Source organism: Lysinibacillus sp. K60, from assembly GCF_019731275.1.
In the GTDB taxonomy this organism is placed as follows: domain Bacteria; phylum Bacillota; class Bacilli; order Bacillales_A; family Planococcaceae; genus Lysinibacillus; species Lysinibacillus capsici.
Genome location: NZ_JAASJR010000004.1, coordinates 1 through 57,671 on the forward strand (window position 1 = coordinate 1; position 57,671 = coordinate 57,671).

Genomic DNA, 57,671 nt, shown 5'->3' on the forward strand with positions numbered 1-57,671 from the left:
TTTTCGTACTAAATGATCTTGGGGAACTAATTGATCAATCGTTAACATTTCTAATTGTTCACGTTCATTGATTTGATGTTTCGTCATCATGGTTAATCACCTCGAAAGTGTACTTTTTATCAATAGATGAATAAGGAATTCTTTATGTAGAAGTTGATTGGAACGAAGGGTGGCGACTCCTGCGGGAAAAGCGGGAAAGTCGAGATCCTGGACTGAGCGAAGCGAGGGAAGCAGCTCGACCCCGCCCGCGGAAAGCGTCCGCCCGTAGTGGAAATCAACGGCTTTACTTTATTTTATTGTAAAAGAAAAAAGACTGTAGGCAAACTCAAAATTCATTGAGTTTGTCTACAGTCTGAACTCTGCATATTGTATGCAGAGTTAAAAATATCCTTTTTCCTTTAAACTAATATATTGATGGTCGCCGATGATGACGTGATCTATTAACTCTATCCCTATAATATAGCCTGCTTCAACAATTCGCTTTGTTACTTCAATGTCCTCCGAGCTCGGTGTTGGCACCCCACTTGGATGGTTGTGGGCACATATAATAGAGGCGGCAGACCTTTTGACAGCTTCTCGAAATATTTCTCTAGGATGAACGATAGAGGCATTTAAACTGCCAATGAAAATCGTCTGCTTATGAATAATTTGATTTTTTATATTTAAAAAAAGCACTACAAAATGCTCCTGATTAAGCGACGTCATATCAGGCATTAAGTAAGTTGCTGCATCTTGCGGAGAACGTATCGTGAATTTCTCATCATTATGTTTTTGAGCCAGTCTTCTACCCAGTTCAATGGCAGCCATTAATTGAATGGCTTTCACCTCACCTATTCCTTTAATAGCCATCATTTCTTCGATGGTTGCGTGCTTCAAATGATGGAGTCGTTCAAAAACATTTAACACCCTATTTGCAAGAACAAGCACAGATTCTTCCTTTGTGCCTGTCCTCAATAAAATAGCGAGTAGCTCTTGATTCGATAAACTTTCAGCCCCTTGTCGTAATAGCCGTTCACGAGGGCGATCCTCTATATTGACATCACGTATCATCAAAGTTGGTAAAGCGTCTTCTAGCAAAAATATTCACTCCTTCGCAAACTGGACTATCTGTAGATCCACCAATTGCGAAAACAAAGCTGCAAGTGGTAGACCTACAACATTGTTATAATCTCCTTCAATTCGTTTAACTAATAGTGTACCAATCGTTTGAATGCCATAACCACCCGCTTTATCGAAAGGATCTCCTGTATCTACATAAGCTTCAATTAATTCCTGCGATAGACGGTGGAAAACAACTGTCGTCTCTTCCACAAAGGTCGTTTCCTTTCCATCCGGTTCGATTATAGCGACCGCAGTCATCACACTATGTTTGTTATTTGACAAACGTAATAAGTGAGAAATAGCTTCCTCACGCGTTTTGGGTTTATGTAGTAGCTCTTGATTGTAAACAACGATCGTATCTGCACCAATAATCGTGGCATTAGCTGCTTTTTTGGCTACATCACGCGTCTTCAATAAAGCTACTCCTTTTACATAATCCTGCATTGTATGAGCTTGTACACTTGTTTCTTCCACTTCACTTGTCAAGACTTCAAATGGGAGTGCTAGCATGTTAAGCAATTCCTTACGCCTAGGGGAAGCAGAAGCAAGGACAAGCTTATGATTTGTTTTTAACATTATCTGATCATTCCTCCTTATCCTTATGATACAGAAGAATGCACAATTTGAAAATTTTCAAAAAAACAAGATAATGAAGATTTCATTATAATTTATTGTTAAAACTTCACTTGAAGACACGTATTTTTAGATTGGTAATGTGCAAAAACATGCAGACGAATGATGTCGATATCGTTGGAAATAGTAGAGGCCGCTGCACCAATGGACTGCCAATCCTCAGGTAGCGTTGAGTCCTTGCCATTTTCCTTAAAATTTAATTTTGCGGCATTTTTATCTGCTAAAGCAGTTGGTAGTTCTGCCAAGGTCGGTTCTTTACAGCTTTCACCACTGACGCTAAATGCCTTTTTAAAGGTAGCGGGGTCCTGTAAAAATTTTAGCTGACTTTCCTCCGTCACCATGCTTGTCCACACATAAAACTTGTCATCAACTTGAACAATCGCGCTCTCTTTTAAGGCAGGATACTCAGCAACAAATGAACTTGCACTCTCATAGTTTGAATACACGCCAGCTTGGCTTGCATAAAACATAGATGCATTAGATGTATTGGTTGTCTCCCCGGCAGTTGGAATTGTTTCTGTTTGTGATTGATTATTTGCCACTTCACTACCATTTTTCTTTAAAGGTAATTGCGTGCTGGCTTGTAAAACGCCCAGAAAAATTGCTACACCTAATAGACCAACAAATCCACCTATAATCATTGCTCGAAATATTTGTTTTTTCATCACATGACTTACAATTTTCATTTAACTATCACCTCATCCTTCCACCTATCTATGCCAACATCATATGATATTATATGTACATTCCAAAGGGTAAATGCGAATTTATTATTTTTTGATACGGAACTCATTGCAATCCTAAATTTGCAGCCATAAAAAAACTAGGACTCCCTATCAAGAGCCCTAGTTATTGCATTGTTTCAATCTATGACGAACCTCTGTTAATAAATATAACGATCCTGCTACAATGGTTCTCTGCTGTCTATGTGATTGTGCCTGTATAAAGGATGCATAGTCAACCAAGGTTGTTTTCGATGTTGCATGAGAAAGTTTGGCCATTTGATGGGCTGGCATTGCTCGTGAATTAGCAAAATCAACGAAGTAAAAGTCATCACTCACCTGCTCTAGAAGCCCGAGAATCTGCTGAACATCTTTATCTGCTAGTATGCCAACGACAAAGGTTATCTGCTCATTTGGATATTCACACTGAATCGTTTCTACTAATTTTTGAGCACTTGCAGGATTATGTGCACCATCCAATATAACGAAAGGCATTATTTCTTCAAAGCGTCCCAAAATAGAGGCCTTTTGCACAGCTTGACGAATAGCTGTTTGATCAATAGACACGCCTAATACTGACGCCACTTCAAAAAATGCTGTAATGGCGAGAGCCATATTGTTCCCCTGATGTGCCCCCTTCATAGCACGTTTCAGGTTCGCTATTTTGAACTGCTGTACGTCATTTATATAGCTTTCTCCATCAGTTGTCGGCTTAATGGAAAAATGCTGACCTAATGCAAATAGAGTGGCTTTTTTTTGATTGGCTACTGCCTCCACAACTCGCTTCGCCTCACCCGGCAAATCACCAATAATAACTGGACGTTGTTGTTTAATAATACCTGCTTTATGGTGTGCAATGCTTTCAAGTGTACCCCCTAAAAACTTTGTGTGTTCTAAAGCAATACTTGGGATAATAGAGACAATGGGTATTACCACATTTGTGCTATCCAATAAACCACCCATTCCCGCTTCAATCAGCGCAATATCCACCTGCCCATTGACAAAATGTAAAAATGCCGCCACCGTCAGCAATTCAAAATCGGTTAGTTTGCCACTCAGCCCAGCCTCATGCATCTGTTGAAAAACTCGATCCATTTCAGCTTCTTTAATAGGTTGACCAGCTATTTGAATTTGGTCATGAACATCAATGATACACGGTGACATAAATTTGCCCACGCGTAAGCCATGTTCTTGTGCAATTGCCTCTAGAAATGTTAACGTAGAGCCTTTGCCATTTGTGCCTGCTAAGTGGACGACACGTAAAGTTTGTTCAGGATTACCTACTAATGATAAAGCCTCTTCAATCGCTGTAAGACCTGGTTTAATTACATCATCACTTTTAACTTGCCATTTCTCTTTATAATGATCAAAGTTTGGGATCATTGTCCTTCCTCCTGTAGCCACTGTCGAGCTTGTGCTATAAAGTATAATGAGCCTGTAATGACAACAATATCCTCTTTTTGGCGTTCTTGTAATACTGTTTGAAGGCTTTTTAGCCATTCTGTATGAACCGTTTTATTTGCATGTGTCGACAACATCGCTAAGCTTTCAGCAGGCATTGCATTCGGTAGGTCTATTTGTGTAAAAGTGATCGAGGTGGCAACAGTATCCATTAGTTCTATACTGTTGGCATGATCCTTGTCTGCTAATGCCGCATAAATAAAGTGATAATGGTTTCTTGGATAGACATTTTTTAGTGTTTGGATAAGAGCAGCTGTCCCCTCGGAATTATGAGCACCATCTAGCACAATTTGATTTGGCCATTGCTCAAAGCGGCCTGCCCATTGCGCGCATTGTAGACCCTGACAAATAGAATCATCAGCAATGCCAATTGCCCCCTGCTCACGTAATGTTAGCATGGCTGTGATTGCCAAACTTGCATTATTTATTTGATGTTGACCAGCCATTTTTAATGGTATATCCTTCATCAAGACAGGGGCCTTTTCATATGTAAAGTGCTGATAGTCAGCACTTTGCCAACTATTTGTCACCGTGAAGTCTTGCCCTAAAACTAAGCATGATGCATGTCGTTCCTCTGCAGTAGCTTTAATGACAGCCAATGCCTCCTCATTTTGAACACCTACAACAGCTGGTATGCCTTCTTTGATGATGCCAGCTTTTTCAGCGGCAACCTTTGCGAAGGTGTCACCTAAAAAGGCTGTATGCTCTAGCGAAATCGTTGTAATAATAGATATAAGCGGTCTTACTACGTTTGTCGCATCCAAACGTCCTCCAAGCCCTGTCTCAATAAGTGCAATATCTACTCCTTCATGTGCAAAATATTGAAACATAATCAGTGTAACTACCTCAAAAAAGCTTGGAAAATCGCCATTGTAGTGTTCTTCTATAATTTTCGCAAGTTTATTGAAATAGTAGAGAAATTGCTCATCCGAAATTTGGCGGCCGTTAATGGTCATACGTTCATTGACTCGCTCTAAATGCGGAGACGTAAATGCCCCTACAGTGTAGCCTGCATGTTGAAGCATTTCTCTTAATGCGTTCACCGTAGAACCTTTACCATTTGAACCAGCTACATGGATTACTCTTAGCTTGTTGTGAGGTTCATCTAAATGCCCTAGTACTTCTCGCATAAGGACAAGTGGCGCACGTTTATGATCAACTGCTTTTAATGTAAAAATAAATTTTGTACATTCGTTCATTGTGTTAAACAAAAGAAACACTCCTTCTTACTGCAATATCTTTATTTTAGTACAAGTAACGTTTAATAACATAGCAAAATGACAAAATACAAAAAACACGCAGCTAGCAACTGCGTGTTCGTATTAATATTATTTTAGTGTACTTTATGAGCACCTAATAAAGCACCCATATTATTTAAAATAGTTTTTGCATCACTATTTAATAAAGGATGAACATCTGGGCGTTGCACTAATTCAAAAGCGTTTTTTAACGTTCTTTTTAGCATCGATATATCAAAATCTGAGCAATACTCATTAATTTTTTGGATTGTTAATAAATCAGTCCTTGATAATTTAATGCTATCCTGCTGAGGATTACTATTTGCTAATATGTGCTTAATCAGGACACGGCCACTTGTATTCAATAAACGATAATACTTTGCTTCGGATAATTTTAAGAGATTTGTTTCGATCAATACTCTCGCACTTACAAAGTCTAATTCATCACATGCTTTGTTGACTTTTGTAATAATGGTTGCAATATTTCCTGACATTCTCAACACCTCCATAGGCTCTTATTTTCTTTACTAACAAAGACTGTCTATCTAAAAAACCATCCATTCTCAATTTCAGATTTGGTTTTTCACGGCTAAATAACAATGAAATTAGGTTTTGTTTCCTATAAGTTCAGTGCTGAACATCATCTATTAGACCAATTTATTTAAAATAATACTATATATTTTTACCTAATTCAATGCATATCTTTAGCTCTATATAAAAAAACAATGGATGACTTTTTCGTCATCCATTGCTTCATCTTTACATATTTTTTAATTCTTCTAAACGTTTTAAAACAACTGCATGCTTGCTTTCGTAATCTGCTAATTTCTCACGTTCTGCGTTGACTAACGCTTCCGGTGCTTTCGATACAAACTTCTCATTCGATAATTTACCTGTAACAAGCTTTACTTCTTTCGCCCATTTCTCTAATTCTTTTTCAAGACGGGCAATTTCTTCCTCTAGATTGATTAGTCCAACAAGAGGTAGGAAAACTTGTGCTCCTGTCACAACAGCCGTCATTGATTGTCCTGGAGCCTCTAAACCTTCACCAATTGTTAAAGTGTCAGGATTACAGAATTTTTCTAGATATGCTTGATTCTCTTCAAGTACAGCTGCTGTTGCTGCATCTTTCGCTGAAATAAACAACGGTACTTTTTTGCTCATTGGTGTATTTACTTCCGCACGAATATTACGTACTGAACGTATAATATCCATTAGGAGCTTCATATTATCTGCTTCATCAGCAAAATGAAGATCTGTGCGTACTGTTGGCCATGCTGCCACTGTAATAGATTCACCTTCATGTGGTAAGTGCTGCCAGATTTCTTCTGTAATGAAAGGCATAAATGGATGTAATAGACGCATTGTTTGATCTAGTACGTAAGCTAAAATAGAGCGAGTTGTCTTTTTAGCTGCTTCATCCTCACCGTAAAGAGGTAATTTTGCCATTTCAATATACCAAGAACAGAAATCATCCCAAATGAAATTGTATAGTTCACGGCCAACTTCACCGAATTCATAACGCTCTGCAAGAGAGGTAACGCGTTCAATCGTTTCATTTAAGCGCGTTAAAATCCATTTATCAGCGACTGATTTTTCACCAGTTAAATCGATCTCATCATATGTCATTCCATCCATATTCATAAGCGCAAAACGTGATGCATTCCAAATCTTATTGGCAAAGTTCCATACTGCTTCTACTTTTTCAGTTGTATAGCGTAAATCTTGACCAGGTGATGAACCAGTAGCTAAGAAGTAGCGTAATGAATCTGCACCGTATTGTTCAATGACATCCATTGGATCAACACCATTGCCAAGTGATTTACTCATTTTACGCCCTTCACCGTCACGTACTAAACCATGAATTAGCACATCTTTAAATGGACGTTGATCTGTAAACTCAAGACCCTGGAAAATCATTCGAGAAACCCAGAAGAAAATAATATCATAGCCTGTTACTAATGTATTTGTTGGATAGTAACGTTTATATTCTTCATTTGCTTCATCTGGCCAACCCATAGTAGAAAACGGCCATAGTGCTGAAGAGAACCATGTATCTAGTACATCTTCATCTTGCGTCCAGTTTTCTGCATCTGCTGGGGCTTCTTTACCTACGTATATTTCACCTGTTTCATTATGGTACCAGGCTGGAATTTGATGGCCCCACCATAATTGACGAGAAATACACCAATCGCGAATATTCTCCATCCAGCGAGAATATGTGTTTTCAAAACGAGCAGGAACAAAGTTTACTTTCCCTTCTTCGTCCTTTTGTAGCTCTAGGGAAGCATCAGCAAGTGGTTGCATTTTAACGAACCATTGTGCTGAAAGATATGGCTCAACAACAGCACCAGAACGCTCAGAGTGTCCTACTGAATGCATATGCTCTTCAATGCGAATTAACACACCTGCTTCTTGTAAATCAGCAACAATTTGCTTACGGCATTCGAAGCGATCCATTCCTTTATATTTGCCCGCAAGATCATTCATAGTACCGTCTTCATTCATTACTAGAATGCGCTCCAGATTGTGACGATTACCCACTTCAAAGTCGTTCGGATCATGGGCTGGTGTCATTTTTACAACCCCAGTACCAAATTCCATATCAACGTACTCGTCAGCAACAATTGGAATTTCGCGACCTACAATCGGTAAAATAACGTTTTTACCAATTAAGTGCTGGTAACGCTCATCGTTCGGGTGAACAGCTACCCCAGAGTCACCAAGCATTGTTTCGGGACGTGTTGTAGCAACTTCTACATAGCCTGAGCCATCAGCTAATGGATATTTCATATGATAGAAGGCACCTTGCACATCCTGATAAATTACTTCAATATCAGACAATGCTGTTTTTGCTGCTGGGTCCCAGTTGATAATACGTTCACCACGATAAATTAAGCCTTTTTCATATAACTGAACAAAAACTGTTTTTACCGCGTCTGAAAGACCTTTGTCTAATGTGAAACGTTCACGTGTATAATCTAATCCAAGACCAAGCTTTGCCCATTGATCACGAATATGTCCAGCATACTCTTCTTTCCATTCCCATGTTTTTTCAAGGAATTTTTCACGTCCTAAATCATAACGTGTAATATTATCCTCACGCAGCTTGGCTTCTACTTTTGCCTGTGTTGCAATACCCGCATGGTCCATACCTGGCAACCATAGGGCATCATAGCCTTGCATGCGTTTCATACGAATGAGGATATCTTGTAATGTTGTATCCCAAGCATGACCTAGGTGTAATTTACCTGTTACGTTCGGTGGTGGAATAACGATTGAATAGGGTTTTTTCCCACTTTCAGGCTGTGCCTCGAAAAACTTCCCTTGTAACCACCATTCATAGCGACCAGCTTCAATGGACTGTGGGTCATATTTAGTTGGCATTGAAATGTTTTCTGTCATATTGACTCCTCCTATTGTTTGAAAACTGTTGGTAAAGAAATACTATTTATTTTTTTACCCAATAAAAAAACTCCTCTCGTCTAAAAGGACGAAGGAGTTTTAGTTCGCGGTACCACCTTTAATTCCAGCAGGGTTAAGATACATGTTAAATGACATATTTTCTCAGCCTATTCTACTGGCTCTCAATTCGGTAACGGTGTTTAACCGGCTTTAACTACTATTAGTTCACTAAAGCTGCTCAAGGGCTACCTTCAATTCCGTACAAATAGAAACTTCTCAGCTACCGTTTCCTCTCTGAAAATGTAGTCAAAATTTACTCTTCCCTATCATAGCATCTGTATTTGATTTTCCTTATTGTACCGCAGGATCGTGTCATTTTTCAAGTGATTTAGTCATCTTTTAGTAAGAGAAAAGTAAAGAGAAAAGGAAGTGACAATTCAAATGCGACGACGCAAGTATAACCCTTGGCTTTTACCACCCTGGCTACGACAAGTTCGTTTTTATTGCAGAACCATTATCGTGCCGATTTGTGCTTTTCAGTTTATCCGTGTCATTATTGTGCCAACATCAGGTGATTTAGTCTTCTTATTACTCCTGCTACTTCTCTGCTATTTACTTTTGAAAGACATCATTTGAAACACGAACTTTAAGCGGTGTATATTCTTCTGTTAGATCCCAAATCATAGAAGGCACTTCATGCCAAGTACTGGATTCACGTACAACAATATGGCTTGAGGATTCTCTTAATATAGCTTTTTGGTTAACTGTTGTAGAATTCTCTTGGCGTGAAGCTGCTGCTACTGCGGCAGGTTGTTTCACTTGAATACTTTCTTCAATTACAGCCAATGTCTCCTCTTGTTCGAAAGCATGTGTTGATAGGTGCGGATTGTCTAACACATCTTTTTCAACAACAGGTTCATATTCATTGAAAGCACTTGTGACTGTCCACTCAAGCTGACACACCTGATTTGTCAGACTAGGGCGAATATCCTTGACCATTAAATCTTTGACATCGGATTCTTTTGGTAAATCCACATGTAAAGGAACGGCATACTCAAAATAACCAGTATCTCCTTGAATATCAAGAGCATCAATTGTAATTAAATCTTCATTTTCTGCAAATGCTTGCATATCTTGAAAATCAAAGCGAACGTGTGCGGTGATATGATAGATGCCCATAAGTCGCAAAGAATCCTCTAACTGCATCGCCTGCCACTGTGGCTTAATTTGAACAGCTGCTATTTCAGTTGGGCAGCCATATCCAGGAAAACAAAATGTTTCGCGCATATTCCAAGTTTTGTGTTCGATAATAATCCCTCCCTTTGCATCATATGACGATTTGAAGGATAGTATGCGAGGATGTTGCCATTTGAACATAGTCTAAAATAGATACTACTAAAAAAATGACATGCTAGAAGTAATAGTCTAGCATGCCATTCCCATGGATGTTGGTATCATTAAACATTTACTAATTTAATTTTATTAGCCACACGATCTGTTAGCATTTGTGTTGCCTTTGGTACGATCGGTTTAAAAATTGGATTTAGAACAGGGCCAGCTAACCCGCCCGCAACGACTTCTAAGAATCCTGTCATTTTAGTATTTTCAGCGTCGATACTTTCTGCGAGGAAATAGCCATTTCCTGTGAAGTTATCAGAAAGCCCCTTTAATTCAAATGTAACTTTTGATGGTGCTAACCATTCTAAGATTGTAATTTCTACTTCAACTGTTTTTTTCAAAACGCCAACATTGCCTTTAAAAGTCCAAGTGGAGTGTTTCTCATCAATCATTTCATGTGCATTATAACCAGGGACAAGCTTTGCCCATTTTTCCATATCACTAACGAAATCCCATACATGTTCAATCCCTACGGGTACTTCGACCGTGTGTGTGCCTGTTGCCATATCAATTCACTACTTTCTTTTATGAATAGCTATATTATAAACGATATCGCCCACAATTTGGCTATGCTGAAAGATGTAATTTTGACAAAAGCAGGTCCTTCATCCAGTATAGTTGAGCTTACTTACTAGTAAATATATGCTATTATTCCTTTTTGCTCATGTATTCCTCAAGCACTATAATGCTTTCTGCTTAATCCATTAAAAAATGTAATATCAACGTAGAAAAAGCAATTTTGCAAGGCGAGGGTTGTTTTTCGTTCCACCAGCGGAGCTGCTTCACTCACTGCGTTCTTGCACCTCTCCATAAAATGAATAGTGAACACATTCACTTTATGAAAACCTTTGCTATAAAGAAACATTTTTATGGGTTGGAGTGGAGGATGCTTGACTCCCATGGGATAGCTAAAGAGGTGAGGCCACAGGAGAGCAAGTAGCCTACAGAGGAAAACATTTTCACTTCCCGCAAAAATTCTAGTAATGGTTTTGTTTTTTAACAGCAGAAGAGCATGCTAGAAATAATTCTAGCATGCTCTATCAAATTAATTTTATTGCGCTAATTGCGCAAATACTTTATGGAATGCTGCCACCGTTGTCGCAATGTGCTCTTCCGTATGAGCTGTTGAGATGAATAGTCCCTCGAATTGAGAAGGAGGTAAGAAAATACCTTCCTCTGCCATTAGACGGAAATACTCAGCGAATAATTGTAAATCTGATGTTTTAGCAGAAGCAAAATCAATGACATCTTCATTCGTGAAGAAGAAGCCAATCATAGAGCCTGCACGATTAACAGTGTGCGGGATATTATATTTAGTTGCTGCTTCACGGAAACCAGCCTCAAGCTGATCTCCTAATTTTTTAAAGTAATCATACGTACCATGATCTAAACGTGATAACGTTTCATAACCGGCTGTCATCGCTAACGGATTCCCCGATAATGTTCCTGCTTGATAAATTGGTCCAGCTGGTGCTACTTGCTCCATAATTTCTTTTTTCCCAGCGAATGCACCTACAGGGAGGCCACCTCCGATTACTTTACCTAAAGTAGTCATATCAGGCGTTACCCCAAAATACCCTTGTGCACAGCCATAATCTACGCGGAAACCTGTCATGACTTCGTCAAAGATTAATAATGCACCGTGCTCTGAAGTAAGCGCACGCAAACCTTCTAGGAAACCTGGTTGTGGAGGTACAACACCCATATTTCCTGCGACTGGCTCCACAATTACTGCAGCTAACTCTGCGCCAAATTTTTCGAAAATTACTTTTGCCCCTTCTAAATCATTATAGGCAACTGTCAACGTATTGCGGGCGATATCTGCAGGTACGCCAGGGCTATCAGGTAGGCCTAATGTGGCAACACCAGAACCAGCTTTAATCAATAAGGAGTCACCGTGACCATGATAAGACCCTTCAAACTTTAAGATCTTATCACGACCTGTAACACCACGCGCTACACGTAATGCAGACATAGTAGCCTCTGTTCCTGAAGAAACAAAGCGAATCATTTCCATTCCTGGTAGACGGTCTAGTACTAATTGAGCTAAGCGATTTTCAGTATAGCTTGGAGCACCGAAGGAAGAACCCTTCGCAGCTGTATCTGCAATTGCTTTCACTACCTCGGGATGTGTATGTCCTAAAATTAGCGGACCCCAAGACAATACATAATCAATATATTCATTGCCATCAATGTCTTTAATGATTGCCCCATGGCCAGATTCCATGAAAATCGGGTCCATATTTACTGATTTGAATGCACGTACTGGGCTACTTACACCACCCGGCATTAATTGAACAGCTTCAGCATAGGCTTGTTTTGATTTTTCGTAAGAACGTGTCATTTATTTCTCCTCCAACCAACGTGCAACATCTTTTGCATGATACGTAATGATTAAATCAGAGCCTGCACGTTTCATGCCTAATAATGTTTCAAGCACAACTTTTTTCTCTTCAATCCAACCATTTATAGCAGCCGCTTTAATCATTGCATATTCACCTGAAACATTATACGCAACAAGCGGTAATGGATAGTTATTTTTCATGTCTCGAATAATATCTAAATAGCTAAGGGCAGGCTTGACAATTAGGAAATCTGCGCCCTCTTCGATATCTGACTCTGCCTCACGGAATGCCTCTAGACGATTTGATGGATCCATTTGGTAGGATTTACGATCACCAAATTGCGGAGCACCATCTGCAGCATCACGGAAAGGTCCATAGTAACTGGATGCATATTTGACTGCATAGGACATAATCGGAATATGTTCAAAACCAGCTTCGTCCAGACCAGCGCGAATTGCCGTTACAAAGCCATCCATCATATTAGATGGAGCAATGATATCAGCGCCAGCTTTTGCTTGGGATATCGCCGTGCGGGCTAAAACATCTAATGAAGGATCATTCAAAATTTGATCACCCTCAATTAAGCCACAATGTCCATGATCTGTAAATTCACATAAGCATGTATCCGCGATGACTAATAACTCAGGATGACGTGTTTTAATGAGTCGAGTCGCTTCCTGCACAATGCCATGATCATGAAATGCACCCGTTCCAACCGCATCCTTTTCAGCTGGCAAGCCAAATAAAATAACCGCAGGAATACCTAATGCTACAACCTCATCCACCTCTGCCTCTAATTTATCCAATGAAAATTGAAAAACGCCAGGCATTGAATGTACTTCATTTTTAATATTTTCGCCTTCTATTACAAAAATAGGATAGATCAGGTCCTCTTTATGTAAGTATGTTTCTTTTACCATTGATCGCATCGTTGCATTGGTACGCAAACGACGGTGTCTTTGAAATTGTAGTTTTGTCATGATTTGTCCCCTACTTTCATAATTTCTTCGATGACTGCTTGCATTGTATAAACACTTGGCATAATATCCACAGTAGCGCCGTATTGTTCAAGAGCTGCTTCCGTAATATGGCCAATGGCTGCAATGTGAGCTGCTTCCCAGCCAATATGTGGCACAACCTCCATTGCATAAACGTCAACTGCTGAAGGACTAGCAAAAATCACTGTAACATCTTGATGTTGCTGGATGCAATTGACAATAACAGATGTTTGATCATGTCGTTCTATCGTTTCATAGACTGTCCATTCTTTTAATTCAAAAGGCAATCCATCCTTCAACGTACTTTTCGCCTTTTCTCCTCGAATAAACAGACATCTCGGATGATTACCCGCTACACTCGGAAATTCTTTAACGAAGATATCAGCACTAAATATGGAAGGCATAAAGCTCACTTGAAATCCTAAATTTTCCAGTGCTGTTGTTGTTTTAGCTCCAATAGAAGCTATTTTTCCTTGGAAGTGACTCGCATTAAATTGATGTCGAAGCATTTTACTAGCAAAAGCTTCTACAGCATTTTGACTAGTAAAAATCAACCAATCATATTGCTTAACGCGATTCAATAGTTCAGAATCCTTGCTATCTAATCGTTCACAAGTTTCAATTAATGGGGCTACGATGGCCTGTCCACCTAAAGCTATTATATTTTCGACAATGGTTGTTGTCTTAGATGTGCCTGTTAAAAGTATGGTTTTACCCTTGAGAGGTAAATTACTCGGCATCTTGCTCTGCCTTTACACGCTGAATTAAATCGAAAGCACCTTGTTCTGTTAAAATAGCAGCTAGCTCTTCTCCAATTTTTTGTGCATCTGTACCGACTACTGTTTCTTTATAGACAACAGATGCGTCTGGAGCAGCAACAAGGCCTGTTAATGTAATTTCTTCCCCATTTGAAGTGGCATACCCAGCAATCGGTACTTGACAACCACCATCCATTGCAGCCAAAAATGCACGTTCTGCATGTGCTTCTTGCCATGTAAATGAATCAGTCAGTTTACCTAATTCGGCTAAAAGCTCCGCATCATCGGCACGACATTCAATGCCTAGAGAGCCTTGCGCTACAGCTGGTAGACATTGTTCTACAGGTAAAAACTCAGTGACTACATCATCACTCCAACCAAGGCGTTTCAAACCAGCCGCTGCTAAAATAATGGCATCATATTCTTCTGTTTCAAGCTTAGCTAAACGTGTATCAACATTTCCACGAATCCATTTAATTTCGATATCAGGACGTACTGTTAAAAGCTGTGCACTACGACGTAAAGAACTTGTCCCAACGACTGCTCCCGCAGGAAGGTCAGCAAATTTAACATGCCCTTTCGAAATAAATGCATCACGAGCATCTTCACGTGGTGGAATACAACCAATCACTAGCCCTTCTGGCAATACAGCAGGCATATCTTTCATAGAATGAACAGCAAAGTCAATTTCTTTATCGTAAAGGGCTTGTTCAATTTCTTTTACAAACAACCCTTTCCCGCCTACTTTTGAAAGCTGTACATCTAAAATTTGGTCACCTTTTGTTACAATCTCTTTTACTTCAAATTCGAATGGTGCACCTGCCGCTTTTAATTCATTAATGAACCAATTTGTTTGCGTTAGCGCTAGTTTACTTCTCCTAGAACCTACAATAATTTTTCTCAACTCTCTCCAACCTTTCTTCTAATACCATAAATGGAATCTCGATAAACTACTCCCTAAGAAGAAGTTTACAACAACTAATAGATAGGCATAAATATGTACCCATGCATAAGTTGTACCTGTCAGCTTGCTTTTGCGATTCACATATAGGATAAAACAATACAAAATTAAAATAATGAAGGACCCTATGATTTTCGCATCGAAAATCGAAAGACTCTCTAATGTTAATAGTGCCCATTCAAACCCTAATATTAAACTTATAAATAACATCGGAATTCCAATAAAAAATGAAATATTCATCCAGCTGCTTGTCTGCTGCAAGGAAGGCAATCTAGTCCATAAATGCGACCACTTTTTCTTTTTCAGCAATCGATATAGAACGAGATACAAAATGGCAAACACAAATGTTAATGTAAACGCTGCATAAGACAATATTGCAAATGATATATGAATAAAAAGCATCTCCGAAATTAAAGTATCCCCGACAGCTCCTATAGGACGTTTCGGCATAAAAGTAAATATACTAGCGAATAAGAATCCTAGTATATTAATAATAAACACAGGTAAATCCACCCTTGCTATGCAATGAAGGATAATGGATAACGTCACGAGTAACCAGGAATAAAAAAGTATTCCCTCAGACAAGGATAAAATCGGAAAACGCTTCGTTTCCACAAACGTTAATATGATAATGGCACTTTGAATCATCCATACAAATGAAACAAGCCAAAAAGCAATGCGTCTTGCACGTACTTGCTTATAAAAATAATCAGTAAAGTAAAAAACTAGACTGATCGCATACAAGACGATCATCACTTCATACAGCCTCGTCATGGTCAAATCAGCCAATAGACATCCCTTCTTTGTCGTGAAATTAATAAACTATTCTAGCATAGAAAACAAAAAAACGTTTTCGTATCCTTAGTTTACCATACAGATACGAAAACGCCTCATGTAATATCAGTAGAAAATCCAATTGCGCGTAACACCCATATACAATCACAGCTTTCTACGTGAGCGCAATAGATAATTTAGAAAGAGTACTTTGGTTCAGTAGAAGTCTGAGATACCTGTGCGCGTTCTTTGCGCTCAAGCTCTTGCTTTGTCATCTCATGAACTTCAGCTTCCACAGCATCCTCTATACCAAAAATTTGTTGGAATAAACGTAACTGTTCATTTGCTTTTGGAGAATTAGCCATTTCTTTAGCTTGCAAGATTGGCTCTTTTAACAATTGATTGATAATAGATTTTGTATGTTTGCTTAAAATTTTACGTTCACGTTCCGTTAAATCTGGCATTTTATTTTCGATACTTGTCATAGTCTCTTGTTGAATACGATTTGCCTTTTTACGTAATGCTGAGATGACTGGCACTACCCCAAGCGTTGCTACCCAGTCTTTAAATTGCACAACTTCGTCGCCAATCATATTAGTAATATCAGCAGCAGCACGTTCACGCTCTGCTAAGTTCGCTTCGACAATACCTTGTAAATCATCAATATCATATAGGAATACATTTGGTAGGTCGCCAACTCGTGGGTCAATATCACGAGGAACCGCTATATCTACCATGAATAATGGTTTTCCTTTACGTAAACGTTCCACGAATTGCATTAGCTCGTAATCAATAACATAATCAGTAGCACCTGTTGAAGTAATTAAAATATCCGCTTCTAACAAAGAACATTGTAATTCCTTCATTGATTTAGCTTCACCATGGAATTTAGCTGCTAAGCTTTCTGCTTTTTCAAATGTACGGTTAATGACAGTAACTTTCCCTACACCACTACCGTAAAGGTTCTCAATTGCAAGTTCCCCCATTTTACCTGCACCTAAAATAGCTACATGCTTGCGTTGTAATGAGCCAAAAATTTTCTTTGCTAATTCTACAGCAGCATAGGAAACGGATACCGCATTCTCACCAATCGCTGTTTCATTATGAGCACGCTTTGCAAATGTTACTGCTTGTTTAAATAGCTGATTGTATACCGTTCCTGTTGTGCCAATCTCTTGTCCACTTAAAAAGCTTTTTTTTACTTGCCCTAAAATTTGTGTTTCACCTAGAACCATTGAATCAATTCCAGCTGTCACTTTAAATAAATGTTCGATTGCCTCATCTTCTTCACGAATCGTTAAATACGAAGAAAATGTCTCCACAGGTAAATCAAACCAGTTTGCTAAAAATTGTTTCACAAAATGACGTCCAGTATGCAATTGATCCACAACAGCATATATTTCTGTACGATTACATGTCGAAACAATTACGTTCTCTAATATACTTTTTTGCTTTTGCAGCGCTTCCATTGCTTGTGGCAGTTCACTCTCAATGAATGATAACTTCTCACGTATTTCAACAGGCGCTGTTTTATAATTCAAGCCTACTACGATGGTATGCATGAATAACACCTCACACGTTCTAATTCACAAATCTCATTATAGCACAGTTCGACAAGAGTTCATCAATAATTTGTGAACATGTCATGAAGAACTGCAATTCGTCATCTACATTAGAATTATTATAAACTAAGTGTAACAAATTATACGTGTTGTTTCAAATTAAAAAACTGCCCCCTTCATCGGAGGCAGTTTTCTCATTAATTTGTTATTGTAACAGTCTTTATTGCAATCATATTTCCATCTTTATCGTATGCTATAAACTCAATCTCATCATTGACTTTAAAGTCCTGCATCGTTTGAACAGTTTTTGTTAACATATAAACTTGATCACTACGCTTTTGCAAATCAAATTGGACATCTCCACTGATTGAATTAAAACGTACATTCATCTTCGCAACGTTTTGACAGTTACCATCAACTCGAGCACTCATTGTAATATAACCTTTTCGTAGCGAAACACTTGTCTCTTCAAATAAATCTTCTGGATTGATACAGCTCGAAGCTTGCGTTTTACATAAAATTGTATCAATTAACTTCTGGAAGACTTGATGCAATTGCATATTATCAATTGCATGGAAGTACGTTCCGCCCGTTTCTGAAGATAATTGCATTAAAGTGGCGTCATTTACTTGTGATTTTTTGCCCATACTTACTGTGTATACTTTGACACCTTGCTTTTTCGCTTCATTTATAACTTTTGTCATTTTTGATTTACTTGTTTTACCATCAGAGACAACAACAATCGCTTTGGATGTTTTCGAATCATTCGAGAATTTTGTTAAAGCAATATCGATGCCTGCAAAAATATCGGTTGCACCCTTTTCTTTCGATGCTTTATAAAGATCTTTTTTCAACACATTTTCTGTTGTGCCTTCTCCAAGTACTGTTGCTTTTGTATTGGTTTCAATGACTATGTTATTTTTAGCCTTTAATTGATTGATTAGTTCAATCATTTTCTTCCCACGATAATTTGTTGGATCAACAGCTTTCATGGAAGAAGAATAATCCACTACATAGGCAATTTCTGTTGCTAAAGAACAAGAATTTTTACTGAAGTATGGATTCGTGAAAATATCTTTCGTTACTGTTTTATCTTTTAAACCCTTCAAGGACGTTGCATAGCGAGGGTCTATTGGATTGACAAGTCTTGCTTCTACTTTAGATTTCCCATATATAACTGAATCAAAGTAGGCTACAGCAGTACCTGGATTTCCTGTATTATTTAATGGATCAGAAGTGTTCGTAATGAATGAAGCTGTTTTTTCTACTCCGTCATACTTAATTTTAACTGTCCCTTGATAATCTGTAATAGGCTCTCCACCAGGACGCACTAAAGTCACCATCACTTTTGTATAACGATCTTTTCCTGATGGTCTTGATGCCGCATCCGCACTTTCCTTTAGTGCCTCTACTCGTTTTTTAAAGGCCTCTACTTGTCCAAGTAATTTACCGCCTTGGTATTTTAATAATACCGTACGGTCATAGTTACTTAAGTTTGTGAAGATCGAATAAATCTTCATAACACTATCATAATGTTCTAATGTTAAATCTTTTTCGTCTGGCATTTCTTTCATAAGCTGAATAATGGCGCCGACTGGATTAATGTTCTCTACCTGTGAGGCAATATCATCGTCAATGCCCTGAATGCGATAAATAGGACGACCATCGTCAGCAATTAAATACATTATTTCCGTTTTAGCTGGCGTCGTAACAGAGTTTTCAAAACGTGTCTTTAAAAGTTCCTCAAATAAGTATACAGAAATATTATAGTTTTCAAATTGAAGAATAGCATTTTCATAACCTAATGCCGGATATTTAGGATCAGATCCACCGTAACGCAAATAGATGTTTTGCACATTTCCTAAAACGTCTGTCACATTTGTTTGCTGCCCAATACTAAATAATTTTTTATCTGAATTAGCATTGAGAGGAACTGGGCTATAAACATCAATTAAGTTTTGCGTAAAGAACTCTGGAATATCTTCACTTTTAGGAAATTCAGGAATCACGCTACCATTATCATCTGTATTTGCTGGGTCGTATACTTGGTAATCAATACGTAATTCAGGCTGTGGTGCATAACGCACTTCTGCGTTTAGTTTCTCTCCAACAAGACACTTCATTGCTGGGTCCGTATTATTAATCAGTTCAAAAGTTATTGTATCACGTACTGATTTAGTTAGTTTTGGTGCTACCACTATAGCAGATACAGTTGAACCATCTGATTGGACAATGTCAACTGCTTCACCTGAAGTATCAACAATATTTCCGTAGGATGCCTTCACGCGGAATGAATAGGATTTATCATCAGCGATAGGATCACCATTACAAGCCTTTAAAGACACCGTAACTAGTGTTGTATCCACATTATTTGCAATTAAATCAGGCTTTTCCACCACGATACTCTGCAATGCATTATTAACATTATTTGGTCCAGTAAAATCATTTGAATTATCCTTTGGCTCTTCAAAATCAGCACTACTAGATCCCATAAAACCAGGAGGTAACGTAATGCTATCATTGTCACGACCAGCTGGACTACGTTTTAATCCTTGTACTGCGAAAGTGCTATTTTGAACAGCACGATAGAAAAATACAGCAACATCACCCCGTGTTAATTTTGTGGATGGATTAAAGCTTGCGAATGTGTTTTTACCTGTAGAACTTGTAGATAAATCATTTGAATATAAATATTGAACTGCCTGTGGCTCATCTAAATCTAAGCCTTTAAAAGCCGCGTAAATTTGGGCAAATTGGCCACGTGTTACAGCTTTTGTTCGATTCGTATTTACATGTGTACCGTTAAATGGTAAATAAAAATCACTATAGAAATTATAAGCAACACTATCAATATAAGATAAAGCATAGTTACGATCTAGTTTGGCAAACATCAGAACAAGATCGCGATCTGTCACTTGATCATTTGGTAAAAAGTTACTTGCACTATTTAAGGACATCAGATCGTTATCGACCGCCCATGAAATAGCTTTATAATTATTGCTATTTGTTGGAACATCTCTAATTGTTGTAGCTGCTTGCGTAACAGCAGGTGTAGCTGTCATCAGTAGAAGCATGAAGCAAAGCATAGCAAGCAATGCTTTTTTTACATAGGTCATTTTTGTTCCATCCTTTCTTTAGTTAAAGAACAATATGTCATCACGATAGTTTTGTTTTAAGTCATCCTCTAAATATTTCAAGAATCGTTCTAGAACAACTGACGCCTCTGCACGCGTTAGCGGTTTATTTGGATTAAAACGACCAGCAGAATCACCAATCATTAAGCCAAGTTCATTCGCTATATAGATGCCATCTCTCGCATAATTTGGAATCTGTTTGTCATCTGTAAATTTAGTTAAGTAACCAGGATCAGGTGCTCTATTTTCAAGTCCTAAGGCACGGACAAAGATAGTTGCAGCCTGTGCTCGATTAATCGCATTATCTGGCTTAAAGTAGTCAGCTGATACACCTTTAATTATCCCTTTATTTAACGCTGATTCAATATAACCGTAATCTTTGATAGAACGCTTCAAGTCTTTAAAAACACTTGTAGTAGGTGTCTTTTTTGATTTCTTTTCTTCAAACACACGTAAATCAACCGCTTTACCAATAGCCGTCGTAAAATCAATACGTTTCATTGGTGTATTAGGAGAAAAGAAGTTACTTGAATCTGAGTAAATACCTAGAGAATAAAGTTTTTCAATTGCTTCTTTCGCGTAATGGGTTGTTAAATCTCTGAATTTAGGAATGATAAGACGTTCAATTGTCGGCATGTACTCTGTATCTAAATCAAGTGTACCTTTTTGTCCTGAAGATAGGTCGTATGTATATTCAGAAATAACATCCTTTTCACTTACGACTGCATATCCACCTTCAAAACTCCCTAAGCTACCGAGATTTTCCTCATAATTTAAAACACGTGATTTACTTGTAGATAGACGATTTTTCACATGGCTTGTTTTACCATCACTATAGGAATAAACAGACTCCGTGATTTGAGTTTCTGTCGCACCCCAGAAGTTCTCATAGCCTGCATGTCGACTATCTGTTTCAATTGTTACTGTGTTTTGAACAGCATTTTTTCCTTTTCCTGTTTCAAAAGCATAGGTTTTTCTAGAAATAATATTTCCTGAGTAATAATCAGAGGCTGCACGATTATCAGTAACTGTTCCTTGTGAAAATTGATAATCGACTAAGGAATAAGTAATGGCGCCAATTGTAATTTTTTCAGTGTATTTCTTCACTTCACCATTGGATGTTTTTTGACCAAGAACAGCATAATCCACTACATCTGATTCATAGGCAATATTTCTTGTCAATGTAGCGCCATTGCTTGCTGTTAACTTCATGCTATACGTTTCAGTTAATTTACCTTTGGATTCTTTTTGTGCAATTTTAATATCTTTGCTTGTCCCTTTAAAAATAACAGGTGTCCCTGAAAGGAACACAGCTTCTTCATATGTATATTCGTTTTTTACAGCACCTGTTGTTTCTAATGAAGCGGCTGATGCATTGAATGGAATAGTTGTTCCAATCAAAAAAACAGCAAGGACTAGAAACATTATTTTAGATAATTTTTTTTGCATTCGCTTTTCCTCTCTCTCACTGTGCATTTGCGTGCATAATGAAGCTTGTTTCTAATACCACTAAAAAAATCTGCTTGTCTTGCGAATGAATTTAGCCTATTCGAAGTAACTTCCTCATCTTTAGATTATGAAACATATTCGCATAAGACTCACAGATTTTTTAGTTTAATATTCATGCTAATCTACCAAAATAAAATGAGCTTTAACAAATCGATCTGATAATACAACTAAACGATCAGATGGCTGTAAGTCAGAAGCTTGAATCACCTTACCTGCTTTAATCAGTGTCGCTTGGTCAATATTCATATTAACCATTTCACCCGCTTCATACCAACGACCATTTTGCCATTGACTAACACTCTTGACATTAATGACTGCAGGATACGTAGATTTCACAGACTGTAGTTTCCCTGCAAGCATTAGAGGGGCAACAGGTTTAGCCTTGTCTAAAATATGAAGAGCTTGTACATGGCCTTCCTTCACATAGAAATAACCATAGTCACCCTCAGATAAGTAAAGTTCAATATCTGGCATGACACTATATGTTTTATTGCCGTCATCTACCATAGCTTTCGTTGTATTACTAACTGACAGTACAGTACGATCTGCTTTCTTGAAAACATTTGATTCAATCTTCATCGCATCGTCAATTTCAATTACATATCCATCTGCTTGAGATAAGCGTCCATAATATAATTCATGACCTGCAAGATTAGGTGACATGAAGCTATCACTTGTAACTTGTATTACTTGGGCATAGTGATCACGAGTAGCACCATCAGCCACGACAAAAGCAGTACCATATGCCATAAGACCAGTAGGTTCAATTAATCGTCCATTTCGAATTAAAATAGTTCCATTATGGAAATACATTGTTCCTGCTGTTTTCAGTTTCAGTAGTTGGTAATCTGTATCAACAGACAGCATTGGTTCGTAATATGTTCTTTCATTATTTTTTAATACGACAATTTTCTCGATTACTTCCTTACCAAATTGTTTAACGGTCGCATAGTATGCTTCGCTACCTATATAATTTTTCAGCTGACCTTTCTCGACTTTCGTATTCCCAACATAGATTGGTACTTTGGATGTAAAAGGCATAGTTGAAAGATCATTTGTTGTTTGAGAGCCAAATTGCCAGTTAACAAAGGCATGTTGATTTTTCACGGTAAGCTTGTTGGCATTAGGATTGACCGCTTGTATCTCGCCTTTATATAAGTTTTCAACGAGCGTACCTGTTTCACTGATAGCTACCTTTGATATGATTGAGGAAGTTTTATTTTTGAAACTCAATTTAACTCGATCCCCAACGTATAATGCACTAATATCTGTTGCAGAAGAACCTTTTTGATAATTGGTTTCTTTGTTTAAATAGTATGTCGTTTCTGCGCCAACATCTGGTTTTACCATGATAAATAAACCATTTGGATCAATACTAGTGACGACACCAGCAGTTGTTTTACCGTTACTGCTTCCTGTTGATGGTACATTTGTTTCTGTTGGTGTATGAGAGGTACCGCGAAGTTCAACAACACTTCTGAGAGAAATTTCAGCCTCGACTTCCATCCCCATCTTAAAACCCTCAATCGTTGTAGACGTATTATTAATATATAATCTAGTATTTTTATTAATATTAAACGTTACTGTTCGTCCACGATCATTTTCCAATGTAATTTTACTAAGTTGCTTTTCTATCGTACCATCTGGCTTCGTATATTCTGAAAACGTTACATCAACAAATGTCCCTGTCACTAGTTGGGCTGCTTTAGCAGATTGATTAAAGGAAAAACCAACTATCATCAGTAACGTAATCATCAGTATGTATAAATATTTTTTCAAAAAACCTGCCTCCTTACTAATTATTAGTATATCGTATTATTGGTAGTTTTTCTTATTAGAAAAGTTACATTTTAGGCCTTCTTGAATTTATTTCTAAAAACAAAAGTTGAGGTAGCTTTTAACTTCAAGCTACCTTGCCTACTTCATACCTGAATATCAATTGTATGTCCGGCTGTTGGATGTGGAGCATCTAACATTTCAACTAACTGTTCTGTATTTTGCTGTTGCATTTCCATTGCCTGTTTCGTAACAGCTAAAGATACATTTTGCATAAGTGTTGTTTGGTTCATTGCCATCGATAAAGCTGCGATATCCATCTAGTCCACCTCCTATCTAATTTATCGGACAAATAGTTTCATCATCAAGTATTTTCCCTAATTTTCTACACCACTCGATTGAAAATACAAAAACATCTATTGTCCTAACGGTTTAGATACAATAGATGTTTTTTATTACATTTTCTTTTCGATTGTTTTCCAAGCTTCCTCAAAGCCAAGACCCGTTTCTGATGAGAAGACAATAAGTGGATCACTTTTTTCCATCTCCAGTGTCTCTTTGACAATTTTCTTATGTTTATCCCATTTACCTTTTGGAATTTTATCTGCCTTCGTTGCAATGACAATGCAAGGAATATTGTAATGCTTTAAAAAATCATACATCATACGATCATCAGCTGTCGGAGGATGTCGCAAATCTATAATTTGTACGACTGCTTTTAACTCCTGGCGTCCTGTAAAATAGCGCTCAATCATTTTTCCCCATGCCTCACGCTCTGTTTTAGAAACCTTTGCATAACCATACCCTGGAACATCTACAAAAAATAGCTGCTCTTCAATCTTATAAAAGTTAAGGGTTTGTGTTTTACCAGGCTTTGATGAAATACGTGCTAAAGCTTTACGTCCGATCATTCGATTTATGAAGGAAGACTTTCCTACATTCGAACGACCTGCTAATGCAAATTCTGGCAGTCCATCTTCTGGATATTGGTCTGGTCGTACCGCACTAATGACCATTTCGACATTATGGACTTTCATTTTTTTAAAAACCTCCGTCCAGCGCATAGGCTAAAACTTCATCAGCCGATGTCACTAGTTTAAATGTTAGTTGCTCACGTACACTATCAGGAATATCCTCTATATCACGTTCATTATCCTTAGGACAAATGATTGTCGTTAATCCTGCACGGTGAGCGCTTAATGTTTTTTCTTTTAAGCCGCCGATTGGCAATACACGGCCACGCAAGGTAATCTCACCTGTCATACCTACCTCGCGGCGAATCGGGCGATGTAGAATAGCCGAAACGATAGCTGTTGCCATTGTAATACCAGCTGATGGTCCATCTTTAGGTACAGCGCCCTCTGGTACATGGATATGAATATCATGAGTTTCAAAAAATTCTGCATCCACATTAAGGTGTTCTACCTTCGTACGAACATAGGATAAGGCTGTTTGAGCCGATTCCTTCATTACTTCACCAAGCTTACCAGTTAGTTGTAACTTCCCTTTACCTGGTGTTAAAGAAACTTCAATTTGTAATGTATCTCCACCAACTGTTGTATAAGCAAGTCCAGTTGCGACACCCACTTGATTCTCCTGTTCAGCCTGTCCATAGCGGAAACGATGTTTACCAAGTAAATCTTGTAATGATTTTGAGCTAACCGTTACGCGTTTTTTCTCACCAGATACAATTACTTTGGCAATTTTACGGCAAAGCGTAGCGATTTGTCGTTCTAAACCGCGAACTCCTGCTTCCCGAGTATAATAACGTATAATATCAGTGACTGCTTCATCTTTGATTACCACTTGCGTTTTTTTCAAACCATGCTCTTTAAGCTGCTTTGGTATAAGATGATTTTTTGTAATTTGAGCTTTCTCGATTTCAGTATAGCCCGCAATAGAAATTACTTCCATACGATCTAATAATGGTCCTGGGATGCTACTTAAATCATTGGCAGTTGCAATAAATAACACATTAGATAGATCATATGGTTCCTCAATATAATGATCACTAAATGTATTATTTTGTGCAGGGTCTAAAACTTCAAGCATGGCTGCTGCAGGGTCACCTCTAAAATCATTCGACATTTTATCGATTTCATCTAATAAAAATACTGGATTAATGGTACCTGCTTTTTTCATTCCTTGAATAATACGTCCTGGCATTGCACCAACATACGTACGTCGATGTCCGCGAATTTCCGATTCATCTCGAACACCACCTAAAGAAATACGAATAAACTTACGATCTAAACTTTCGGCAATGGAGCGAGCTAATGATGTTTTACCAACACCTGGAGGCCCTGCTAAGCATAAAATAGGTCCTCGCAGTGAATTTTTCAGCTGACGTACTGCTAAATATTCTAGAACACGTTCTTTGACTTTTTCTAATCCATCATGATCTCGGTTTAAAATATTTTCAGCATGGGCAATATTCATGCGATCCTCTGTAGCATTTGTCCACGGCAATGAAATAAGCCAATCAATATAATTGCGAATAACACCGCTCTCTGCACTAGCTCCAGGTATTTTTTCATAGCGATCTAATTCTTTCAGTACTGCTTCCTTTGTTGTTTCTGGCATACCAGCTTCGTCGATACGCTTCCGTAATTCTGCAACCTCTCCAGTCTTCCCTTCGCGATCTCCCAGCTCCGTTTGGATAGCTTTCATTTGCTCACGTAAATAATATTCCTTTTGCGTACGCTCCATTGACTGCTTTACTTTGGAATTAATCTTCTTTTCTAGATCCAATACTTCCTGTTCATCATGCAAGCGAATAATTAAATGATCTAGTCGTTTTTTAACGCTTAGCATTTCCAATACTTCTTGCTTGTCGGCAATTTTAAACGGCAAATGAGAAGCAATAATATCTGCTAAACGACCAGGTTCTTCAATATCCGTTACAGTATTGATCGTCTCTGTCGTGATTTTATTGGAAGATTTTGCATATTTTTCAAAATACGTCAACAATGTCCGCATCAACGCTTGTGTTTCTACATCTTTTTCTGTTGACTCCTCTTTAATCTCAATATCGACAACCGTATACTTCTCCAACGCACGATAGTTTTTCCACGTTGCACGAGCAACTCCTTCTACAAGGATACGTAATGTGCCATTTGGTAATTTAAGCATTTGTTTGACATAGGCAATTGTACCAACTGAATACAAATCTTGCTCTTCAGGTTGTTCATCGTGCATTTCTTTTTGTGTTACCAATAAAATCATTTGGTCCTCTAACATTGCCTGCTCAAGTGCCGCTACAGAACGATTTCTACCCACATCAATATGTAACACCATCGATGGGAATACTAAAAGTCCACGCAAAGGCAATAATGGTACATTTGTTGTTTTTTGTATTGTCACCATGCGGGCATTCACCTCCGTCAAAATTTTCATGTTAACATCCCGCGCTACTAGTATGTGTTTAAAAAGTTGATTCACACTAGATATTGAAGCGAGCCAAAAATTTCTTCAAGTTACAGCTGCTTTATGTAGGAATGAATAAAAAGCTGACTGTCGATATGTGCGAATATTGCACAATCGAAGTCAGCTAATTACTCTCTATCTCACAACGGTAGACAGCCACGTCTATTCATTATGCTGAAGTTTTAGTGTCGCTACCTTCATCGAGTTCAGTGCCATCTTCAAGAAGCAATTTCGGTTTTTCTTTATCCGTAATTGTTTTTGCTGTAATGATACATTTTTTTACGTCTTCACGTGAAGGTAATTCGTACATTACATCAAGCATTGTTGACTCAATAATTGAACGAAGACCACGCGCACCTGTTTTACGTTCAATTGCTTCCTTAGCAATTGCCACAAGAGCATCTTCATCAAATTCAAGCTCAACGCCATCTAATTCAAGCATTTTTTGATATTGCTTGGCTAGTGCATTTTTCGGCTCTGTTAAAATTTGTACTAGTGCTGCTTCATTTAATTGCTCCAGACTCGCAAGTACAGGTAATCGACCAATGAACTCTGGTATTAAACCAAATTTCAATAAATCCTCCGGAATCAGCTTGGACATGATAGAACCTTCATCTACATCTACTTTATTAGGATCTGAACCGAATCCTATTACTTTTTCACCCTGACGTCGTTTAATAATGGTTTCAATACCATCAAATGCACCGCCAACAATGAAAAGAATATTGGTTGTATCGATCTGTAAAAATTCTTGATGAGGATGTTTTCGTCCTCCTTGTGGTGGAACACTTGCAACTGTTCCTTCAAGAATTTTCAGGAGTGCCTGCTGAACACCTTCGCCGGAAACATCTCGTGTAATAGATGGATTTTCCGACTTACGTGCAACCTTGTCAATTTCATCAATATAGATAATCCCTTTTTCAGCGCGTTCGATATCATAATCAGCTGATTGGATTAACTTTAATAAAATATTTTCAACGTCCTCACCAACATAACCTGCTTCAGTTAAAGAGGTAGCATCCGCAATTGCGAATGGAACATTTAAAATACGTGCTAACGTTTGAGCTAATAAAGTTTTACCGCTACCAGTTGGGCCGATTAACACAATGTTCGATTTTGCTAATTCAATATCATCAATTTTACTATTCGTATTGATACGTTTATAGTGATTGTAAACTGCGACTGCCAATGCTTTTTTAGCACGCTCTTGTCCAATTACATACTCATCTAAAATCGTTAAGATTTCTTTTGGTTTTGGAATATCTTGGAATTCAATTTCCTCTTCTACACCTAGTTCCTCTACAACGATCTCTGAACAAAGCTCGATACATTCATCACAAATATAAACACCTGGACCTGCAACTAATTTACGCACTTGTTCTTGTGGTTTTCCACAAAATGAGCATTTTAAATTGCCTTTTTCATCATTAAATTTGAACAATATGTTTCACCCCTATTCAAGCAACAATCTTACAAGATTATTGAACCTTTATCAAATAAATTGTCTGCATCATTTACGCCTCAGTAATTATGCATGTGTAGATTATAACGCATCGACATGTACTTTACTTCAATTGTCTTTCGAAGCATGCTATAGGAACCTACTTACTTCGCCACCTTATACTGCTATAAAGTTACATTTATTCACTTCCGACACACTACAAACTACTGAATCTCTATTTATAAATCTACTACATTCATCAACCAAGGGTATATCACTCAAAAAATAAATTTTATTTAGTTAGAACCTTTCTGAATGAAGTTAAGTTTAGCATCGAATCAATTTCGCCTTGACTCTAATAGCGCTAGGACTTCAATCAAAATCCTTGACGCCTGCCAGCAGGCACTATCTTCATCCAGTCGTGGTTTAAACACACACTAAAAGGTTAAAAGGTTTACAGCTCGCCATCTATGTGAGATGGGAGTTTTTTGTACCTGACATTATACTTTGGATACAAAAACATCTGCTGAATGAAGATAAAAACTAAAACAATACTATGTATAAGTGAAGTATAAAGTGAATTAATGTTAAGGGGACTGATTTCTAAGAGTTTATGTGATAAAACAAGGCACGGATGAATGCCGTACCTTGTTTTTTTGGGCTATCTAATTACACAAAATCTTATTCAGTAATTTTAGCGTTTTCTACTAAAAATTCAACTGTTTTTTGGATTTTGATGTCGTTTTCAAGTACTGCTGTTCCACCTAAAGCACTTGTGATTTGATCTTTAGTCATGTTAAATTGAGCAGCCATTTTTTCTAATTCTGCTTCAATATCAGCTTCAGATGCTTCAATTTTTTCTGCTTCAGCAATTGCTTCAAGTGTTAATGATACACGCACACGGCTTTCAGCTTCTTCTTTCATTTGGCCACGTAAGTCTTCTTCTGATTGACCAGAGAATTGGTAGTAAAGGTCTAGGTTCATACCTTGCATTTGTAAACGTTGACCAAATTCTTGTAACATACGATCAGTTTCAGAGTTGATCATACCTGCTGGTACTTCAAAATCAGCATTTTCAGCTGCTTTTTCTACAAGCTCATCACGAAGAGCTGCATCTGATTCTGTTTCCTTTTGAGCTGCAGTTTGTTCTTTAATTTTAGCGCGTAAAGCTTCAACGCTTTCAACTTCTGGATCTAATTCTTTTGCAAATTCATCATTTAACTCAGGAAGAACTTTTGTTTTAACTTCTTTCACTGTTACTTTGAAAGTAGCTTCTTTACCAGCTAATTCAGCTGCATGATATTCTTCTGGGAATGTAACAACAACATCTTTAGATTCGCCAGCTTTAACACCAACTAGTTGCTCTTCAAAACCTGGAATAAATGAACCTGAACCGATTTCTAGTGGATAGTCTTCACCTTTACCACCTTCAAAAGCTTCTTCACCAACGAAACCTTCGAAGTCGATCACAGCTGTATCACCTTCTACGATTGCTTCGTCTTCTTTGATTTCAAGCTCTGCTTTACGAGCTAATTGATCTTGAATTTGTGCATCTACTTCTTCATCCGTTACTTCTACTGGAAGTTTAGATACTTCTAGACCTTTATAGTCTCCTAGCTTTGGTTCCGGTTTCACTGTTACTTGTGCAGTGAATGTGAAATCTTGGCCGTGTACAAAGTTTTCTGTACCAGCGATTTCTGGGTAATCAACTGGCATAATTCCAGCTTCATCAATTGCTTTTGCATAAGATTCAGGAACGATGATTTCTAATGCATCTTGGTATAGAGATTCAATACCAAAACGTTGTTCAAACATTTTACGAGGCATTTTACCTTTACGGAAACCTGGTACGTTAATTTGTTTTACAACTTTTTTGAACGCTTGGTCCATTGCTGCGTCGATTTCTGCAGCAGGTACTTCGATTGTAAGAGTACCGATATTACCTTCTTGTTTTTCCCATTTTGCTGACATGTATAAATACCTCCAAATAAATAATCAAGTTTAGATGTTAGACAATTCATTCGTAACTACGATTTTGACAACCATTTTAGTATAACATAGATGTGTATAGTTTCAACTTATTTCATACCTAATGTAGTTCTGTTAACTTTTCTAACATTTGTAAAAAGTCAATGATTTCATAGTCCATTTCTTGTACATTTCCAAGCATCGCTAAGACAAAATCAATATAACTATAGGCAACATCATCTGCTTCGAACGGGTGCCATTCAAATGGATACGTTACAATCGCATGCTTTGCCATTAAATATTGTACCATTTCTAACGTTGATGGGTCTTGTTCTAGCTTCAATTCTAGTATATTTTTTATTTCTCCATACTGCGGTAGCTGGTTAGGCAATACTAATTCAGTAGGATTAACAATTTTGGTTTGATTAAATTTGGCCACTGTAACATTGATAGCTACTTCTTGTTCTACTAATAATATGAGTGCTAGACTTTGGACAAACGGATGGATCGTGGAACATTCAATAATCTCTTTCAATGGCTCTTTTAGTTGTCTTACATTTGTATCCATCAGTCGATGTAAGCGAATGGATTGCTCATTTGGACTAAGTGCCCCAAATTTCTCAAGGCCATATTCCTGTTCTTCTATTAACCGTTGTGCATTTTCTTTTTTTTCTAGATTCTTAGACACTTCACTATTCAAATTTTTTAAACGTTCAAATTTTTCAATTTGATCCTGAGGCAAAACATTTTCTTCAAGTAGGGTTGTAATTAATGACTCTACTTGATGGTATTCTTTTAACTGCATGCATACGGTAATGTACAATTCCATGATTTCTACATAAAATGACGTACCCATTGAAAATAATTGCTCACAAACATTCTTAGTCTTGCTATAGTCCTTTAATTCATACAAGGCAAAAGCATAGGCACTAAGAGCAAGTTCATCTCCAGCTTCGTACACAAATGCCTTTTCAAAACTCGCCACCGCTTTTTCATACTGAAAATTTTCAGCAAACATATGTCCTTCACGTATTAAAGTTTGGACAGCGCCCGGAAAAACAACAACATTGTCATGTTTAATGACATGACGCTTTCTTTTTGTCATTTTTCTCACCTCTTTGTTCTAATTTTTCATTTCTGCTATTTACTAAAAAATCCACAAGTTTCTTGTTTTTAACAAAAAATTATTGCTTTTGCATTCATATTTTGTAATAAATTGTATTATAATTAGAATAGTCTAAAATTTATCACAATTCGCAGACACTCCCCCTTTGTTGTCTGCATCAAGAAAATCAAGTTCTTACACAAGGAGTGGAATCCATGCAATTACTTGATACAATTACAGAGTTTGATCATTGTATCTCATCTACATTCGAGGCATTATCGATTAAAGTCATTTCAATTTCTACAACGGACGGCCCTTTTCAAGATAAGCCGATAGAATTTGAACTTTTAACACGCACCAAAATTGATGTCTTCACACAAGAAGCCAGCACCTATATTTTAAAAATCCAAGGGTGTATTCCTGGATCTATTGCACTTGGTCATCAAAATGAGTCTCTTTCCATTATTCCTCAAAAAGTAAACATTGAATGTAACTACAAGCTGTTACATGTTGATAAAAAAGATATGCAGCAGATTTTACAGCATCCTGAACCAAATCGTCACTATAGTGAATGGCTCATTGATGCAATCAAAAATGCCAATATTCTTGTCGAGTTAAAGACAAATCAACACACGCTCACTGAATGGCCAATTGGCATTAAATCAGCAGTCATTATTTAGCTAGACAAAGACATACTTAAATAGGTATGTCTTTTTTATTGTTCACATTTTAGTTTTACCATTTAATTGCGTTTCTATCATAACAACTTTCTATAGTTTCTGGAAATAATATTGTAAAAATTATGTTTTAAAGAGGACATTCTAACTGTGCTTATTTAAAATGAAGGTTTCAAATTTATCCCTTCGAAATGAAATGGCGCTATAATATATAGTACAAAAATAAGTTGGGGGCTTTTTTAACATGGATATTAAAGAAACATTACAGTCTTTTTCAACAATGACACTGTCTGAGCGTCAGACATTTATGTTCCAGCATAGTGATTGGCTATTACAGGAGATGTTAACCCATATTGGCTCAGTTGATGCCGAATTACGAGACCACCTCATTTATCGCACCTTTGTTGATTTACTAAGTGATAATTTATTGAGTTCTCAACAACTTCAATATTTGTTTGATACAGTTACAGGTGAGGATTTTTTATATTTACATATCGGAGATAAAACAGAGGATAGTGTCTTTACTCGTTCGTTTTCCGCTTTACTAGTTGCAGGTCTTCTTGCAAAGGACGCTGAATTACTCGTTTTAAGAGAGGAAGACCTAGAAGTGTTCTTCAAAAAAATTGGCCGTTATTTGTTATTAGAACAGGATACGAGAGGATATGTTCAGGAAAAAGGTTGGGCACACAGTATTGCACATGGTGCAGATTTAGCTACAACAACAATAAAACATCCAAAATTCGATTTACAGTATGCACCATCCATTTTACATGCATTAAAACTTGTCACTTGGAAAGAAACAGTCTTTGTTAACGATGAAGAGGAACGTTTAATTAATATAGTGGATGCGTTATTACTTCGGAATTACTCAGAGGAAGCACTGATCGAATTTGTTGAGCAGGCTTTTGATAAATTCGAAATGCATTTAATGACACAAGGTTATAATGAGCTCTTCTTTAGTGGCAGAACTTGTACCTTAAACTTTATGAAAACACTGTATTTTTCTTTGAAAATGAATAATAAAGCTCCACAGCTTCAAAATACGATTTATGGACAAGTAGCCAAATGGCTGAAGCTTGGTGATTGACAGGTAATTTTAAAAATGCTGAATTACACCGCTTAATTCTTGATAACATAATTTTTTTCTAAAATACTAGCAAACTAAGAACGGTCTTAGTTTGCTTTTTACTTTTCAGATAAAACAAATGAAGTAAAAATATGGATATTAAAGAAAAACAGTTATTATATTAACATAATTAATATTTCACTCCATTTATTCCCTCCTTACTCATTCCTTTCATTGAAAATTCAACCTATTGTTTCCATAAAACGTCATTGCATCTACTCCTTTTTTGGATAAAAGGCAAATAAAAAATCCCAATAGGACTGGTATGACAATGATTTTATTACAAAACAGCGTCTAAAATGTGAAATACCATTTTTCACATTTTAAATTATTTACTTAGGTAAACATCAGGAATGCAGTATTTTCAACGTTTCCACAGTGTTTAATAAATAAAACCTATAAATACCAATACTAAAATAACGATTTTTGTTCAAAAAATGTTCAAATTCAATACCGCTATACTATCATTTTCATAACAAAATTATGTTTTTTCTTAAAAACAGGGCGTATAATCCAATGTGCAAACAACGAGAGAATGTGGCAATCGTAGTTAACCAAGTACGTATTTAAACGATTGTGCACATCATTGATTTTGCTAACGCTTGCATCAGATCAATCAACACTAGATATTATGTTTCATATTGAACCATGCCATTGTAATTTCTTATGTTGTTGATTGATACGCCAAGATAAAAGAGGTGACCTCAGTATCAACTATTTGTAAATGTGACACTGACAAAAAACACATGAATTTTATGAATAGCCGTTCTATAGAAAGGAGTCAAACATGAAGAAAAAATTAAGTTTAATGTTAGTAGCATTGAGTGCGATTGCTCTTCTTGCTGGATGTGAACCATTAACAGTGTTCAATCCAAAAGGACCTAATGCTGAAACATTATCAAACACAATTATCTTATCCATTATTACAATGGCCTTTATATTGCTAGTCGTGTATGTGCTTTTGGCTTTTATGCTTACAAAATATCGTGCATCAAAAGCTGCTGCAGATTATGAGCCTCCTCATGAAGAAGGAAGCCATCTGCTTGAAATTACATGGACAGTAATTCCAATTATTATCGTAGCATTTTTAGCTGTTGTAACAGTAAGAACAACATCTACAGTAGAAGCTCAACCAGCAGGTTATGACGATAAGGAGCCTTTAGTGATTTATGCATCATCATCAAACTGGAAATGGCATTTTAGTTATCCAGAAGAAGGTGTTGAAACAGTTAACTATGTAAACATTCCGGTGGATCGTCCAATCGAATTTAAGCTTTACTCATTTGGTCCAATTACAAGTTTCTGGATTCCTCAATTAGCAGGTCAAAAATATGCTATGAGTGATATGTTAACAACAATTCACCTTGCAGCAGATGAAGTTGGTTCATTTATGGGACGTAACTCCAACTTTAATGGACGTGGCTTTGCAGAAATGGAATTTGAAGCACAATCTATGACACAAGAAGACTTCGATAAATGGGTTGCTGATGTTAAAGCGAAAGAGGCACCATTAACAGAAGAAAAATTTGATGAGCTTTTAGAGGCAGAACATGTTGGTCGCCAAAGCTTCTCATCTACACACTTAGACTTTAGACCAGCTCCAATGGAACATGGTAAACACATGAATATGGATGAAATGGATCATGGAGATATGTCTGAAGAAGACATGAATAATGAACATTCTGGTCATTAATTTGATTTTATCGTTGAACGAATCGAGACATTAATTTTTAATTCTGAAAGGAGCGCATCCAATGAGTATGGAAGAATTATTCCATCCAATGCAAGAACCGATGATTTTAGCGGCAGCTATTAGTATCGTAGTTGGTGCAGTGGTTATCGTAGCAGGCCTTACTTATTTCAAAAAATGGGGCTATTTCTACAAAAACTGGCTATCAACTGTTGACCATAAAAAAATCGGGATTATGTATATCGCAGTAGCTTTATTAATGCTATTCCGCGGTGGTATCGATGCACTATTAATGCGTGCACAAACAGCCGTTCCAGATAACGGACTTCTTGATGCACAACACTATAATGAAATTTTCACAACACACGGTTTATTAATGATTCTATTTATGGCGATGCCATTTGTTATCGGCTTAATGAACATTGTCATTCCACTTCAAATCGGTGCACGTGACGTTGCTTTCCCACGTCTAAATGCTGTCAGCTTCTGGTTATTTGCAGCAGGTGCTGGTTTATTAAACTTATCATTCATTATCGGTGGTTCACCAGACGCTGGTTGGACAGCCTACTTCCCTCTTGCAAGTACGGAATTTAGTCCGACTGTAGGGAATAACTATTATTCTTTAGCCCTTCAATTATCAGGTATTGGTACTTTAATGACAGGTGTTAACTTTATCACGACGATCATTAAAATGCGTGCCCCTGGTATGACATTAATGAAAATGCCAATGTTTTCTTGGTCTATTTTAATTACAAACATTATTATCGTATTCGCGTTCCCAGTATTAACTGTAGCGCTTGCTCTGATGATGTTTGACCGTCAATTCGGCACAAAATTCTTTGCGATGCAAGACGGTGGTATGGATATGCTTTGGGCCAACCTTTTCTGGGTTTGGGGACATCCTGAGGTTTATATCGTTATCCTACCTGCTTTTGGTATTTTCTCAGAAATCATTGCAACATTCGCACGTAAAAACTTATACGGTTACAAATCAATGGTGATGAGTATGGTGGTCATTTCCCTACTATCATTCGTAGTTTGGGCCCATCACTTCTATACAATGGGTCATGGTGTAATGGTAAACAGTGTTTTCTCTATTACAACAATGGCAATCGCAGTTCCTACTGGGGTTAAAATATTTAACTGGCTACTCACAATGAGGCACGGGAAAATTCAATTTACAACACCGATGCTTTATGCACTTGGCTTCATTCCTATCTTCACAATTGGTGGGGTTACAGGGGTAATGCTAGCGATGGCAAGTGCTGACTACCAATATCATAATACGATGTTCTTAGTTGCCCACTTCCACTATGTATTAATTCCAGGTACAGTATTTGGTGTCCTTGCAGGTTACCACTACTGGTGGCCAAAAATGTTCGGTTTCCGTCTAAATGAAAAATTAGGGAAAGCTGGTTTCTGGTTCATTGCCATCAGCTTCAACGTAACATTCTTCCCATTATTCATTTTAGGTTTAGATGGATATGCTCGTCGTATGTACACTTATTCTGAGTCTACTGGTTATGGTCCATTGAACATGTTATCGTTCGTCGGTGCTCTAGGACTTGCAGTCGGCTTTGCTTTAATCGTCTACAATATTTACTACAGCTGGAAGCATATGCCTCGCAATGAAAAGGCAGATGTTTGGGATGGTCGTACACTTGAGTGGGCTACTCATTCTCCAGTACCAGAATATAACTTTGCCGTAGTGCCTACCGTTACTCGCTTAGATGAGTATTGGTTCGCGAAAAAAGAAGGTCGCGATATTACTGCAGGTACAATCGAAAAAATTCACATGCCAAATAATACAGGCACACCATTCTGGATGAGTGGATTCTTCTTCCTTGCAGCATTCTTCGCTGTATTCAATATGTGGGTGCCAGCCATCATTAGTATGCTTGGTGTATTTGGCTTCATGATCCATCGTTCTTTTGAAAAAGACCATGGTCGTTATATTTCAGTTGAGGAAGTTATGGCAACTGAGAAAAGCTTGAGAGGTGATAAATAATATGAAAATCGATTCTTCACTTCCATTAGAATATAGTACAGAGGAAAATCGCCTAAAAATCTTTGGTTTCTGGATTTTCCTTGGCGCCGAGATCGTGTTATTTGCCACATTGTTTACTGTGTATTTCACACTTCACACACGGACAGGTAGTGGCCCAAATGGTGCTGAAATCTTTGAGTTAACTCCAGTTCTATGGGAAACATTCTTATTATTAACAAGTAGTTTCACAATTGGTCTTGGTGTTCATGCAATGCGTATCGGTCGTAAAAAAGCGATGATGACATTCTTTATCATCACTCTACTACTAGGCCTTGGCTTCTTAGCCATTGAAATTGATGAATTTGTCACATATGTACACGAAGGTGCGACGATCCAAACAAGCGCATTCTTATCGTCCTTAATGACTTTACTTGGAACGCACGGTGCCCACGTAACATTCGGTTTCTTCTGGGGCGTAGCTATTTTAATCCAAGTAGCAAAACGTGGCTTAAACCCACAAACGGCTAATAAAGCGTTTATCTTCTCACTGTACTGGCATTTCCTAGACGTTGTTTGGATTTTCATCTTCAGCTTCGTCTACTTGAAAGGACTGATTAGCTGATGAAGGAATTATTCCCAAAACAACATGTGATGGGCTTCGGCTTCTCACTATTACTAACAATCGTAGCTTTAGCAGTTGTTAAATTTGATATGTCTCTTAATATGGCATTTGGAATTTTACTAGTAACGGCTCTTGCACAGGCAACTGTACAATTAGTATTATTCATGCACATCGGTGAATCTGAAGATAAAAAAACGTTATATACAACCATTTTATACTCAGTATTCGTAGGTGTTGTGACAATCATTGGTACATTATTTGCTATGATCTGGGGTTATAATTGATCCATTACACTACGGTGTAAGCAAAAGGCTGTCTGAACTTATCGTCCTTGTATGATAAGTTCGTGACAGCTTTTTTGTTTTATCCCTATTCATTTGGTAATTATCACGTTTACCACTTACAAAAGTAGGAATAATGTTATTTTTTTAATAAAAAAATAGTTCTTTTCTAACAATTTATGAAACTTTTCCTTTTCTAGTGCGTATAGTAGTAGATAGTGTTTTTTACTAAGAATAGGAGATGAAAGTAATGAAGAAAATTTTTAAAGTATTAGCAGTCGGAACACTAGCGTTGACACTTGCCGCTTGTAATTCAAGCGCTACGCCTACGAAAGACACAACTAATAAAAGCAAACTCACTTTAGAACAAGTGTATGACAAGGCAGTAGATCGCCAGGCTGATATTCAAAGTGCAAGTGCTAAAATGGATATGACACAGGTGACAAAGGTTGGGTCTGGTGAAGAAGCAATGGAGTTTTCAATCGACTCCAAAATGGAGATGGATATCATCGTTGATCCACTTGCAATGCATTTATCAGGATCTATGACAATGCCTGATATGATGAATGAAAGTGAAGAAACAATGGACATGCCAATTGAAATGTATATGAAAAAAGATGCAGGCTTATTTATGAAGGATTCGACAACAGACAGCTGGTTAAAGCTCCCTGATGAGAACTTTGATGCCATATTAGATCAAACGGCGGCTTCTGCTGATGCGAAGGAACAGCTAGAACAATTGAAAAAATTCATTAAGGACTTTACATTTGAACAAACGGATGATGAATATGTCCTTACATTAGATGCAAAAGGCGATAAATTCAAAGAGCTAATCGATTCTGAGATTAATAAGTCTATCCAAGAAATGGGTCTAGAAGAAAACCCAATGGATCAACTATCAATTGAAAAAATTAACTACGTGCTACACATCGATAAAGAGACTTTCGATACGAACAAAATGGATATGAATTTTGACTTAAAAATGGCCGTAGAAGGTGACGAATTGTTAATGAATACAAAATCAGTCGTTACGTATACGGAATTTAATCATCTAAAAACAATTGATATACCTCAAAGCATTATTGATAACGCTCAAACAATCCAATAATAAAAGAACCTGCTTGTCGACTAGCACAAGCAGGTTCTTTTACTCTAAACTATTTAACCACTAACGAACAATCAACACATCACAAAGCGCATGACGTACGACTTTCTCTGCCACAGAGCCTAACATCATTTTTTCCATACGATTTAACCCAGTTGCACCACAAACAATTAAATCAACCTGAGGTAATTGTGTTAAAATACCTTTTGGTGAACCTGTTTCTACAATGGATTCGACCTCTTTGACTCCTGTCTGTAACGCCTCTTTTTCTAGCTTTTCCATTTTAAGAATGTTTTCCTTCTTCAATTGCTCGGCATATTTTAAGTCATATGCTGAAACTGCTCCAAACGATTTTGTATCAATGACATTCACCAATTGCAAAATAGCATTGTGTTCCTTTGCTAATTGACTCGCTCTATCCAATGCTTTTAATGATTGTTCTGAGAAATCAATTGCTACTGCGATCTTAAGATAGTTTGCCATGTTTGTCCTCCCCATTCTTCCTACCATTCCATGTTTTCTCAAATATTATATCACAATGGCGTTCGATATAGTTTATCATCCTGAGGTTGTGGATTTCCACGACCATCTGTATTATTGCTAATAAAATAAAGAAACTTTTCATCCACAAAGACATCACGAATTCTACCAAATTCTGATAGTAATTCATTGTGTTTGTTCTTATTTATATCAAAAGCTAGGACTGCTGTACCTCTTAGGGCAGCGACATATAATTGATCATTTACAATAGCAATGCCTGATGGAGCCCATGTGGTAGAAGCACCGGATGTAAAAAGAGGTGTTATCATCCCCTGCTCTTTCTCCATTCCTTCAATAAGAGGCCAGCCATAATTCTTCCCCTTCTCAATGATATTAATTTCGTCATTTGCTGCATTGCCATGTTCACTGGCATACATCGTACCATCAGTAGACCATGTTAAGCCTTGTGGATTTCGGTGTCCATAGCTGTATATATAGGATTGAGGAAAAGGATTATCATTCGGTATGGAGCCATCCAAATTGATGCGCAAAATTTTTCCTTCTAAAGCCTTCACGTCCTGTGCTAAAGAAGGTTGTGTTGCATCTCCTACCGTTGCATACAGCTTTCCGTCAGGACCTATTTTCAATCGTCCACCATGATGATATGTACCACTCTTTATTCGATCCATAATAAGATCCTGTTCGATCCATTTATTATCGCTAAACGTTAACGTAACAATACGATTAAATTGTTCCTCTTCCTCGACATACGTATAATACGCATAGGCAACTTGACTGGTAGGAAAATTAGGTGCTAATACAAATCCCAACATACCCGCTTCTGGCGCAGTTGATAGCTCCTTTTTCAGGATAATCTGCTGCCTATCAACGCTCCCTTCCGCAATTTTTACAATACTGCCTAGCCTTTCTGCTATATAAAAGACATCTCCAATTTTTTGAATCGACCAAGGTGTCTGCAATTGATCTGCTAGTATTTCAACAGAGGAATTCATACCATCTATCGCGTGATTTCCCTCACTCTCTAACCTTTTATTGGTATTATTCTTCGTTGACGTACAAGCAACACATAGAATCATTGTTAGCAGTAATAAAGGCATGTAACGTCCCATGATTAATCATCCTCTCTTTTGTGAAAAATAGAAAGAGACGCCACCTAGACGCCTCTCTTACTTTTTATACTTTCAAGCAGGATTATTTCACCAAATGTTCTTGTTTTTTCTAACACCTCTAGAAAGGCTTCTTTACGATGGATGAGTCGTTCTTGGTGCAATTTCTGATAGGAATGCTGAAAATCATCTATAGCTATTTTATCCATAAACTCACCTCATATAGTAGTACATGCTAATACCATTATAATGTTGGAAAATTCTTACGACAATTCTATTTGTATTTTTGATTACATGTTCCCAAAATAACAAGGAGAAAAGACATATAATTTCTTGCAGCAGCCATTTAAATTTATCTAGCTAATGAATGAAAAATGGAAGTACTTTTTCTTCCACAGCTTGTTCACCTGCTTGAATCCATCTACTTTTATCATGAATGTATCCATCTTTATCAAGCGGGGTTTGAAATTGGCTAACACCAGTTGCATCTAGTAAGGAGCCCTCATCATAATCTAGACCAATATTCTCAACATGCTTAATGACAAATGGCTTTTGAAAACGAATTTGAGCATCTTCATTATCAAGCTCTCCTGATGTGACGATAAAAGGGACACGTAAATAAATAGTTTCTCCTGCCTCTTTCCATAATACCGAGTCAAAGCTACCTTTATAGTACTCCCAATTCCCGCCAATCGTGAAACCCCGATCGGCAATTTTATCTCGTAAATAGCCAAACCCTATCTCTTTTCCAACAATTTTTGATTCAAATTGTAACATTTTACATTCTCCTCCTTTCACTCGATAAAAGTTTAACCTAAAAGACGCTATTACAAACTAGCTAAAAGATCATTTTGTTTAACAAAAAAATCCCGAAACCTGAGTAAATTATGGTTTCGAGATTTTCGTAAATTTTTTATAAAGGCACTGAAATATTTCGATGTAACACATATTTAGCAGCTTCTACATACTCTTTGACAGCTCTTTGACTGACTGCAGCTGTAGGAACAATACTCTCAAAACCATGATAGCAGCCTGGGTATAAGTGGAATTCAACATCTACTCCAGCCTGACATAGCTTGGTTACATATTGCAAAGTCTCATCACGAAACGGATCAAGTTGACCAACACATGTATAAGTAAATGGTAAACCTGATAAATCATCCGCTCTAGCTGCTGCGGCATATGGTGATACATTGTCGCTACCATTTTCGCCATTCAAATACATTTCCCATCCCTTTTGATTGAGTGAGTGGTTCCAGATCATATGTCCCGTAATTTCTAATGAAGATGGGGTATTATTGCGATCATCAATCATTGGATAGAGCGGCATTTGGAAACTAAGCTTCGGATAATTTCGATCACGCGTAAGTAATGCAAGTGCAGCTGTGAGTCCACCACCAGCGCTTGCTCCAGCAATCCCTAAACGGGTAGGATCTATCCCTAATTCACTCGCATGATCTGCTACCCATTTTAACGCTGCATAGCAATCTTCAAGAGGAGCAGGATAAGGATGTTCAGGTGCAAGCCGATAGTCTACAGATACCACAACACAATTCGCTTCATTGACAAAGCGCTGACAAAGCACATCATCTCCCTCTGGTGCTCCCAAGACATAGCCACCACCATGAATCCATAGCAGGCCTGGGTATATTTCCTTTTGCTCTTTTGACTTATAAATACGAAGACGAAGAGAATGATTATCATCAGGCCCTTGAATGACTTTATTTTCTACTATAATGTGCTCTTCTATTGGAGTGGGTACAGCAACGGCTGCCATTCCTTCTCTTGTAGCTTGTACATTATCCAAATCTAATGAGGGAAAAATTGCTAACGTTTCTTTTAGTTCTGAATCAATACGATGTTCCATTAAAATCCTTCCTCTCTTATTTAAATGTTTTACGATGTTAAACCGCCATCAATTGTGACGACAGCGCCATTCACATAAGAAGCTTCCTGCGAAATTAAGAAAGCGATTACATTTGCGATTTCAGTTGGGTCTGCCAATCTACGTAATGGTCCATTTTCTTCTGGACTCGATGCCAATCCTTTTGTCATGTTTGTCCTCACGCCACCAGGACAAATTGCATTCACTCGAATACCTTTAGGTCCATATTCCATGGCTGCCGTTTTAGTTAATCCAATTACACCTTGCTTACTTGCCGCATAGCCACCTAGATAGGGCTGTCCCTGTATACCGGCTGCTGAGGATGTATTCACAATGACACCTGATTGCTGTTGCTCCATTTCTTTTAATAATTTAAGCCGAGAAATGCCCCTTTAAGATTGACTGAGATTACTCTATCAAACGTCTTCTCTTCTAAATCCCCCAGTAGTGTTGGTGGGCTTAAAATACCTGCATTATTGATAAAAGCATCAATCCTGCCAAATGTTTCTTTTGCAGCGTCAACATATTTTTTGACATCATTGCTTTGTGAAACATCAGCTTGGACAAAAATTGCTTGTTGTTGATGTTCCTTCACAGCATGTAGTGTGTCTTGTCCACTTTTTTCATCAAAATCCACTAAAACTAATGCCTTTCCCTTAGTGGCAAGCAATTTTGCAGTCTCTCTTCCTATACCACTTCCAGCACCTGTAATAATGACTACTTGTTGCCTCATATTGATATATGCTCCCCTCTCACAAACTATGATATTGATTTTAATTTCATTAACTTAAAGCCTTCATAATTGTTTTGAGCTACCTCATTACAATGTTTTGTGTAATAATCAAATCCTCCTAGATAAATTAAAAAACTTCGAGGTTTGCCCTCAATATTGGCTCCCGTATACCAGGAATCACCTTTGACGTAGAGTGTTGCATTAGCAACCTCTTGACAATGTTTGCTCCAAGCTTCCTCTGCTTCTAAAGCTGGTTCCACAAGGTCAATGTCATGCTCACGCAAGTATTGCATACACTCGGCAACCCATTCGACATGCTGCTCAATTGCAATTGGCATGTTTACGAGGACAGAAGGGCTTTCTGGTCCCGTAATCATAAATAAATTTGGAAAACCTGCTGTTGTGAGTCCAAGATAGGTTTGAACAGCTGCCCCACCCTTCCATTTCTCCTTTAATGTCACGCCATTCCTTCCTCGGATATCAATCTTAAATAATGGCCCTGTCATGCCATCATAGCCTGTCGCAAAAATGATGATGTCTAAATCAAAATGGTTATCCGCCGTTTGAATACCTTCTCCTGTAATTTTTTGAATGGGTGATTCTTTTACATCAACCAGTAAAACATTCTCCCTATTATAGGTTTCAAAATAATCGCTATCTAAAACCTGTCTTAGGGAGCACGCTACTCCCCTTTTTTAGAAATCCACAATTTTCTTCGCTTTAACAACTTTCTTACCCCCAGTAGGCCTTCATTAAATCTATTGACCACACTGGCTGTTTAACATCCTCTTTAGGTAAAAATTCTTTCATTACAGGCTTTATATCTAGTATAGGTGTGCCATCTATGGCGTCTAGCCCTTTAACGATTAATCCTCTCGATTTGACCTCTAACAATGCAACAATTGTACTTCCTAATTTATTAGGTCTATTCTTACCTCTTTGTGCAAAAATGCCGACCTCATGATAATCATGATTATTTCTCGGATGTCTTGCCTCATATTGAATTTGATCGTCTGTAACCTTATCAAAATAAAAAATAATTTCTAGATGAGAAAAATCTTCTATTCCTTTTAAGGACGCCTCTAGGATATGATCAGCAAGTTCAATAGTTGAAATAATCTCTCCCCAATGATCATCTTTTATCATTTGCCTATTGTTACGAACGGTAGCGATTGATTGAATAGTATATTGCATGTCTTTTATCCCCCATCTTTTCGAATATCTACTATATGTCTTTTCATTCCAGTATAAACTAAATGGACAGAAAAAAAGATGATTAACGATGTTAATCACCTGACGTGCCATAATCCTTAATGGAAACATTCACTTCACATGCAATAGGAACCTCACTAAACGTTTGATCCCATTCTTTTTTTCTTTTTTGCCATACTTTCGGGTAATCGATTCTAAGTTTATTGCCAAACCCAGAAACATCTGTTTGAAATTCATGTTGCGTTTTATCTAATGCTTTCCTCACTAATCGCTCTATCTCTTTTTCAAATACTTTCTCTGCTTTTTTCAAAAATTGATTGTCAAATGCTTTATCTGAGAGAACCCAATGTTCAGCAATTCTTCCCTCTGATTGAATTTTTATCGTAAAGGAGATTTGATCCCCCTTTACATGTGGAATAATTTTACTTTTAGCTGAAATAATTTCATACACAATAGGTGCTCCTGACTCCTCATCAAACCCTTTGACAAGGCCACCTTTCGCATCGCCAGACATCCATGCAATTCCTTCTAGGTCACTCTCATTTAAAAATCCTCGTAGCTTTTTGGTTTTTCCTTCAATGATAGCAGCGCCTGCAAATTTTACTTCTCCATTTTCCGTACTCACATTTTGCAATAAAAAGCTAGAGTCTGAATACAACTTCCCCTCTAGTTTGGCTACGGTCATCGGAGGCAAAATTTTAGTCGTCCTTTCATGTCCCTCCATCATTTCTACTAATTGAAAGGCAGGAATTTTCGTTGGTTCATTTGTTTCAAGTACCTGACTTGCCTGATCCTGAGCAATAAAGAGCAGTCCACTCGGCCGTATTTCTAATTCTCTTAGAAAAAAATCCAACGTTTGCTGGAGATTGATAGTACTAGCTAAGTCCTCACCAATAATGATTACTTTGGAATGTTCAGCAAAGGAACGTTTATCAACCTTTAACAGCATATTTCGTAAAGTTGGTAACACCGCATCACCTGTCTCAGAAACATTTTTATACGCTTTTTCTGGCAATGCTCCCTCTTTTGTTCCAGAAACCGTTGTCTCTGACGTAACAAATTGATTAGTAATTGTTAGCAACTGTCTGTTTGCATACCTAGCATCTTGTTGCTCTTCAGAGGAAACATCACCCGTTTCTAAATCCAATGATGTACCTACAATAAGGCCTAAATCCTCAATCTCTTTACTACTCCAACATCCAGTAAGAAGTAAGGTTACCGTCGCAACTAGAAGTAAATGTACACAACAATGTATTCGCTTCATGCTTTCTTTCCTTTCAATTTCGAAATAAGGAGTAAGGTTATCGGTACTAAACCAAATAAAATTAATGCAGCATGACCAATCTTATCGCCAAATGTAAAAAGATCATTAATATTTTTAGGTGTCATCGCAATAATGTAGATAATTGGCAGTAATCCATATAAGAAAGGATGCATATTTTTCTTAAACAGATGGGCTAAGCCTAAAGTGGCGGCATAATAAGTAATCGTAAAGGTAGCAAAGATTTGCATAATCCAAATTACAAGAAGAAATGACTCAAAGCGTTCAAAAATTAAACCAGGGATTTCAAAACTTCGCATTAATTCAATCGTTGGCCAAGTCCTTGTCATAACACCTTCAATAGATAGAGCACCAATGACCATCACAACTGTGATGACATAAAAGAGCAAAGGTATGGCTATACCCGCCAGTACAACCTTTACGGCTTTTGATTTATCAGATGGGTACATAAATGCCACAAGTAGTAGCATAATTTCAGGCCCTAAAAATGCCAGGGTCGCTGTTTTTATTCCCTTTAACATCGGAACAACGCCCAGACCGAGTACTGGTCTCAAATTATCAATTTCAAAAATCCCTAAGCTTAAAAAAGCCACAAGTAAAAAAATAACAAAGGTAATAGGAAAAATGATTTCAAATAAGCGTGCGATTGTATTGATGCCACCGCTTATTAAGTAAAGCCCAACCCATAAAAAGGGCAAAATAATCGCCCAAGTGGGGGTCCCTTCTAATAAGAAGAGAGAGGTTACTTCAGCCATGATGCGAACTTCAAAGGCAGAAATGGTAAAAAAGTAGGCAATTACACACGCACTTATAAACCAGCCTAACCACTTCCCTATGATATCTTGATTATATTGATAAAATGTTTTGTCAGGGTATTGTTGGCTTAGCTTCACAATGATTACACCTGCAATCATTGCAACGACACCACCTAAAAATACACTAATCCAAACATCTGGCGTTTTTACTTTTTCAACAGATGCACGAGGTAAAGTAAGAATCCCAGTGGCAAGAATATAGTTAATAATAATAACAACTGCTTGTGACGTCGTTATTTTATCTTTCATACTGCTGTTCATGGCTGTTTTGCTCCCTTTCTCTTATTCCCCTTTGCGGACCGAATCTTTTGGCTTTAACAATTTAGGACGATGCTTCATCATCTTTAACGGCATTCGTACCATAAAATCTTTCCAATCACCTGCTCGATACGGAATAGTTGGGCTCAAATATGATACACCGAAGCTCTTTAGCTTTACTAAATGACTGCAAAGGAATAAGAAAAATAGAATGATGCCATATAGTCCAAATAAAGCTGCGGAAAACATCGCGACAAAACGTAACATTCTTAGCGTGATACCAGCATTATATTGAGGGATAGCAAAAGAGGAAATTGCTGTTAATGCAACCACAATGACCATGATCGGACTAACAATTCCTGCCTGTACGGCGGCTTCTCCAATAACAAGTCCCCCAACGATCCCCATTGTCGGACCAATCGGCTTCGGTAGACGAAGTCCTGCTTCTCGTAATATCTCAATAGCGACTTCCATAATGAGGGCTTCAATCAAAGCTGGGAACGGTACTCCCTGCCTTGTTGCCATCATGGACAGCGCTAGTTTAGTGGGAATTAAACCTTGATGAAAAGATACAAAAGCAATGTACAGGGATGGGCCAAATAAAGAGATGCCTGCAGCAAAATAGCGAAGCAAGCGAATAAGAGAGCTCGACAACCAACGTTCATAGTAATCTTCTGGTGATTGCAGTAGCATATTAAACGTGACTGGCACAATTAATACAAAGGGCGTTCCATCTAAAAGAATTGCGACTCGTCCCTCTAGTAACGCAGCAATAACCCGATCAGGACGTTCGGTACTCTGCACTTGCGAAAATGGACTGAGGTAATTATCCTCCATCAATTGCTCAATATATCCCGATTCAGCAACATCATCCAAATGGATTGTTTCAATTCGTTCCTTCACCTCTTTGACGAGATTAGGCTGCACAATTTCATCTATATAGGCTAAAACCAACTCTTTTTTCGTACGTTCGCCTACTTCCATCTCAATAATCGATAAATTTCGATTCTCACCATGCTGCCTTAATAAAGAGGTATTCACACTTAATTTTTCTGTGAAGCCCACCCTTGGTCCACGTACCATTGCTTCAGAAACAGGCTCCTCAAGATTTCGAGTTTTGCCATGTGCCGTGCCAATGATAAATACATTCTGTATGCCATCCACAATTAATACAGTGGAACCAGTTAATACTTTGCCAACAGCTTTCATGACTTTCGATTCCTCTAGCAGATCGCTCACTGGTAGGATTTCATTTCTAATTGATTGTTGTAGTTCATGACCTCTTAAAACAGACGACTTTCCTGTATGTCCATTCATTAATGATTTCAAAATATGTTTGTCAATTAATTCTTTATCGCATAATCCCTTAAGAAAAACGATTGCTGCACGATTATCCGTATTTCCTATTTGAAATTCTCTAAAATGAATATCCCAATTATGGCCAAGTTCTTTCCTCATTTGTAAAAGATCTTTATTATAATCCCCTGTAAATTGCTCTAACGTTTTTTGAACAGGGATGTGTACCCTCTCACCTTCTTCACTTTTTTCTTTCATCTCAATTTTGCCATTGCTCTTATTAACAAATAAAAAAACATGAAACAATTTATAAATTAAATATGGAATTAAAAATGCTAAAAAGCCTTGTAAAAAAACTTGCCAATGTGGCATGTAGGAAATCACCTTTTCCCACATATTGATCACCCTCTTTAGTACACTTGTACAGAGTATCTCTACATGTTTTTATCTTTATCTAAGCAGCAGTATTTTAAACTTCCAATCCTCAACATTCTTTCATAACAAGACACTAACATTCGGTGATCATAAAAAACCAGCCTCAAATGAGTACTGGTACTTATAAAAGCAATCTTTAGCTTATGGTATACTAGCTACTATGAAAAATTAGAAGGTGAAATTTATGCTAGAAGTCAGTGAAAGTAAATTAGCACAATATAGTCTACATTTTTTGAGTGAGACGCTTATTTTAGGAGAAGAAGTTTTTACACAACCTGAGGTCATGTTAGAAGCAGCCTTTACACAGCTCGCTTTTAGTAAAATTGATTTGGAACAGCAATATGAATTTTTCCATGAAAGCACTATTACACTCAATGAAGTTTTTACGTATTCGAGAGCTATTTTCGAACAGGGAAGTAACTTCCTAGAACATTCACAAAATATTGCCAAGCACTTACATAGTGTGTCACAGCATCCTAACATTAAAAGCGGAGAACTGTTTATTGGCCTCTTTGAAAATTGTTTACTATTAAATGAGGCAAAAAAGATTATCGCTATTGTCAAAATTGATGAAAAAGAAATGTTTTTAGATGTGAAAAATGAACACAATCAAATGATCGTGAACGGCGTGGATGGCATTAACGTTAAGAAAATTAATAATATGGCTATTATTGTTGATATGGGACAGGATCAATCTCCTGCTGTTTATATTAAAACAAAACGTAAGGAAGATATTGTTTATTGGCAAGAACGATTTTTAAAAATTAAGGCAGCGGATGAGCATTATTATAAAACCAATTTAGCATTAACAGAATGCAAAAAATTCATTTTAAAGGAAGAAAATTATACAAGCACAGAAAAACTTGGGCTCTTGAATAAAACACTGGATTACTTTAGAAATGAAGAGGAATTTCAGGTAAATCATTATATTGAAACTGTTTTTGAGCAAGCGGACACTACTCAAAAAGATATCATCATTAATTCGGTCAAACCCTATGAGACTGTCATTTCTGATAGTGCGCTAGAAAAGGCTGAAAAGAAATACAAACGTAAAATCAAACTGGATTCCAATATTGAAATCCAAGTAAATATTCAACATATCGACCAAATAGATGAATTAATTGAAGTTGGCTATGATGAGGCAACAAATCGCAAATTCTATAAAATCTATTTTCAGGATGAGCAGTAGAAGAGCTTGGATTAAACGGATGCGTCTGCAAGCTATCTTACGAGATTAAACATTAGAATGACAGCGTCTCTCCTAAAATCTTCAATTAGGAGAAAAGAGCTTAAAATAGTATAAGCTGCAATAATGGCTATTTTCCAAAGACTTCAGATACTAAAACAGTGAGTCCTTATCATGAATCCTCCACTCTTTAATTTCTTGAAATTTTTTTCAAAAAGTTAAAACTTTTTCAATTGGTAAAGCGTCTAATAATTGGTAACAGAAGTTAACCCAAAGGAGAATTGATAAATATGAAAAAACCTGCTAAAAAAACATGGCTATTAGCTTCAGCATTAACACTTGGGATGGCTGTTTTAACACCGCTTCAAGCTGGTGCAACAGCTGTTGAAACAACAAATAGTGTAACAATTCAAATAGAACAAAAAATAACAGGTACCATTAAATATTTTGATGGCGGCAGCATTACCCTTAAAGGAACAGATGGAAAGAACTATTACATTGGTTTGCACAATTTCTCTGATAAGCAAATCGAGCAATTAAAGCTAGCGGAGGGGCAGGAAATTTTAGTTGAGGGTAGTCTTGTGAAAGATTACTCAGATTTCTATACCTTTGACGTGTATAAAAAAAGCTTACCTAAAGAAGTAACAAAAGAAGAATTAGTCCAACTAGAAAAACTTTTTTCTGACATGAAAAAGGCTGAAAAAGAAGAGAATTATGAGGAAATGGAACGAATCTATGAGGCGATGGATAACATCACAAGACCTTATGAATTAGCAAATTGGCAGCCTGAGCCATTTGAAGAGTTTATCAATGAAGCTGCATTCGCTGAGAAAAATATCGTTATCAAAGCGCAAGATAAAGAACAGCTGAAAACACTTTATAGTAACTGGATTAAGTATGTAAAAGAAAATAAAACGGATGAGGCATCAGAAAACATTGATAAAATTTTTACAATTCTTGAACCTTATTACCAAGAATTATATCCACCATTAACTTTTGAAGAGTACATGGCAGATATGAACGTAGATGTAACAAAAGAGGAACTTGCAAAACTTAAAACGCTCTATGAAGAGGCACAAAAAGCTGAAAAAGATAAAGACGAAGAGTTGGCCATGAAGAAATGGGATCAATTCTATGAAATACTTCGCCCACACTTTAAACCTGTTCCCTTCGAGGAATATATGACAGATATCGAATTCAGCATTAGTAATGCGGATTACGCAAAATTAAAACAACACTATGAAGAAGCAGTTGCCCTTGAACAAAAGGGTGAAGATGATAAAGCAGGCGAGCAATGGGAAGCCTTCTACAAAATTTTAGATCCTTACTACGAAGCGAATAGAGAAATTCTCATCTCAGCATCTAAATTAACATTTAACGGCCAAGATTTTATTCCAGAGCCAGAACAAACTAAATAAAATTTCAAGGGCCCTCCTATTGGTTTTAGGAGTGGCCCTTTTTGAAATGACAATTTTGTCATGTTATCCCTGAAATAGTCATGTTAATCGATGGTTTACCCTTATTTTTCTTGTTACAGTAAATCATGGTCACAAGCACATTACGATCTAAGGAGAAAAACAACATGACATTATTAACGAAGAAAACGGTGATGTTGATGGTAATGTTAGTATTTTTTACTTTCACACCCGTATTTGGACACGCAGCATCAAATGATACAATTAGTAAAATTGATCAGTTTATTGAGGAGCAGCAAACCATTAGTAAAATCCCAGGAATTTCAGTAATTATTGTTGATAAAGGGAAAACCGTCTATCAAAGGGGCTTTGGCTTTGCAGATACAAAAACAAAAACGCCTGTTACCTCTAATACCCTTTTTGAGCTAGGCTCGACGTCTAAAGCATTTACAGGCCTCGCTATTTTACAATTAGAAAAGCAAGGTTTGTTAAAACGATCAGATGATGTCCGAAAGTATATCCCTTGGTTATCATTAACCTATAAAGGCGAAAATCAAGCTGTGACAATACAGCAGCTATTGTCTCATACTAGCGGAATTCCCTCAAATTCCATTACTCGAATCCCAGAAAGCACAGCTGATAATGCCCTTGAATTAACAGTTAAAACACTGCTGGATCAATCTCTAAATCGTCAACCAGGTAGTTCTTTTGAATATGCAACCATCAACTATGATGTCTTAGGACTCGTCATTGAACAAGTGGCAAAACAGCCATTCGATCAGTATATTCAACAGAAAATTTTACAACCTGTTGGTATGAATCAATCTTTTGTAGGGATTCACCAAGTACATTCCACACATATGGCTTCTGGCTATAAAATAGGTCTAATGAGAGAGCAGCGATACATACCACCTATCTATCGTGGCAATATCCCTGCTGGTTATCTGATCAGTAACGCTAATGATATAGCCAGATGGTTAAAATTACAGTTAGGAAACAGTGATATCTACTCAATCAGTAACAATTTAATACAAGAATCCCATACTCCAGATCTAACAGTGGAGCCTTTTGATACGAATACTTACTATGCAAACGGTTGGGCCGTTGTGAAAAAGGACACAAAGTCATATATCTACCATGCTGGTGAGAATCCAACCTTTTCCTCATATTTCATTATGCAACCTGACGAACAAATTGGCGTGGCTATTTTAGCCAATATGAATACAAGCTCTACAACAGCGATTGGACAAGGTGTCATGGATTTATGGGAGGGCAAAACGATTGACATGCAACATATCAGCAGCTATCAAAAGCTAGATAAAATTGTGACAATCATCTGTGCTATCATCATCGCAATCAGCATTATTTTCTGTTATCTATTCGTTCAGAATATACGCAACCTCTATAAAAAACAACGTAGTATGGCAAAGCTAAATTACAAAAAAATATTGTTATTATCTGCCCATACTATACTTGTGGCGACAATGCTGACAGCAATATTTATCACACCTAACACAGTACTTGGCGGCTTAAATTGGACATTTATTAACGTATGGGCACCAACTTCTATTACATTCCTGTTGTATAGCTCCATTTCGGCCAGTCTTCTATATTTATTATTAGGCTTTATGATTATTGGTACTAAAAGGAAGAATTAAAATTTAATAGCTTAAAAGATATACAATTAATAGCCTTATCTTGATTGAATACTGCGTGAGATGAGCTAATGGTAAAGATGCTAACCTGTATAATTCATTGAAACTACATCAATGAATTGATTCCTTCAGCCTTTGGAAAGAAGTTGTAGGAACAGACCATATCATTTTAGAGAAATATTAATACTTGGGAGCGGAACAAGCTCTTTCCGCTCTAATGTTTTTTCGTCAACAATTCTTATAGTTGGTGTAATGATTAGCGTTCGAATATCAGAATCAGGTATAAAAACCTCAACATAACCATTTACTCGCCCAGAACCGCTTTTAATAGTTGTTGCTCCTACTTTTTCATATACATTTCCAAGATTATCTTCTATGTCTACCATTAAAAATTCTGTCTCCCAGTCAAGATTTCCCTCAAAATAAAGAGTGGTTATATATTTTCCCTCTGTTATTTGATTATATAATAGCTGGTATTGATCATTACCAAATGGTATATTTACTTTTCTTGAATAGGCTTGGGTTGGTGTAAGTTCTAATTGAAAGTCCCAATCTCCTTCTACTAGAGTCGTATTTTTCATACCTATAAAATCTTTGGGACGCCAATGTACATTTATCGTTTCATCAATTACTTTGTCTGAAATTCTCGCCGTAAACATACCAATCCAAGTAGCATCATTCTTTTTAATGATTTGATGACTAAGTACGTCTAACTTGTTTCCGTTGACTTCTAAATCACCCTTCCAAAATAGAGGGGGATCATCTATCGATTCTTCATGTTTCATTTCATAACTAACCGATACAACAGTTCCATCGAAAAAAGCCTCAGCTACTTCAATGGAGGTTCCGTTACTTTCGTCTTTTTGATTGATGATTGATGCATGATCACTAAATACTTGTAATTGGGGATTATCATTGCTATTTAATAGTTGCTGTACAATTGGTACTCGATTAGCCACTACAGGTAGCCAAATGCTACTACTAGTAAAAATGAATGTGAGCATGGCGACTATACTAACCCATTTCCATTTTTTAAATACATACTTCTTGTTTGAAGATGACCGTAAAACACTTTTTTCAATATTAAACTTTTCCCAATCAGATAATTCAACTGGTTCAATCTCTTCAACATCTATTCCGATAAAATCCTTTTCGTTCATTTAGATACCTCCCAGCTCTTCTGTTAACTTTAACTTACCTCGATATAAACGATTTTCAACAGCTGATTTAGATAGACCAAATATCTCTGCGATTTCTCCGTTGGAATATCCTAAGTAGTATTTCAATAGAAAAATTTCCTGATCGTTTTTACTTAAATTTAAAATACTGATAAACAGTTGCTCTTTTTGTACTCTTTGTTCTACAATTCTCTCTGGAAGATCCTTGCTATTTGAAATTGATGAAAGTAACTCGACTGTTTTAGGCTTATTTTGAAGACTTCTATATGTATCAATCGCTTTATATTTTGCGATAACACCAATCCATTTTTTAAAATCAATCTCATCGCCAGTAAATTGAATACTCTTTTGCCAAATGGTTAGAAATACATCGTTGATACATTCTTCAATAGCTGTTTGATTGGGCTGTAACACTTTCACTACTATGGCTTTAACATAACCTCCATATTTGTTAATCACTTCTCTTAAAGCTTGTTCTTCCTTTTTTTGTAGCTGATTAATTAATGAATACACGAAGTTAGAAAACCTCCTTTCTTCTCTACAAGTAATAACGAGCGAATGAAAAAAAACTCTCACATTATTTAATAAAAAAATAAATGATTCCTTTCCACAACAGATTGTAGTTAAAAATAGAAACGGATTAACATAGACTTACTGTTTCAAACCTGTTCCACCATCATTCATCAAAAAATTGACAATAATGATGGAGTGGATTGACAACTAACCTTTAGTTTCATTCATATCAAGTGTTTAGTAATACGCATCCTTCACCCAAGATCCCTTTTAAAATTACGTAAATACGATTCATTAGACGAATACCCTTTTCTCTTTCAACGGCATTCATACAATAAACTGAAAGAAAGGAGAGATCTTGATGGGATACTTTGGAAATATGGGTAATTTCAATTGTTGTTATGGAGGCTATGGTAACGACTATAGCGGGGGTTATAACATGAGTTGTGGTATGGACTATGGCGGTAAAAATAATAGTTCAACATTCGTTTTAATCGTTGTGCTATTCATTCTTCTCATTATTGTCGGAGCAGCTTTCGTCCAAAAAGAATATTAATATTTATTGAAAAACATGAAAAAGGGATGATCTTCATTATTGGGAGCGAATAATAATGTCGATACATCATAGCAAAAAGGGTCACTCCCAGTCTAGTGGCCCTTTTTAAATCTGTATACCCTTTGCCTTATTCAATTTTATATTTTCCATTTCCCCATTTTTGGTAATACACATCACTAAAGAAATATAATAAGCCAACATTTTTACTCCCAGTTACGCCCCATATCTGCTTTTACATCATAAAATTTTTAAAAAATGAAACCAACTAAAGCCATGAATCGTAAACTTATTTAAGAAAGCCAGCACTTTTTTTGTAAAAGGGGTCGAGTAATGTGAAGAAGTGGTTGCAAGAAAGGAAAAACACAAGAAGAAGAGAGAAGAGACGTAATGATCAATATTCTTTAATTGACTTATTTCTTGACGTACTTGGTTGGATACCAGAACTGCTTTTCCTCCCATTTAGAATCATTTATTGGTTGTTGAGAGGGGTTGGAAGGTTTATTGGAGAAGGTTTTAATTAAAAGCTACTCAAAAGGAAATCATTTGAGTTTTTGAACCAATACGATTGAGGCAAGGGAAAATTTTGTGGAGCATTCAAAAGGGATAAAGTCATTTAGTTGAGGCGCTGACCCTATCCCTCTATAAGTGGCATTCTCCTTTAAAGTAGATTAATTAGAGATAAATGGTGCTTTTTGTACATACTTTTGATTTTCTATTTGGTTAATGATGAATGTAGCTATATCCCGATTTGTTATCTTTGTACCTGGCATATCTCTAAGATTTTCCTTTATGAACCCTACTTCATTTCCCTCTACTATAAATGGAAGTCTAATTAGTGTCCATTTGATTACTTGATTATGGCTAAGTAGATGCCATTCTTTTTTCTTATCCATCATCATTTTCGAATAAATAATTTCAAATATCTTTGCACCTATTCTATTTATAATACTCTTTGTATCTCCAGCAATGGTTAGAGATCCACCCGTTACCCCAATATAACGATCCATATGTAAATCAGACATGACTCCCAATATATTTTCCGTTACTTTACTATAAATTGGTTTTTCTTTCATTGGTTGACCAAAAGTATTGATAACGATTTGACAATCTTTTAATAGCTTTTGAAGATCCTCGATCTTTTGTACATTTCCTTCTATTACCTCAATCCTACTGTCTCTGAAAACTAACTTTTCTGGGTTTCTAACAAGCATACGTACGTGATATCCTTTCTCTAATGCTTTAAAAGCAATGTAACGCCCCGCTTTACCTGTTCCCCCAATAATTGCAATCTTTTTATAAACGTCCATGATGCCCTCCTGATTATCCTAATAATATGTATACGGGAAAATCATGGTTTAGATTCAATTATTCACGTCTCTTAATCAAATGAGATAAAGGAATAGTAATTTTGTTCATTCTAGCTAGAGCTTTTGTCTATACAAAAGAAAAAGAACCACTCCCTTAAAAGAAAATGGCACTTTCAACGCCTCATCGTACTTACTTGATAATACGCTTTTTAGGTGTATTCAACTTAACTCTTGTGTAAAAATATAGATCAGTGGTTTATATTATTTACTAAGTCTTTATTATAGGCAATCCACTTCTCCATTTCTCTCTCGACAGCTCGATTTTGCCATTCAAACCAAATACCTGTACATTCACTACAGTGACTATCGACACCCTTTTTTTCATGTGTATCTTTACATGTAAACACAGTCTTTTTACGACAACTATAACAGTAAATGACTATGTCTTTATAAAATTCCATCCCGATCAACTCCTCAAATTTACACCTATTTCTTTCCTTTTTTCATCTATATTATTCTTTATAAAGAAATAAGTAAGGATGATGAGTACCATCATGTTTGTTCCTCTCCTTACTAATAAAAGCGATTCAAACCCTTACTATTAGGATTTGAATCGCTTTTTCAGTTAGTCCAATTTTCTATTTGAACCTTAAGGAGAATATAAAATCTTGGTATTGCCATACTTATTCAAAATGACCAATAAAAAAGCAATTCAAGGTAATGGTATGATATCCTATAGACTTTGATATCGTACACAATTCCTTGAACTGCCTTAAATTATTTAGACTCTACATTCTCATCAGGAGAGTAATTATACTGAGAAGGATCAACTGGCGTATAACCTGTTGGCGTATAGAACCTCAATAAGTCACCATTTACGACTCTATCAGATAACGCCAATTTATGATCTACTTCATTTTTAACCGTCTTTGCTTCCTCTAATTGACTCTCGTCTAATGGTAAGCCTGTTTTATTATCATAATATTTTTCATTAATTGAATAAATAGTAGGACTGACAAAATCGCCATTTCTAAATGGAACAATTTCATCATGCTCTTCTGATAATAAGTCTGAACCAAATTGAACAAATTGTTGTGAATCAATTCCTAGTAAATGCAATAACGTTGGCAGTAGG

General features: G+C 37.0%; 54 protein-coding genes and 1 other annotated feature (1 of these 55 running past the window's edge). Of the genes, 13 read left to right on the forward strand and 41 right to left on the reverse strand.

Translation table 11 applies throughout. The features are described 5' to 3' along the window. Positions 1-378: 378 nt before the first annotated feature. The 7 genes from radC to HCH28_RS10370 form a co-directional block, all read right to left on the reverse strand. Positions 379-1,050: a RadC family protein gene (gene radC, locus HCH28_RS10340; protein WP_192807141.1), complete on the reverse strand. Its 672-nt coding sequence runs from the start codon at positions 1,048-1,050 to the stop codon at positions 379-381. Positions 1,051-1,083: 33 nt separating this feature from the next. Beyond that, a complete protein-coding gene (locus HCH28_RS10345) occupies positions 1,084-1,677 on the reverse strand; it encodes a Maf family protein (RefSeq protein WP_221680885.1) in 594 nt (197 codons plus the stop codon). Positions 1,678-1,775: 98 nt separating this feature from the next. Beyond that, positions 1,776-2,420 (reverse strand): hypothetical protein, encoded by a 645-nt coding sequence (locus HCH28_RS10350; protein WP_221680886.1) that lies wholly within the window; start codon positions 2,418-2,420, stop codon positions 1,776-1,778. Positions 2,421-2,579: 159 nt separating this feature from the next. Further along, positions 2,580-3,839, reverse strand: coding sequence for a bifunctional folylpolyglutamate synthase/dihydrofolate synthase (locus HCH28_RS10355; protein ID WP_221680887.1), 1,260 nt, complete (start codon positions 3,837-3,839; stop codon positions 2,580-2,582). Further along, the gene (locus HCH28_RS10360; protein WP_221681084.1) at positions 3,836-5,116 is read right to left on the reverse strand and encodes a bifunctional folylpolyglutamate synthase/dihydrofolate synthase; all 1,281 of its coding nucleotides are present in this window, start codon (positions 5,114-5,116) and stop codon (positions 3,836-3,838) included. The genes HCH28_RS10355 and HCH28_RS10360 overlap by 4 nt, the downstream gene beginning before the upstream one ends. Positions 5,117-5,250: 134 nt before the next feature. After that, complete coding sequence (locus tag HCH28_RS10365; RefSeq protein WP_016991882.1) at positions 5,251-5,649, reverse strand: hypothetical protein; 399 nt, start codon at positions 5,647-5,649, stop codon at positions 5,251-5,253. Positions 5,650-5,914: 265 nt separating this feature from the next. Further along, positions 5,915-8,560, reverse strand: coding sequence for a valine--tRNA ligase (locus HCH28_RS10370; protein WP_221680888.1), 2,646 nt, complete (start codon positions 8,558-8,560; stop codon positions 5,915-5,917). 81 nt (positions 8,561-8,641) lie between these two features. Continuing rightward, positions 8,642-8,899, reverse strand: a binding site (T-box leader). A 90-nt stretch (positions 8,900-8,989) separates the two neighbouring features. Between HCH28_RS10370 and HCH28_RS10375 the strand changes: the two genes are divergently transcribed. After that, positions 8,990-9,196 carry a hypothetical protein gene (locus HCH28_RS10375; protein ID WP_225340386.1) on the forward strand — a complete coding sequence of 69 codons (207 nt, stop codon included), beginning with the start codon at positions 8,990-8,992 and terminating at the stop codon, positions 9,194-9,196. On the opposite strand, the gene HCH28_RS10380 is transcribed toward HCH28_RS10375, so the two are convergent. The 17 genes from HCH28_RS10380 to HCH28_RS10460 all read right to left on the reverse strand — a co-directional run bounded on the left by HCH28_RS10380 (position 9,173) and on the right by HCH28_RS10460 (position 31,715). Further along, entirely contained in the window at positions 9,173-9,937 is a 765-nt protein-coding gene (locus HCH28_RS10380) for a valyl-tRNA synthetase (RefSeq protein WP_255601109.1), read from the reverse strand. The two genes, HCH28_RS10375 and HCH28_RS10380, sit on opposite strands and share 24 nt — an antisense overlap. Positions 9,938-10,017: 80 nt before the next feature. Further along, positions 10,018-10,464: an SRPBCC family protein gene (locus HCH28_RS10385; RefSeq protein ID WP_221680889.1), complete on the reverse strand. Its 447-nt coding sequence runs from the start codon at positions 10,462-10,464 to the stop codon at positions 10,018-10,020. A 545-nt stretch (positions 10,465-11,009) separates the two neighbouring features. Further along, a complete protein-coding gene (hemL, locus tag HCH28_RS10390) occupies positions 11,010-12,302 on the reverse strand; it encodes a glutamate-1-semialdehyde 2,1-aminomutase (RefSeq protein ID WP_054550021.1) in 1,293 nt (430 codons plus the stop codon). Next, a complete protein-coding gene (gene hemB, locus HCH28_RS10395) occupies positions 12,303-13,283 on the reverse strand; it encodes a porphobilinogen synthase (protein WP_004226631.1) in 981 nt (326 codons plus the stop codon). Then, a complete protein-coding gene (locus HCH28_RS10400) occupies positions 13,280-14,041 on the reverse strand; it encodes a uroporphyrinogen-III synthase (RefSeq protein WP_221680890.1) in 762 nt (253 codons plus the stop codon). The genes hemB and HCH28_RS10400 overlap by 4 nt, the downstream gene beginning before the upstream one ends. Next, on the reverse strand, positions 14,031-14,963 hold the full coding sequence (gene hemC, locus HCH28_RS10405; protein ID WP_221680891.1) for a hydroxymethylbilane synthase: 933 nt from the start codon (positions 14,961-14,963) through the stop codon (positions 14,031-14,033). Before hemC ends, HCH28_RS10400 begins: the two co-directional genes overlap by 11 nt. A gap of 18 nt (positions 14,964-14,981) precedes the next feature. Then, complete coding sequence (locus HCH28_RS10410; protein WP_221680892.1) at positions 14,982-15,809, reverse strand: cytochrome C assembly family protein; 828 nt, start codon at positions 15,807-15,809, stop codon at positions 14,982-14,984. Between the two features lie 182 nt (positions 15,810-15,991). Then, positions 15,992-17,356: a glutamyl-tRNA reductase gene (hemA, locus tag HCH28_RS10415; protein ID WP_221680893.1), complete on the reverse strand. Its 1,365-nt coding sequence runs from the start codon at positions 17,354-17,356 to the stop codon at positions 15,992-15,994. A 197-nt stretch (positions 17,357-17,553) separates the two neighbouring features. After that, on the reverse strand, positions 17,554-20,472 hold the full coding sequence (locus tag HCH28_RS10420; protein ID WP_221680894.1) for a vWA domain-containing protein: 2,919 nt from the start codon (positions 20,470-20,472) through the stop codon (positions 17,554-17,556). 18 nt (positions 20,473-20,490) lie between these two features. After that, complete coding sequence (locus HCH28_RS10425; protein WP_221680895.1) at positions 20,491-21,939, reverse strand: S-layer homology domain-containing protein; 1,449 nt, start codon at positions 21,937-21,939, stop codon at positions 20,491-20,493. A 177-nt stretch (positions 21,940-22,116) separates the two neighbouring features. After that, positions 22,117-23,778 carry a hypothetical protein gene (locus tag HCH28_RS10430; protein WP_066036515.1) on the reverse strand — a complete coding sequence of 554 codons (1,662 nt, stop codon included), beginning with the start codon at positions 23,776-23,778 and terminating at the stop codon, positions 22,117-22,119. 143 nt (positions 23,779-23,921) lie between these two features. Next, positions 23,922-24,095: a YjfB family protein gene (locus tag HCH28_RS10435; protein WP_004226614.1), complete on the reverse strand. Its 174-nt coding sequence runs from the start codon at positions 24,093-24,095 to the stop codon at positions 23,922-23,924. A gap of 135 nt (positions 24,096-24,230) precedes the next feature. After that, positions 24,231-24,812, reverse strand: coding sequence for a ribosome biogenesis GTP-binding protein YihA/YsxC (gene yihA / locus HCH28_RS10440; protein WP_221680896.1), 582 nt, complete (start codon positions 24,810-24,812; stop codon positions 24,231-24,233). Positions 24,813-24,816: 4 nt separating this feature from the next. Continuing rightward, positions 24,817-27,141 carry an endopeptidase La gene (gene lon / locus HCH28_RS10445; RefSeq protein ID WP_221681086.1) on the reverse strand — a complete coding sequence of 775 codons (2,325 nt, stop codon included), beginning with the start codon at positions 27,139-27,141 and terminating at the stop codon, positions 24,817-24,819. 229 nt (positions 27,142-27,370) lie between these two features. Next, on the reverse strand, positions 27,371-28,642 hold the full coding sequence (clpX, locus tag HCH28_RS10450; protein WP_036075657.1) for an ATP-dependent protease ATP-binding subunit ClpX: 1,272 nt from the start codon (positions 28,640-28,642) through the stop codon (positions 27,371-27,373). A 681-nt stretch (positions 28,643-29,323) separates the two neighbouring features. Beyond that, positions 29,324-30,613 (reverse strand): trigger factor, encoded by a 1,290-nt coding sequence (gene tig / locus HCH28_RS10455; protein WP_221680897.1) that lies wholly within the window; start codon positions 30,611-30,613, stop codon positions 29,324-29,326. A 118-nt stretch (positions 30,614-30,731) separates the two neighbouring features. After that, positions 30,732-31,715 (reverse strand): CDC27 family protein, encoded by a 984-nt coding sequence (locus HCH28_RS10460; RefSeq protein WP_221680898.1) that lies wholly within the window; start codon positions 31,713-31,715, stop codon positions 30,732-30,734. 215 nt (positions 31,716-31,930) lie between these two features. Here HCH28_RS10460 and HCH28_RS10465 point away from each other — a divergent pair, with 215 nt between their 5' ends. The 7 genes from HCH28_RS10465 (at position 31,931) to HCH28_RS10495 (ending at position 39,206) form a co-directional block, all read left to right on the forward strand. Next, entirely contained in the window at positions 31,931-32,395 is a 465-nt protein-coding gene (locus HCH28_RS10465) for a hypothetical protein (RefSeq protein ID WP_066036516.1), read from the forward strand. A gap of 241 nt (positions 32,396-32,636) precedes the next feature. Continuing rightward, positions 32,637-33,479: a DUF2785 domain-containing protein gene (locus tag HCH28_RS10470; protein WP_221680899.1), complete on the forward strand. Its 843-nt coding sequence runs from the start codon at positions 32,637-32,639 to the stop codon at positions 33,477-33,479. 826 nt (positions 33,480-34,305) lie between these two features. After that, entirely contained in the window at positions 34,306-35,211 is a 906-nt protein-coding gene (gene qoxA, locus HCH28_RS10475) for a cytochrome aa3 quinol oxidase subunit II (RefSeq protein ID WP_221680900.1), read from the forward strand. 61 nt (positions 35,212-35,272) lie between these two features. Next, the gene (gene qoxB / locus HCH28_RS10480; protein ID WP_221680901.1) at positions 35,273-37,216 is read left to right on the forward strand and encodes a cytochrome aa3 quinol oxidase subunit I; all 1,944 of its coding nucleotides are present in this window, start codon (positions 35,273-35,275) and stop codon (positions 37,214-37,216) included. A 1-nt stretch (position 37,217) separates the two neighbouring features. Then, positions 37,218-37,817: a cytochrome aa3 quinol oxidase subunit III gene (gene qoxC / locus HCH28_RS10485; RefSeq protein ID WP_004226587.1), complete on the forward strand. Its 600-nt coding sequence runs from the start codon at positions 37,218-37,220 to the stop codon at positions 37,815-37,817. Continuing rightward, positions 37,817-38,101, forward strand: a complete 285-nt coding sequence (gene qoxD, locus HCH28_RS10490; protein WP_004226585.1) for a cytochrome aa3 quinol oxidase subunit IV — start codon at positions 37,817-37,819, stop codon at positions 38,099-38,101. The genes qoxC and qoxD overlap by 1 nt, the downstream gene beginning before the upstream one ends. A gap of 247 nt (positions 38,102-38,348) precedes the next feature. Beyond that, on the forward strand, positions 38,349-39,206 hold the full coding sequence (locus HCH28_RS10495) for a DUF6612 family protein (protein WP_255601140.1): 858 nt from the start codon (positions 38,349-38,351) through the stop codon (positions 39,204-39,206). 60 nt (positions 39,207-39,266) lie between these two features. Here the strand turns inward: HCH28_RS10495 and HCH28_RS10500 are convergent, their stop codons facing one another. From HCH28_RS10500 to HCH28_RS10550, 12 genes are all read right to left on the reverse strand, one after another. Then, positions 39,267-39,686 (reverse strand): universal stress protein, encoded by a 420-nt coding sequence (locus HCH28_RS10500; protein ID WP_221680903.1) that lies wholly within the window; start codon positions 39,684-39,686, stop codon positions 39,267-39,269. 50 nt (positions 39,687-39,736) lie between these two features. Continuing rightward, positions 39,737-40,813: a PQQ-dependent sugar dehydrogenase gene (locus tag HCH28_RS10505; RefSeq protein ID WP_221680904.1), complete on the reverse strand. Its 1,077-nt coding sequence runs from the start codon at positions 40,811-40,813 to the stop codon at positions 39,737-39,739. Between the two features lie 44 nt (positions 40,814-40,857). Continuing rightward, positions 40,858-41,019 (reverse strand): hypothetical protein, encoded by a 162-nt coding sequence (locus HCH28_RS10510; protein ID WP_004226572.1) that lies wholly within the window; start codon positions 41,017-41,019, stop codon positions 40,858-40,860. Positions 41,020-41,170: 151 nt separating this feature from the next. Further along, the gene (locus HCH28_RS10515) at positions 41,171-41,587 is read right to left on the reverse strand and encodes a YugN family protein (protein WP_202341304.1); all 417 of its coding nucleotides are present in this window, start codon (positions 41,585-41,587) and stop codon (positions 41,171-41,173) included. A 136-nt stretch (positions 41,588-41,723) separates the two neighbouring features. Continuing rightward, entirely contained in the window at positions 41,724-42,677 is a 954-nt protein-coding gene (locus tag HCH28_RS10520) for an alpha/beta hydrolase (RefSeq protein ID WP_221680905.1), read from the reverse strand. Between the two features lie 29 nt (positions 42,678-42,706). Beyond that, a complete protein-coding gene (locus HCH28_RS25410; protein ID WP_306827455.1) occupies positions 42,707-43,054 on the reverse strand; it encodes an SDR family NAD(P)-dependent oxidoreductase in 348 nt (115 codons plus the stop codon). Positions 43,055-43,059: 5 nt separating this feature from the next. Continuing rightward, a complete protein-coding gene (locus HCH28_RS25415) occupies positions 43,060-43,428 on the reverse strand; it encodes an SDR family NAD(P)-dependent oxidoreductase (protein WP_370635376.1) in 369 nt (122 codons plus the stop codon). A gap of 26 nt (positions 43,429-43,454) precedes the next feature. Further along, positions 43,455-43,889: a hypothetical protein gene (locus tag HCH28_RS10530; RefSeq protein ID WP_221680906.1), complete on the reverse strand. Its 435-nt coding sequence runs from the start codon at positions 43,887-43,889 to the stop codon at positions 43,455-43,457. A gap of 271 nt (positions 43,890-44,160) precedes the next feature. After that, entirely contained in the window at positions 44,161-44,622 is a 462-nt protein-coding gene (locus HCH28_RS10535; protein WP_221680907.1) for an SAM-dependent methyltransferase, read from the reverse strand. Between the two features lie 91 nt (positions 44,623-44,713). Further along, the gene (locus HCH28_RS10540) at positions 44,714-45,904 is read right to left on the reverse strand and encodes a Ger(x)C family spore germination protein (RefSeq protein ID WP_221680908.1); all 1,191 of its coding nucleotides are present in this window, start codon (positions 45,902-45,904) and stop codon (positions 44,714-44,716) included. Beyond that, positions 45,901-46,998, reverse strand: coding sequence for a spore germination protein (locus HCH28_RS10545; protein ID WP_221680909.1), 1,098 nt, complete (start codon positions 46,996-46,998; stop codon positions 45,901-45,903). Before HCH28_RS10545 ends, HCH28_RS10540 begins: the two co-directional genes overlap by 4 nt. A gap of 21 nt (positions 46,999-47,019) precedes the next feature. Further along, positions 47,020-48,687 carry a spore germination protein gene (locus HCH28_RS10550; protein ID WP_221680910.1) on the reverse strand — a complete coding sequence of 556 codons (1,668 nt, stop codon included), beginning with the start codon at positions 48,685-48,687 and terminating at the stop codon, positions 47,020-47,022. A 223-nt stretch (positions 48,688-48,910) separates the two neighbouring features. On the opposite strand from HCH28_RS10550, the gene HCH28_RS10555 reads away from it, so the two are divergent. From HCH28_RS10555 to HCH28_RS10565, 3 genes are all read left to right on the forward strand, one after another. Then, positions 48,911-49,915: a nucleoid-associated protein gene (locus HCH28_RS10555; protein WP_221680911.1), complete on the forward strand. Its 1,005-nt coding sequence runs from the start codon at positions 48,911-48,913 to the stop codon at positions 49,913-49,915. Positions 49,916-50,202: 287 nt separating this feature from the next. Further along, a complete protein-coding gene (locus HCH28_RS10560; protein ID WP_221680912.1) occupies positions 50,203-51,330 on the forward strand; it encodes a hypothetical protein in 1,128 nt (375 codons plus the stop codon). A 164-nt stretch (positions 51,331-51,494) separates the two neighbouring features. Next, positions 51,495-52,985, forward strand: a complete 1,491-nt coding sequence (locus HCH28_RS10565; protein WP_221680913.1) for a serine hydrolase domain-containing protein — start codon at positions 51,495-51,497, stop codon at positions 52,983-52,985. A gap of 161 nt (positions 52,986-53,146) precedes the next feature. Here the strand turns inward: HCH28_RS10565 and HCH28_RS10570 are convergent, their stop codons facing one another. Continuing rightward, positions 53,147-54,142: a DUF4179 domain-containing protein gene (locus HCH28_RS10570; RefSeq protein WP_221680914.1), complete on the reverse strand. Its 996-nt coding sequence runs from the start codon at positions 54,140-54,142 to the stop codon at positions 53,147-53,149. Further along, positions 54,143-54,673: a sigma-70 family RNA polymerase sigma factor gene (locus HCH28_RS10575; RefSeq protein WP_221680915.1), complete on the reverse strand. Its 531-nt coding sequence runs from the start codon at positions 54,671-54,673 to the stop codon at positions 54,143-54,145. Between the two features lie 361 nt (positions 54,674-55,034). Between HCH28_RS10575 and HCH28_RS25420 the strand changes: the two genes are divergently transcribed. Together HCH28_RS25420 and HCH28_RS10585 are read left to right on the forward strand one after the other, a co-directional pair. Then, positions 55,035-55,229: a YjcZ family sporulation protein gene (locus HCH28_RS25420; protein ID WP_004226543.1), complete on the forward strand. Its 195-nt coding sequence runs from the start codon at positions 55,035-55,037 to the stop codon at positions 55,227-55,229. Positions 55,230-55,561: 332 nt separating this feature from the next. Continuing rightward, positions 55,562-55,750, forward strand: a complete 189-nt coding sequence (locus HCH28_RS10585; RefSeq protein WP_221680916.1) for a hypothetical protein — start codon at positions 55,562-55,564, stop codon at positions 55,748-55,750. 147 nt (positions 55,751-55,897) lie between these two features. Here HCH28_RS10585 and HCH28_RS10590 read toward each other — a convergent pair whose 3' ends face one another. The 3 genes from HCH28_RS10590 to ltaS form a co-directional block, all read right to left on the reverse strand. Beyond that, positions 55,898-56,536, reverse strand: coding sequence for an NAD(P)H-binding protein (locus tag HCH28_RS10590; RefSeq protein ID WP_221680917.1), 639 nt, complete (start codon positions 56,534-56,536; stop codon positions 55,898-55,900). A 248-nt stretch (positions 56,537-56,784) separates the two neighbouring features. Continuing rightward, a complete protein-coding gene (locus HCH28_RS10595) occupies positions 56,785-56,997 on the reverse strand; it encodes a hypothetical protein (RefSeq protein WP_112118074.1) in 213 nt (70 codons plus the stop codon). Positions 56,998-57,313: 316 nt separating this feature from the next. Next, positions 57,314-57,671: the end of a lipoteichoic acid synthase gene (ltaS, locus tag HCH28_RS10600; RefSeq protein WP_221680918.1), read on the reverse strand. 1,595 nt of this gene lie beyond the right edge of the window; only the last 358 of its 1,953 coding nucleotides appear in the window; its start codon lies beyond the right edge, outside the window; it ends in the stop codon at positions 57,314-57,316.

Coding starts and splice junctions, on each gene's coding strand:
- hemL (WP_054550021.1), bottom strand. CDS start 12,302: ATGACACGTTCTTACGAAAAATCAAAACAAGCCTATGCTGAAGCTGTT.
- HCH28_RS25415 (WP_370635376.1), bottom strand. CDS start 43,428: ATGAGGCAACAAGTAGTCATTATTACAGGTGCTGGAAGTGGTATAGGA.
- radC (WP_192807141.1), bottom strand. CDS start 1,050: ATGATACGTGATGTCAATATAGAGGATCGCCCTCGTGAACGGCTATTA.
- hemB (WP_004226631.1), bottom strand. CDS start 13,283: ATGACAAAACTACAATTTCAAAGACACCGTCGTTTGCGTACCAATGCA.
- HCH28_RS10420 (WP_221680894.1), bottom strand. CDS start 20,472: ATGACCTATGTAAAAAAAGCATTGCTTGCTATGCTTTGCTTCATGCTT.
- HCH28_RS10515 (WP_202341304.1), bottom strand. CDS start 41,587: ATGTTACAATTTGAATCAAAAATTGTTGGAAAAGAGATAGGGTTTGGC.
- HCH28_RS10560 (WP_221680912.1), top strand. CDS start 50,203: ATGAAAAAACCTGCTAAAAAAACATGGCTATTAGCTTCAGCATTAACA.
- HCH28_RS10465 (WP_066036516.1), top strand. CDS start 31,931: ATGCAATTACTTGATACAATTACAGAGTTTGATCATTGTATCTCATCT.
- HCH28_RS10460 (WP_221680898.1), bottom strand. CDS start 31,715: ATGACAAAAAGAAAGCGTCATGTCATTAAACATGACAATGTTGTTGTT.
- HCH28_RS10545 (WP_221680909.1), bottom strand. CDS start 46,998: ATGAACAGCAGTATGAAAGATAAAATAACGACGTCACAAGCAGTTGTT.
- HCH28_RS10355 (WP_221680887.1), bottom strand. CDS start 3,839: ATGATCCCAAACTTTGATCATTATAAAGAGAAATGGCAAGTTAAAAGT.
- HCH28_RS10435 (WP_004226614.1), bottom strand. CDS start 24,095: ATGGATATCGCAGCTTTATCGATGGCAATGAACCAAACAACACTTATG.
- HCH28_RS10495 (WP_255601140.1), top strand. CDS start 38,349: ATGAAGAAAATTTTTAAAGTATTAGCAGTCGGAACACTAGCGTTGACA.
- HCH28_RS10365 (WP_016991882.1), bottom strand. CDS start 5,649: ATGTCAGGAAATATTGCAACCATTATTACAAAAGTCAACAAAGCATGT.
- HCH28_RS10360 (WP_221681084.1), bottom strand. CDS start 5,116: ATGAACGAATGTACAAAATTTATTTTTACATTAAAAGCAGTTGATCAT.
- yihA (WP_221680896.1), bottom strand. CDS start 24,812: ATGAAAGTCCATAATGTCGAAATGGTCATTAGTGCGGTACGACCAGAC.
- HCH28_RS10345 (WP_221680885.1), bottom strand. CDS start 1,677: ATGTTAAAAACAAATCATAAGCTTGTCCTTGCTTCTGCTTCCCCTAGG.
- HCH28_RS10510 (WP_004226572.1), bottom strand. CDS start 41,019: ATGGATAAAATAGCTATAGATGATTTTCAGCATTCCTATCAGAAATTG.
- HCH28_RS10590 (WP_221680917.1), bottom strand. CDS start 56,536: ATGGACGTTTATAAAAAGATTGCAATTATTGGGGGAACAGGTAAAGCG.
- HCH28_RS10370 (WP_221680888.1), bottom strand. CDS start 8,560: ATGACAGAAAACATTTCAATGCCAACTAAATATGACCCACAGTCCATT.
- HCH28_RS10540 (WP_221680908.1), bottom strand. CDS start 45,904: ATGAAGCGAATACATTGTTGTGTACATTTACTTCTAGTTGCGACGGTA.
- HCH28_RS10425 (WP_221680895.1), bottom strand. CDS start 21,939: ATGCAAAAAAAATTATCTAAAATAATGTTTCTAGTCCTTGCTGTTTTT.
- qoxB (WP_221680901.1), top strand. CDS start 35,273: ATGAGTATGGAAGAATTATTCCATCCAATGCAAGAACCGATGATTTTA.
- HCH28_RS25420 (WP_004226543.1), top strand. CDS start 55,035: ATGGGATACTTTGGAAATATGGGTAATTTCAATTGTTGTTATGGAGGC.
- tig (WP_221680897.1), bottom strand. CDS start 30,613: ATGTCAGCAAAATGGGAAAAACAAGAAGGTAATATCGGTACTCTTACA.
- qoxC (WP_004226587.1), top strand. CDS start 37,218: ATGAAAATCGATTCTTCACTTCCATTAGAATATAGTACAGAGGAAAAT.
- qoxA (WP_221680900.1), top strand. CDS start 34,306: ATGAAGAAAAAATTAAGTTTAATGTTAGTAGCATTGAGTGCGATTGCT.
- HCH28_RS10520 (WP_221680905.1), bottom strand. CDS start 42,677: ATGGAACATCGTATTGATTCAGAACTAAAAGAAACGTTAGCAATTTTT.
- HCH28_RS10380 (WP_255601109.1), bottom strand. CDS start 9,937: ATGTTCAAATGGCAACATCCTCGCATACTATCCTTCAAATCGTCATAT.
- HCH28_RS10550 (WP_221680910.1), bottom strand. CDS start 48,687: ATGTGGGAAAAGGTGATTTCCTACATGCCACATTGGCAAGTTTTTTTA.
- HCH28_RS10595 (WP_112118074.1), bottom strand. CDS start 56,997: ATGGAATTTTATAAAGACATAGTCATTTACTGTTATAGTTGTCGTAAA.
- HCH28_RS10535 (WP_221680907.1), bottom strand. CDS start 44,622: ATGCAATATACTATTCAATCAATCGCTACCGTTCGTAACAATAGGCAA.
- hemA (WP_221680893.1), bottom strand. CDS start 17,356: ATGCATACCATCGTAGTAGGCTTGAATTATAAAACAGCGCCTGTTGAA.
- HCH28_RS10400 (WP_221680890.1), bottom strand. CDS start 14,041: ATGCCGAGTAATTTACCTCTCAAGGGTAAAACCATACTTTTAACAGGC.
- HCH28_RS10350 (WP_221680886.1), bottom strand. CDS start 2,420: ATGAAAATTGTAAGTCATGTGATGAAAAAACAAATATTTCGAGCAATG.
- HCH28_RS10470 (WP_221680899.1), top strand. CDS start 32,637: ATGGATATTAAAGAAACATTACAGTCTTTTTCAACAATGACACTGTCT.
- HCH28_RS10565 (WP_221680913.1), top strand. CDS start 51,495: ATGACATTATTAACGAAGAAAACGGTGATGTTGATGGTAATGTTAGTA.
- HCH28_RS25410 (WP_306827455.1), bottom strand. CDS start 43,054: ATGGAGCAACAGCAATCAGGTGTCATTGTGAATACATCCTCAGCAGCC.
- HCH28_RS10555 (WP_221680911.1), top strand. CDS start 48,911: ATGCTAGAAGTCAGTGAAAGTAAATTAGCACAATATAGTCTACATTTT.
- HCH28_RS10505 (WP_221680904.1), bottom strand. CDS start 40,813: ATGGGACGTTACATGCCTTTATTACTGCTAACAATGATTCTATGTGTT.
- HCH28_RS10570 (WP_221680914.1), bottom strand. CDS start 54,142: ATGAACGAAAAGGATTTTATCGGAATAGATGTTGAAGAGATTGAACCA.
- lon (WP_221681086.1), bottom strand. CDS start 27,141: ATGGTGACAATACAAAAAACAACAAATGTACCATTATTGCCTTTGCGT.
- qoxD (WP_004226585.1), top strand. CDS start 37,817: ATGAAGGAATTATTCCCAAAACAACATGTGATGGGCTTCGGCTTCTCA.
- HCH28_RS10385 (WP_221680889.1), bottom strand. CDS start 10,464: ATGGCAACAGGCACACACACGGTCGAAGTACCCGTAGGGATTGAACAT.
- HCH28_RS10500 (WP_221680903.1), bottom strand. CDS start 39,686: ATGGCAAACTATCTTAAGATCGCAGTAGCAATTGATTTCTCAGAACAA.